The following is a 57,671-nucleotide window of genomic DNA, read 5'->3' as shown; positions in this document are numbered from 1 at the left end:
TGCTGCCCCTGGTCGCCCAGATCGCCATCTCCTTCGGCACCCTCGTCGGCGGAGCGATCTTCGTCGAACAGGTCCTGGTCTACAAGGGCGTCGGCGGGCTCCTCCTCGACGCGGTCAACTACCGCGACTACCCCCTGCTCCAGGGCCTGCTCATCATCATCACCTCGTGCGTGGTGGTCGCCAACCTCGTCGCGGACATGCTCTACAGCCGCCTCGATCCGCGCATCCGCAACTAGAACCAGGGGGACAGCACCATGGCAGTCACCACCGCCGCCCCCGGAGTCGGGGTCTGGGGCGCGATCTGGCAGGGCATCACCCGCAGCACCAGCGGGTTCGTCGGGCTCTGCCTCGTCCTGAGCGTCCTGCTCTTCTCCTTCGTCGGCCCGCTGCTCATCGAGACCGACAACCCCACGGACGTCACCAAGATCTGGGGCCCGATGACGTCCGAGCACTGGCTCGGCACCAACCACGAGGGCAAGGACACGTTCATCCAGCTCGTGCTGGGCGGACGCGAGCCCATCTGGGTCGGCGTCACCGCCGCGCTCATCACGGTCGCCATCGCCGTCGTCCTGGGCAGCCTCGCCGGCTACCTGCGCGGGCGCGTCGACCACTTCCTGCTCCAGCTCACCGACATCACGATGACCATCCCGTTCATCGTGCTCATGCTGGTCATCGCCTCGTTCTACCGCGCCGCGTCCCCGCTGATGGTCTCGCTCATCATCGGCCTCGTCACCTGGCCCTACCTCATGCGGTCCATCCGCGCCCAGGTGCTCACCCTCAAGGAACGCGAGTTCATCGAGGCCGCCCGCCTCCAGGACCTGGGCACCGCCCGCATCATCTTCGTCGAGGTGCTGCCCAACATGGCGGGCTACATCTTCATCAACTTCATCATCGCCATCACCAACGCCATCTACGCGGTCGTCGGCATGTACCTGCTCGGCCTCCTGCCGAGCACCGCCGCCAACTGGGGGCTGATGATCCAGCAGGCCTGGGACAACAACGCCTTCCTGCTGCCGCAGGCCGCCCCGTTCCTGGTCGCCCCGATGGTGATGATCATGCTCTTCCAGATCGGCCTGGTCACCATGACCCGGTCCCTGGAGCAGGCCCTCAACCCACGACTCCGGGACAGGTGAGCCCAGTGACCGACCACCCCGCCGCCCCGGCCGCCGGGAAGGCCCCGGACGGAGGCCCCGCCGAAGGGGCGCTGCTCTCCGTCCGCGGCGTCGACGTCGGCTACCGGACCGGGCGCCGAACCCGGGTCACCGCCGTCCGCGACGTCTCCTTCGACCTCTACCCCGGCCAGTCCATGGCGCTGGTCGGCGAGTCCGGCTGCGGCAAGACCACCCTCGGCCTCGGCCTGCTCCGCCTGCTCCCGCGCACGGGCGTCGTCTCCTCGGGGGAGATCCTGTTCCGCCGCAAGGACGGCCGGCTCGTCGACGTCCGCACCCTCGCCAGGGAGGACCTGCGCCGCTTCCGCTGGAACGAGGCCGCCATGGTCTTCCAGGGCGCCATGAACGCGTTCAACCCCGTGCTGCGCATCGAGGACCACTTCCTCGACACCTTCCGCGCCCACGAGGGCGGACGGCGCCGCCCCCGCAAGGAGATCCTGGAGCAGTCCGCCGACCTGCTCACGACGGTCCGGCTCGACCCCGCCCGCGTCCTGGGGAGCTTCCCCCACGAGCTGTCCGGCGGCATGCGCCAGCGCGCCCTCATCGCGCTCGCCCTCGCCCTGAAGCCGCAGCTCCTCATCCTCGACGAGCCCACGACCGCGCTGGACATCCTCACCCAGCGCTCCATCGTCGAGCGCCTCGCCGAACTCCGCGACGAACTGCGGTTCGCGATGGTCTTCATCACCCACGACCTGGGCCTGGCCGCCGAACTCGCCGACCGCGTCGGCACCATGTACGCGGGCCGCATGATCGAGACCGGCACCACCCGCGACATCTTCTACCGGGCCCGCCACCCCTACACGTCGGCGCTGATCAACTCCGTGCCGCCCGTCGCGGGCGACCTCACCGTCCCGCAGTCGCTGCCGGGCGGGCCTCCCAGCCTCACCGCGCTGCCGCCGGGCTGCTCCTTCGCCCCGCGCTGCGCGCACGCCGTCGACGCCTGCTCGCACACCCGCCCCGCCCTGGACGTGCTCCGGCCCCGCGCCGAGGGGCTGAGCCACGCCGCGGCCTGCCTGCGTACCCACGAAATCCTCGAGGGGGCCACCCGTGATTGACCGCACCGCACCCGCGCCCCGGCCGGACCGCGCGGACACCGCCGCAGGGGGTCCGGACGGAGGCGGCCCGTCCGCCGAGTCCGCCCCCGGGGCCGCCGCCCTGCGCGAGGCCGCCCCGCCCGTCCTCAGCCTCCAGGGGGTCCACCAGGTCTTCGGCACCCCGCGCGGCGACGTCCCCGCCGTCGCCGGGGTCGACCTGGAGGTCCGCGCCGGCCAGGTGCTGTGCCTGGTCGGCGAGTCCGGCTGCGGCAAGACCACCAGCGCCCGCATGGCCGCGGGACTCGCCGCCCCCACCGCGGGCTCCGTCCTCTTCCGGGGCAGGGACGTCGCCGCGATGGACAAGCACGAGCGCTCCGTGTTCCGCCGCGCCGTCCAGTACATCCACCAGGACCCCTACGCCTCCCTCAACCCGGTGCGCACCGTCTGCTCCACGGTCTCCGCCGGACTGCGCCGCCACAAGATGGTCAAGGACCGCCACGAGGCCCGCCGGGCCGTCACCGAGCTCCTGGAGCGGGTCGACCTCACCCCCGCCGAGGACTACCTCGACAAGTACCCGCACCAGATGTCCGGCGGCCAGCGCCAGCGCGTCGCCGTCGCCCGGGCGCTCGCGATGAACCCCGAGGTGATCATCGCCGACGAGTCCACCTCAATGCTGGACGTGTCGATCCGCGTCAGCCTGCTCAACACCCTGGGGAAGCTGCGGGACGAGCTGGGCGTCAGCTTCCTGTTCATCACCCACGACCTGGCCGTGGCCAAGTACTTCGCGTGGGACGGCGAGATCGCCGTCATGTACCTGGGCAAGGTCGTCGAGCACGGACCCACGCCGCAGGTGGTCAACGACCCCCGGCACCCCTACACCCGCGCCCTCGTCTCCGCCGTGTGCGAGCCGGACCCCGACCTGGCCCGGACCAAGGAGCGGGTCCGGCTGCGCAGCGCCGACATCCCCGACCTCACCGACCTGCCGCCCGGATGCGACTTCCACCCGCGCTGCCCCCTCTACGCGCAGGGCGCCTGCGACACCCTCCGACCGCCGCTGGTGCGCAGCCACGACCGGCTGCTCGCCTGCCACGTGGTCACCGGGGAGTGAGGACGTGCTCCTCCTCGTCGGCCGCTTCGCCCTCCTGGCCGGAGCGTTCCTCACCCTGGCCAGCGCCCTCCTCGCCGTACTGAACCCCCCCGGCTCAGCCGAGTTCGTCATCAGCGTCGTCACCGTCGTGATCGGCCTCGTCGTGCTCTCCCTCGGACTGATCGCCGTCCTACTGGAAAGGAAGAGTCAAGAATGACCTTCACCCCCTCGGACAACCCCCTCATGCGGGACCTGAGCCGGCGCCGCCTGCTCCGCGCGGTCGGGTTCGGCGCGGCCGGAGCGGCGGGCGCGGGCCTGCTCACCTCCTGCGCCGGCGGTGACCGGGCGTCGAGCGGCGCCACGCAGTTCACCGGCGTCTTCGACTACGACCTGGACTCCCAGACGCGCAACGTCCACGTCGAGGACGGGGCGCTGCTGCTCAACTCCGTGTACAAGGACCTGTTCCTGTGCACGGGCGGCATCTACAACTGGCGCACGCACGAGTGGGACTACCTGCTCCTGGAGGGCACGGAGTGGGACGGCGACAACCTGATCGTCACCCTGCGCTCCGGCCTGAGGTGGAGCGACGGCACCGACCTGACCTCCGACGACATGATCCAGAGCTACGCCATGCGCGTCCTGGAGGCCCCGGTGTGGGGCGTCGGCTTCCCGCAGGTCCAGGAGCTGGAGCAGCTGGACGCGGTGAGCGTGCGCCTGGGGTTCGAGGACCCCTTCCCCAACATCGAGCGCAGCATCATCAAGCACCGCATCGTCAGCAAGACCACCTACGCCGACTTCGGCGAGCGCGCCGTGCGGATGGTCGCCGACGGCGTCCGCCAGGGCGACGACGAGCACACGGAGTTCAACGCCGAGTTCATCGAGTTCAACCCCGACGAGATCATCTGCAGCGGCCCGTACCGCTTCGACCCGGAGCAGATGTCCGACGCGCGGATCACCCTGGTCCGCAACGAGGAGGGCTACCAGGGCACGGAGGTGCTGTTCGACGAGGTCGTCATCCACAAGGGGGACAACCGCCAGTCCGCCCTCCTGGTGCAGCAGGGCGAGGTGGACTACTCCACCCTCGCCCCCTCCGCCGCCGACCAGCAGGCGTTCCAGGGGGTGGAGGGCTTCACCTGGATCGAGCACGCGGGCTACGACGGCTGCGGCCTGATGTTCAACTACGCCGCCAAGCCCGAGCTCCAGGACGTGCGGGTGCGCAAGGCCCTCGCGCACATCCTCGACAGCGACACCGTCGGCCAGGTGGCCCGCGGCGAGGGGTACACCCGGGTCGAGCACTACGCGGGGCTGGTGGACCTCCAGGCGGAGGAGATCTTCACCGCCGACGAACTGGCCGGGTTCGAGCGCTACGACCAGGACCTGGACAGGGCCGCCGAACTCCTGGAGGAGGCGGGCTGGACCAGGCGGGACGGCGTCTGGCACACCTCCGAGGGCGAGCCGGCCAGCTACGAGATCATCGGCGTCGCCGGATGGGGCGACTTCGAGCTGACCGCCACGCAGGTGGAGGAGGCCTGGAACGACTTCGGCATCACCACGACCGCCCGAAACGTTCCGCAGGACAACCCCTGGGGCATCTGGGGCGCCGGTGACTTCGAGGTCGCGGTCCGCCACTGGGGCAACCCGGAGATCCCCGACTACTGGGGCGCCTTCCAGATGAACTTCCTGCTGGAGAACTCGGGCACCGAGGAGTCCCCGGGCCAGTCGTTCGACCTCAACGTGGAGAGCCCCTCCCAGGGCGAGGTCGACCTGGCCGAGCTGGTCGAGGTCGCCAAGCAGGCGGAGACCGAGGAGGAGCAGATGGAGGCCCTGAAGACGATGGCCATCGTCTTCAACGAACTCCTGCCGCGCATCCCCATCTGGACGTACAAGTACCTGGCCCCCGCGGTGGAGGGCGTGCGGGTGCAGTCCTTCGACAAGGAGCACCCGGCCGCCAACAACGAGCAGTACCAGGACAACCACGTCATCCTGTCGCTGATCCAGGGCGACCTGGCGCCGGTCGAGGAGTAGCCGGCGGGCCGGTGCGGCCCGCCCGCACCGGCCCGCCTCCGGCCGGTGCGCCGGAGGCGGGCGGGGACGGGTCCGGGCCCGTCCCCGCCCTTCGTGTGTCCGTCCCCCTTTTCCTTGGAATGCTGTCCGTTTATGCACATGTGCGCCTTGGGAAGGTAGTCTCCTGTGCGTCATGAGGACGGATGTGACAAACCGTCCTTTCATGGAGGAAATCGTCGCCGGGCCGGGTTTTCCCTTCCCCCTCCGGCGCGTGGAGACCATGCGGAACCCGCCGCCCCCACCGTTTCCGCACGGCTCCCGTGCGCGCCCCGCACGGGCCCGGGCGGTAGCGGATTCCCAGCTCAGCGTCGGCCCCGGTGGAGACCGGGCCGGTGTTCGGCGAGGAGACGACGAACTGACAGGAGAGCCATGACCCCCGCTCCTCCGCCCCGGGCCCCGGTGTCCGGAGTTCCGGTGGGCGCGTCGGCCGCACACCCCGCGAGACGCGTCCGCGCCGTTGTGGACCAGGATTCGGTCAGCCCTTGTGGCAATTTCCGGTCTTCCTGTTGTGAACGGGAAGGCGCGCGTGCACATGCCGGTGCCGATCCCCCCGCATTCGCGCGTGCGCGAGCGTGTTCCGGCGGCCCCCGCCGGGGCGCCGCCCTCCCCGGGCCGCCCCGGGTCCCGTCCGCCGGGAGGGCATCCCCGCCCCCGCGCGACCAGGGCCGCGCACAGAGCCCCCGCCCTCCCTCCACGCCCTGACTGTCGAAAGGAACCGTTCATGTACAAGGACCTGTACGACCTCGGTGAGCTCCCCCCCGAGGGCCACGTGCCCGCGCGCATGCACGCCTTCACCCTCCGCCGGGAGCGCTACGGCGACCCCTCCGACGCCTTCGCACGGGAGGTCGTCCCCGTGCCCGAGCTCCGGCCCGGGCACGTCCTCGTCTACACGATGGCCGCGGGCATCAACTACAACAACGTCTGGGCGGCCATGGGCCACCCCGTCGACGTCATCTCGATGCGGGAGAAGGCCGGGTCGACGGAGGACTACCACATCGGCGGCTCCGACGGCGCGGGCGTCGTCTGGGCAGTGGGGGAGGGCGTGCGCGGCGTCGAGGTCGGCGACCACGTCATCATCTCCCCCGGCCAGTGGGACGAGAGCTCCGAGGACATCCGGATGGGGCGGGACCCCGTCGCCTCGCAGAGCATGCGGGTGTGGGGCTACGAGAACAACTACGGATCCTTCGGCCAGTTCACGCTCGTGCGCGACATCCAGTGCCACCGCAAGCCCGACCACCTTCCCTGGGACGTCGCGGGCGGCTTCCTCGTGAGCGCGGCCACGGCCTACCGGCAGCTCTTCGGCTGGGAGCCCAACGTGGTCCGCCCCGGGGACCCGGTGCTGATCTGGGGCGGCGCCGGGGGCCTCGGGACCTCGGCCATCCAGCTGGCCCGGCAGGCGGGCGGAAAGCCGGTCGCGGTGGTCTCCACGGAGGCCAAGGCCGAGGTCTGCCGGGAGCTGGGGGCGGTCGGCACGATCCTGCGCACCGAGTTCGACCACTGGGGCAGGACGCCGGACGAGTCGGACACCCAGGCCTACTCCGCGTGGATGCGGGGGGTACGCTCGTTCGGCAAGAAGTTCTGGGAGGAGCTGGGGGAGCGGCGCGCACCCCGCATCGTCTTCGAGCACACCGGGGCCGACACCCTGCCGACGTCGCTCTACCTGTGCGACAGCGCGGGGATGGTGGTGCTCTGCGGCGCAACCTCGGGCTTCCAGGCCGACGTGGACCTCCGCTTCCTCTGGATGCGGCTCAAGCGGCTCCAGGGCTCGCACTTCGCCTCCCCGGCGCAGTGCCGGATGGTGATCGAACTGGTGGCCAACGGCCAGCTCGACCCGTGTGTGACCAAGATCGTGGAGTTCGACGAGATCGGTGAGGCCCATCAGCTCGTGAAGGACAACGCCCAGCCTCCGGGCAACATGTCGGCGCTGGTCAACGCTGTTCAGGGGCAGACCGGACTGGATTCCTAGGGACGGCCGGGCGGGCACTCGCACGAGTTTAAATCGGGCAAAACGCCCAAACTTCACAAAAGTGATCTGGCGTACGATGTGCGGCGTTCTCGCACGTCAGGAGCGTCCGTCCTGCCGCCTTTCCGATGCTTCCCCGATTCGTCTGCCAAGCCGCGAGACCTTTGTTAGTCTGACGAACCGAACGACGGTTCTCGGTGGAAGTACAGGAATTGTGCGGGGCATGCATACTTGTGGCCGGATTGGGCGTCAGCACCCGTCTGGTCCCCGCGCGCACGGGGGTGCTCCGCCCTCGTCCAGGCGTTCCTCCGGTGCAGGGGGCACCCGGCTGCCACGGGTGCGCCCTCTCGGCCTCCGACGCGGCCACCTCCCAGGTCAGGGGCGGTGGTGCGGGGCCGCCGCCGATCCGCCCACCTGATTCGAGGAGACGAGATTGTGGCAGAGGCGCCGTCACCGCGAGACAGCTCCGGCCCCCGCTCCGGCGGGGACGGACCGATGATGTCGACGGAGGACGGGCAAGGAGCCAAACGAGAAGGAAGGTTCCGCAGGGCCATCTCCCGGATGGTCAGGGTCCAGGAACCGCCGTCACCGGAGACCGAGCAAGGAAATCCCGTGCATCATCCCGTGCATCCGCACTCGCAGACCCCCGGCCGCACGTCGGACCGGGAAGGCGGCCAGCACACTGCCGGCGCCGCTCCCGCAGCCAAGGAGACGTCGGAGTCCGGCGGCGACACCCTCCCGCCCGTGACAGACACCGCCGCCACCGGGCCCTTCTCGGGATCGGCCGAGAACGGATACCGCCCCGCATCCAGGGCGAGCGCTCCCAACCCCTACACGAGCCGGCGGGTGAGCAACGTCGACGACGTCGACACCGGCGCCACCCCGATCACGCAGTGGCGCGGCGTCGGGCTCGACGAGCCCGAACCGCGCAGCCCGCACATCCCCGCCACGACGGACACCATGACCGACACCTCCTCCTCGCCAGAGCGCGCAGAGCGGCCCGAGGCCCCTGCGACGCACACACCGGCCCCCGAGCCCCAGCGCCAGGAGGTCCCCGCCTCCGAGACCAGGTGGCCCGAGCCCCGCACGGGAGCCCCCCAGGCGGCTCAGCAGGGCCAGGAGGCGTGGCAGCGGCCCGCCGACCGGCCCCAGCAGCCCTCCGCCGGTTCGGGCGAGCCCCGGGCGGAGCGGCCCCAGGCCCCGCAGCCGGAGCGCCCCGAGGCCCCTGCGCCGTCCCCCTACCAGCAGCCGAGCACCTCGCACGAGCCGCCTGCCCAGGAGCGCTACTCCGAGCAGCGGTACGGCGACGCGACGCGCGCGGGCCAGCAGTACCCGGGCGACCGGATCCAGGCCCCGCAGCACCCCGACGGCCGGTACGCGGCTCCCTACCAGGGCGACGGACGCCACCAGGGCCCGGCCCCGCAGGCCGGCCAGTACCAGGGCGAGGCCCCCCGGGGCGGCCAGTACGGCAACCCCTACGAGCCGCGCTACTCCGGGCACGAGCAGTACCAGCCCCACCCGCAGGCCCCCGCCGGCTACCCGGCGCACCGGCAGGACGCCTACGCGCCCCCGCCGCCCCCGCAGTACGGCGCCTACGCACCGCCGCAGGGCCAGCCCATGCCGCCGCAGCACGCGCCCTACCCGGCGCCGTACCCGCAGCAGCCCGTGGTCGCCTACCCGAGCCCCTACCCGGTGCCCTTCCAGCCGCCCGGCTACGTGCTCCACGGCCAGCCGGTCTTCTACCCGGGGCAGTACAACCCCTACGGCCAGCCCGTCCAGCACGTCATCGTGCTCGCCGCCGGGCAGCAGCCGCAGGTGATCACCACCGAGTCGGCCGGCGCGCTGCTGGCCGAGCACGCCGGGCGCACCACCGCCGAGGAGGTGCGGGAGGACAGGGCGGCCGAGCGGGCCAGGGCCGTGGAGGAGGCCGCGCCCGCCCCCGCGGTCGCCGCCGAGCCCGAGCCCAAGGCCGTCACCGGGGCCCCGGCCGCCCCGGTCGAGGCCCCCGAGCCCGGCACGGCCGCCGCCCCCGAGGAGGAGCGGGCCCCGGCGGAGCCGGAGGTCCCCAGCGACCTCCCCGAGCGGGCCGCGCTCGTCGAGGAGATCGCCGCACTGCGCGGCAAGCAGGGCACCCTCCTCAACGAGGCGCTCGCCGGCCTGGCGATGCGCGACCTCTCGCTCGTGGACGCGCTGCTGGAGATGGTCGAGGAACTGGAGACCGACGCCCAGGACCCCGACCTGCTCGACAAGCTCTTCCAGATCGACAACTTCGCGACCCGGATGCGGCGCAACGGGGAGAACCTCCTGGTGCTCACCGGACACGACGGCGGCGAGTCCGACGCCCACGACGAGATCGTCCCCCTGCTCGACGTCGCCCGCGCGGCCACGTCCGAGATCAAGGACTACCCCAGGGTCCGCCTGGGCAAGCTCCCGCAGACCTCCATCACCGGTATGGCGGCCGACGACATCAGCCACCTCCTCGCCGAGCTGCTGGACAACGCCACCGCCAACTCGCCCGAGCACTCCCAGGTCGTGATCAGCGGCCAGGAGATGGACGACGGCCGCCTCATGATCGTCGTCGAGGACGAGGGCGTGGGCATCCCCGAGAACCAGCTGGCCGAGCTCAACGCCCGCCTGGGCGGCCAGCCGGTCCTCGACGACGAGGTGCCCCGCCACATGGGCCTCTACGTCGCGAGCCGGATCGCGATCAAGCACGGACTGGAGACGAGACTCGAATCCCGGTCCTTCCGCGGGGTGAGCGCCTACGCGATCATCCCCAAGGAGCTGCTGCGCGTGGCCACCCCCCGCACGCCCGGACAGGGGCGCACGTCCACGATCCCGACGGTCAAGGCCCCCGCGGCCCCCGTCGCCCCGGCGGCACCCCGGCCCATCCCGGGCACCGGTGCGAACGGGACCCCCGCGCCCGCTCCCAAGGAGGGCGCGGCCTCCTCGGTCACCGCGGCCGGACTGCCCCGGCGCAGCGCCACCCCGCACGGCTCGCCCCTGCGGAGGATGCCGCGTCCCGGGACGGTCACGGAACCCCCCAAGGGGCGCGCCGACACCCCGCCCAAGCTGACGGGGGAGGCCAGGGCCGCGCAGATCCGCGACGAGCTCGGCGACTTCCTCGAAGGGGAGCGCGCCGCCCTGGAGGGCGAGGAGATCGAGGGCGACGACAAGTGACGCCACCGTTCCCCAGGGGCTCACAGGAGCACTCCCCGGTGTGCACGCACACCCTCCGTACACAGCGAACCCGATACTCGGCCGAGGCAGGTAGGACACAACGATGACTGAATCCGTGAACGACAGCGTGGAGAACTTCTCGTGGCTCATCGACCGGTTCGTCCGGGACGTGCGGGGCGTCGAGCACGCCGTGGTGGTCTCGTCCGACGGCCTGGTCCTGACCCACTCCAGTGACTTCCCCGAGGAGCACGCCGAGCAGCTCGCGGCCATCGCCAGCGGTCTGCACAGCCTCGCGGTCGGTGGAGCCCAACTGTTCCAGCGCGGTGAGTGCGAGCAGCTGCTCGTGCGCTTCAACCACGGCCACCTCTTCATCATGGCCATCAGCGACGGTTCCTGCATGGCGGTCCTCACCGCCCCCGGCACGGAACTCAAGCTCGTCGGCTTCCAGATGGCCAAGCTGGTCGAGAACGTGGCCCACGTTCTCACGCCGCAGCTGCGCTCGCAGCTGCGCGAAGTCATCCAGAACTGACGAGGGTGACCCGTGACGGTTCGGCAGGAATGAGGTTGCTGCGGCTATGAGCTTCCGCAGGCGAAGGAGTAACCGTGTCCGCCCGTTCACCTTCACCGGTGGGCGGACGCGGTCACGGCATCCGCTGATGGTGCAGACCCTGGTCTCGACGTCCGAGCCCGGGCAGGAACCTCCTGGCACCCTCATGCCGGAGTCGATCAACATCTACAAGCTGTGCCGGGAGACCCGGTCGCTCGCCGAGGTGTCGGCCGAGCTGAACATCCCCCTGGGCGTCACGCAGGTACTGGTCAGCGACCTGGCCGAGCAGGACCTCGTGTACATCCACCCGACCATCACCGGCAGCAGTCCATCGGAAAACCAGGTTCTGGAGAGGGCTCTTCGTGGTCTCGAACGACTTTTCCAGTGACAAGCGGTCGAATCGCAAGAAGATGTCGAGCAAGATCGTCATCGCCGGTGGCTTCGGCGCCGGCAAGACGACCTTGGTGCGCTCGGTGTCGGAGATTCCCCCGGTCACGACAGAGGCGATCATGACCGAGGCGAGCGTCGGACACGACGACACCTCGGTCACCCCCGACAAGACGACCACCACCGTCGCGATGGACTTCGGCCGCATCACCATCGACGACGAGCTGGTCATGTACATGTTCGGGACGCCGGGCCAGGCCCGGTTCTGGTTCATGTGGGACGACCTCGTCCGCGGCGCCGTGGGCGCCGTCGTCGTGGTCGACTGCCGAAGGCTCGCGGACTCCTTCGACGCCGTCGACTACTTCGAGACGAACAAGCGCATCCCCTACATCGTGGCGCTGAACAAGTTCGAGGGCCACCTCGACTACACCTCCGAGCAGGTCCGCGAGGCCCTGGAGGTCAGTCCCGAGGTGCCGATCATCGACTTCGACGCCCGCAACCGCCTCTCCGGGGGCGACGTGCTCAAGACACTGCTCCGGTACGCGTTGGAGCACAACCGCACCAGCGAGCCCGTCGCCTGACGGGTGGGGAGGCCACGGCCTCCCCACGGCCCCGTAGATTCCCCAGGAAAGTTAGCGAACATGCGCAAGATCCTTATCGTCGGCGCGGGTCACGCCGGCCTGCACCTGGCTCACGGTCTCCAGACCCATGGCTACGACGTCACGGTGATCACGGGGCAGTCCTCGCTGGAGATCAGGACCGGCAGCTGCTCGGTCGCCCAGTTCACCTATCCGACCGCCCTGGAGTACGAACGCAAGTTCGACCTCGACTTCTGGAGCGCTCTCGCCCCGCAGATCCGGCGGCAGAAGCTCTTCGTCTACGAGAAGGACAGCCCGGCCGCCGTCCTCCAGGGGTCCTCCCACCCCGGCAACGGGTACTCCGTCTCGATCGACCGTCGCATCAAGATGGCCGACTGGCTCGAGTTCTTCGAGGACCGGGGCGGCAAGGTCGTCATCCACGGCGTCACCGTCACGGACCTCGACTACTTCTCGAGGATGTTCGACCTGATCATCGTCGCGGTCGGCCACGGGGAGCTGGGCCAGCTCTTCGACTACGACGAGAGCCGCTTCAGCGGTGCCAGGCTGAGGTCCATCGCGCAGGCCCACATCTACGACGTGTGGCCCGACTCCGACGAGACCGACGAGAACATCGGCTGGGTCGTCACCGCGGAGGGCGCGGGCAACCTGATGCTCATCCCGATGCTGGCCCAGGAGGGACCCTGCCACAACCTGCTGCTCGTCGACCGCAAGGGCGGCCCGATGGACGCGTGGCCGGACCGGCCGGGGCAGGAGGAGCAGCTGCGCCGGATGAAGGACCTGATGCGCAAGTACGCTCCCCACACCTTCGAGCGGGTCAAGGACGCGAAGCTCGTCGACGGCAGGAGCACCCTCGTGGAGGAGCTGACGCCGCAGGTGCGCAACCCGGTGGGCAAGCTGCCCTCCGGCGGCAGTGTTCTGGGCATGGCCGACGTGGTCGTCACCATGGACCCGTACACGGGGCAGAGCTGGAACAACTCCACCAGATGTGCCCAGGCCTACCTGGAGGCCATCATCGAGCACGGTGACAAGCCATTCGATGATGATTTCCTGGTTTCGGCCTTTGACCGTTTCTGGGAATTCGGTCAGGACAACCAGGTTTGGGCGGAGTTCGCCTCCACTCTCTGGGAAAGGGAACTGCCGGAGCACCTGGGATTGGTCCTGGGGGCGGCCGCCCAGTACCCCGAGGTCGGCGACCGGTGGATCCAGGGGTGGGACAACCCGTCCGACTTCAAGAACTGGCTGTTCAACCCGGAGGCCGCGACCCAGTACGTCCGCGATGTCCAGGCCAAGCACGGCGGATGACGTCCCCAGGCTCGCGAGTCCGCGACCGCCCGGCGTCCTCTGGGGCGCCGGGCGGTTCGTCTTTCCCCGCTTCGTATCTGTCGGATAAGCCACAGAAATGCTTGTCCGAATCTCAAGACCGAAACGTTCTTAGTCGTTGTCAGGGGTTGTGAGTAAGCGTTACGCTCTTTCGGATTGGTGCCTGTTAATCCCAATTGACTGTCTGTGAGCGCGGTTCCTCAGGGCTTGCGCAGCAGTCTGGACTGCGGGAACATCCTGTCGCCGGAACGGTCCACGACCCTGCCCGGCATCACGGGCTCGTGCAGATGCACGGACGTGACGTGTCGATCGCAGCGCACGAGGACGAAGCCGGTACCTGGGCGGAAACCGTCACTTGTGAGAGCGAAAGGCAACGATCGTGAGCAGCAGGACAGGCGGAGACCGGAACTCGTGGGAACCCGTCGCGGTCGTGGGCCTCGCCTGCCGGCTGCCGGGCGCGAGCAGCGCCGATGCCTTCTGGCGCCTCCTGAGCGACGGCCGCGAAGCGATCTGCAGCCCCCCCGAACGCCTCGGCGAGGGCTCTCCGGCACGCGGTCCCGCCTGGGGGGGATACCTCCACGACGCGGAGTGGTTCGACGCCGCCTTCTTCGGGATCTCCCCCCGGGAAGCACTCGCGATGGACCCCCAGCAGCGCCTCGTCCTCGAACTGGGCTGGGAGGCGGTCGAGAGCGCCCAGAGGGCGCCGCGGACGCTGCGCGGCACCCGCGTCGGCGTCTTCGTCGGCGCGATCAACTCCGACTACGCGCTCCTCCAGGACCGCGGCGGACCCGACGCGATCACCCACCACACCCTCACCGGCACCCACCGCGGCATGATCGCCAACCGGCTCTCGCACGCCCTCGGCGTACGCGGACCCAGCCTGACCGTGGACTCGGCGCAGTCCTCCTCCCTGGTCGGAGTGCACCTCGCCGTGGAGAGCCTGCGCCGGGGCGAGTCGGACATGGCACTCGCCGGCGGGGTCAACCTCATCCTCGTCCCGGAGAGCACCCGGGGCGTCGCCCGCTTCGGAGGGCTCTCGCCGACAGCCCGCAGCCACACCTTCGACGCCGCGGCCGACGGCTACGTACGGGGCGAGGGCGGAGCCGTGGTCGTCCTCAAGCCCCTCGGCCGCGCCCTGGCCGACGGGGACCGGGTGCACGCCGTGATCCACGGGGGCGCCGTCAACCACTCCGGCGGCGACGAGTTCCTGACCAGGCCCACCGTCGAGGGGCAGGCAGCCGTCGTCCGTGCCGCCTACGAGGACGCGGGCAAGCGGCCGGACCAGGTCGCCTACGTGGAACTGCACGGGACGGGCACCCCCGTGGGAGACCCCGTCGAGGCCGCCGCGCTGGGAGAGGTCTTCTCGGCCGGCCGCGACGAACCGCTGCGGGTCGGGTCGGCCAAGACCAACGTCGGCCACCTGGAGGGCGCGGCCGGGATCGTCGGACTGGTCAAGGCGGTGCTGAGCCTGGACCACCAGCAGATCCCCCCCAGCCTGAACCACACCAGCCCCCACCCCGACATCGACCTGGAGGGGCTCGGGCTCGCCGTGCAGACCCGGCGCGAGCCCTGGCCCACCCACGCCCCCCTCGCGGGCGTCTCCTCCTTCGGCATGGGCGGGACCAACTGCCACCTGGTCCTGGGGCCCGCGCCCCTCAGCGACCGCACCGGCGCCGAACCCGTCACCGCCTCCGCGCCCAACCCCGTCCCGTGGGTGCTGTCCGCGCGCTCGGAGGAGGCGCTGCGGGCCCAGGCGTCGACCCTGCACTCGTACGTGTCCGCCAACCCCGGGTTCAGGCCCGTCGACGTCGGACTGTCGCTGGCCACGACCCGGGACGTGTTCGAGCACCGGGCCGTGGTGTTCGCCGCGGGCGACGACGGCACCCGCGAACTGGAGTCGATACGGCCCGAGGGCCCGCCCACCGCCGCGGGCCCCGGCCCCGTACTGGTCTTCCCCGGACAGGGCGGGCAGTGGCTGGGGATGGGCCGGGACCTGCTCGACGACGAGGGGGTCCTGGGCGCCGCGTTCGCCGAAGGGATCCGCGAGTGCGAACAGGCCCTCGACCCCTACGTGGAATGGTCGCTCACCGCCGTCCTGCGCGGTGAGCCCTCGGCCCCTCCGCTGACCGGCCCGCAGGCCGGCGCGGACACCGTCCAACCCGCCCTGTGGGCGGTCATGGTCTCCCTGGCCCGGGTCTGGGAGACGCTGGGCGTCCGCCCCTCCGCGGTGGTCGGGCACTCCCAGGGGGAGCTGGCCGCCGCGTACGTGGCCGGGGCGCTCACCCTGCAGGAGGCCGCCCGTGTCGTCGCCGTGCGCAGCCGCGCGCTGACCGCCCTCGCCGGAACCGGCGGCATGGCCTCCCTCGGCCTGACCCGCGAGGAGGCGGAGGAACTCGTCCGCGAGCTTCCCGACCTCCACCTGGCCGCGGTCAACGGCCCCCGGTCGGTGGTGGTCTCCGGCGCCCCGGCCTCGGTCAGGGAAGCGGTGGAGCGGTGCGTGGACCACGGACTCCACGGCGGGCTGGTGGACGTCGACTACGCTTCGCACTCGCCGCATGTGGACCGCATCCGCTCCGAGGTCGGCTCGTCGCTGGACAGGGTGCGCTGGAAGAAACCGCGCATCCCCCTCTACTCGACGCTCACCGGCGCCGAGCTCGGCAGGACACCCCTGAACGCCGGCTACTGGTACTCGGCCCTGCGCAACCCGGTCCTCTTCTCCGACGCGGTGGAGGCGCTGGTGGCGGACGGGCACCGCGTCTTCGTCGAGGTCGGTCCGCACCCTGTCCTGGCCCACGGGGTGCGGGGGGCGCTGGAGCGGGCCGGGGTGTCCGGGCGCGTGCTGGAGACCCTGCGCAAGGGCGCGGGGGACCAGGCCCAGCTGCTCACCGCCGCCGCCCAGGCGTTCACGGCGGGCGTGGACGTCGACTGGCCGGCGCTCTTCAAGGGCACCGGAGCGCGACGGATCGACCTGCCCACCTACCAGTTCCAGCGCGAGCGCTTCTGGCCCGGGGAGCTCGCCGCGCTCCGGCCCGCCCGGACCGGGCGGACCGGGGCCCCGGCGGACACCGGGGCGGGAGAGGAGGCCGCGGCCCGGGCGGCGTCCGTCCTGGACCTGGTGCTCGAACGCACGGCACGCGTCCTCGAACGGGACGGCCTCGACCCGGGCGACGAGGACCGGGCCTTCCGCGACCTCGGATTCGACTCCATCATGACGCTCGAACTGGGCGACGAACTGGAAGAGGCGACCGGGGTCCGCCTGGAGGACACCGTCCTGTTCGAGGTGCCCACGCCGACCGAACTGGCGGGGTTCCTCGCCGGCGAACTGGGCTCCGACGAGGTCGCCGTGCCGGGGGAGGCCCCCGCCGCTGCGCCCGCTCCGCCGCCCGCCGCGGCGCCCCCGGCCGCGGAGGTGGAGGACGACCCGATCGCCATCACCGCCATGGCCTGCCGCCTGCCCGGCGGCGCGTCCTCCCCGGAGGCGCTGTGGCGGCTGGTGCAGGAGGGCGTGGACGCGACGGGAGACTTCCCCGACAACCGCTTCTGGGACCTCGACGCCCTCTACGACCCCGAACCCGGGACCCCCGGCCGCACCTACACCCGCAGGGGCGGGTTCCTGTACGACGCCGACATGTTCGACGCGGACTTCTTCGGGATCTCCCCCCGCGAGGCCGACGCGATGGACCCCCAGCAGAGGCTCCTCCTGGAGACCTCCTGGGAGGCGATCCACCGCGCGGGGCTGTCCACCGACGACATGCGCGGGGAGCAGGTCGGCGTGTTCGTCGGCGCGATGCCCGGCGACTACGGCCCCCGGCTGGCCGACCCCGCCAGGGAGGGCGACGGCGGATACCGCCTCACCGGCTCCACCCTGAGCGTGGCCTCGGGCCGCGTGGCCTACGTCCTCGGGCTCGCCGGCCCGGCCCTGACCATCGACACCGCCTGCTCCTCCTCCCTGGTCGCCCTCCACCAGGCGGCGGAGGCGATCCGCCGCGGCGAGTGCGGGATGGCGCTCGCCGGGGGCGTCACCGTGATGTCCTCTCCCGGGATGTTCCTGGAGTTCTCCGCCCAGCGCGGGCTCTCCGCCGACGGGAGGTGCCGGGCCTTCGGAGCGGAGGCCGACGGGACCGCGTGGGCGGAGGGGGCCGGGATGATCCTCCTGGAGCGCGCCTCCCGGGCCAGGCGGGCCGGGCGGCCCGTCCTGGCCCTGCTCCGCGGCAGCGCGGTCAACTCCGACGGGGCCAGCAACGGCCTCACCGCGCCCAACCCCCGGGCCCAGGAGCGCGTGATCCGACAGGCCCTGTCGACCGCCGGCCTGGAGCCGCACGAGGTCGACGCCGTCGAGGCCCACGGGACCGGCACCCGCCTGGGGGACCCGATCGAGGCCCACGCGCTGATCTCCGTCTACGGCCGGGGGCGCGACGCCGGCGCGCAGCCGCTGCGCCTGGGCTCCCTCAAGTCGAACATCGGGCACGCACAGGCCGCCGCGGGCGTCGCCGGGGTCATCAAGGCCGTGCAGGCGCTGCGCCACGGACACCTGCCCCGCACCCTGCACGCCGACGACCCCACGCCGCGCGTGGACTGGGACGGCAGCGGGGTGCGCCTGCTCACCGAGAACGAGCCCTGGCCCGACACCGGCCGCCCCCGGCGCGCGGCGGTGTCCTCCTTCGGGATCAGCGGCACCAACGCCCACCTCGTCCTGGAGGGCGTCTCCGACGAGGGCGCCCCCGTCCGCCTCCCCGACCTCCCCTTCCGCAGGCGCAGGCACTGGGCGGAGCCCTCCGCCCCGGCCCCCGGGAAGAGGGCGCCGGCCGCCGGCCTGCTCGGCGACGAGGGCCTGGACCTGGTGGACGGCGGCACGGTCTTCTCCGGCCGTATCGGCGCCGACTCCCCGCCGTGGACGGACGACCACCGCCTGCTGGGCCGTGTGGTCCTGCCCGGGACGGCGATGGTCGAACTGGCCCTGCACGCGGGCGCGCGCACCGGGAGCCCGGCCGTCGCCGACCTGACCCTGGAAGCCCCCCTGGTCGTCACGCGTGACGCACCCCTCGAGGTGCAGGTGGCGGTGGGGCGGCGCGACAAGGCGGGGCGCCGCACGGTGGGCATCCACTCCAGGGCCGACGGCGGCGAATGGACCAGGCACGCCTCGGGCCTGCTGGAGCCCTCCGCGGACGTGCCGGTACCCGCCCCCTGGTCCACCGCGGGGGCCCACCCGCTCGACTTCGACCCGGCCGCCGACTACCCGCGCCTCGCGCGGCGCGGCTACTCCTACGGCCCGGTGTTCCGCGGGCTGCGCGGGGCACGGCGCCGCGGCGACGGCGCCCTGCTCGCGGAGGTCGCCCTGCCGGAGGGGGCGCGGGGCTCCTTCGAGGGCCCGCACCCGGCCCTCCTGGACTCGGCGCTGCACGCCGTGCTGCTGTTCGGCCCGGAGGAGGGGGGCGCCCCCCTGGTCCCCTTCGCCTGGAGCGGCGTCCGGCTCGCCCGGCGCGGGGCCGCCCCCTCCGAGCTGCGGGTGCGGCTGGAACCCCTCGGCTCCGACCGCCACCGCCTCCTCGCCTTCGACGCACGGGGCGACGCCGTGCTCACCGTGGAGGAACTCTCCCTGCGCCCCATCGAGGCCGCGTCCCTTCCGCCGGCCCCCGGGGAGGAGCCGGACCTGTACCGGCTCCACTGGCGGGCGGCCGAGGGAAACGCCCCGGCCCCCGAGGTCCCCACCGGGCTCACCGCGCTGAAGGACCTGCTCACCGACGCCCCCGTCCCCGACGTGGTCTACGCGGAGCTGCCGGCCCGGGCGGTCTACGCCGACCACGGCTCCCTCCCGGACGCCGTCCGGGCCGGGCTGCGCTCGGCTCTGGACTCCGTCCGCACCTGGCTCTCGGACGAGCGCACCGCCCGCTCCCGCCTGGTCCTGGTCACCTGGCGCGCGGTCGTGACGGGACCGGACGACCGCCTCAGCGGACTGGCGGCCTCCCCGGCCTGGGGCCTGCTGCGCTCCGTCCAGCGGGAGCACCCGGACCGGCTCGTGGTCGTGGACTCCGACGGCTCCGAAGCCTCCCACCGAGCCCTCACCGGCGTCGCCGGACTCGGCGAACCCCAGCTCGCGCTCCGGGCGGGCCGGGTCCTGGTCCCGCGCCTGGCGCCCGCCTCCGACGACGGGGTCCCCGTCCCGCCCGGTCCGCTCTGGCGGATGGGCGCGCCGGGGGGCGGCGCGGCGGACGACACCGCCCCCGTGCCCGCGCCCGAGGCGGCCGCGCCGCTCGACGAGCACGGGGTGAGGATCGCGGTCCGCGCCGCGGGCGCGGACGTACGGGACGCCGAGGCGGCCCTCGGCCGCGTGGACGACCCGCTCGGCCCGGGGGTCGAGGGCGCGGGCACGGTCATGGAGACCGGGACAGGGGTCACGGACCTGAAACCGGGCGACCGGGTGGCGGGGGTGTTCAGCGGGGCCTTCGGGCCGACCGCCGTCGCAGACCGGCGCAGGCTCGTCCGCGTCCCCGACGGCTGGACGCCGGAGGAGGCCGCGGCAGTGCCGGTCGCCCACCTGACCGCCTACCACGCCCTCGTCGACCTCGCCGCCGTCCGCCCCGGTGAGAGCGTCCTGGTCCACGAGGCCGCCCGGGGTACCGGCCTGGCCGCGGTCCAGCTCGCACGCCACATGGGCGCCCGCGTGTTCGCGACGGCCCACCCCCGTACCTGGCCCGTCCTGGAACGCCTCGGCGTCGAGAGGGAGCACCTGGCCCCCTCCCGGACGACCGAGTTCGAGACCTCCCTGCGGGCCGCCAACAAGGGCAGGGGCATGGACGTGGTCCTGGGCCCGGTCCACGGCGAGGCCGTCGACGCCTCGCTGCGCCTGCTGAACGGGCCGGGCGCCGGTTCGGGGGCGGGCGGCCGATTCGTGGACACGGGAGGGACCGACGTCCGGGACGTGGACGAGGTCGCGGCCGCCCACCCCGGGCGCGGCTACTCCGTGACGCGGCTGTCCGAGGTGGCGCCGGAACGGGTCGGGCAGATCCTGGGACGCGTCATGGAGCTCTTCGCCTCCGGGGTCCTCCGACCGCTCCCCGTCACCGCGCACGCGCTCCGCGACATCGGCGAGGCCTTCCGGGCCCTGCGGCTCGACGACGGCGTCGGCAAGGCCGTCCTCACGGTGGCCGCGCCGTTCCGCCCCGAGGGCACCGTCCTGGTCACCGGCGGCACCGGCACGCTCGGCCACCTCGTGGCCCGGCACCTGGTCTCCGGGTACGGGGTGCGCAACCTGGCACTCGTCAGCCGACGCGGCGCCGCCGCCGACGGGCAGGACGCCAGGACCGACGAGCTGCGCTCCCTGGGAGCGCACGTGGAGGTGCACGCCTGCGACACCGCCGACCGGGAGGCGCTGTCCCGCCTCCTCTCCCGCGTGACCGCCGACCGCCCGCTGAGCTCCGTCGTCCACACGGCCGGGGTGCTCGACGACGCGACCGTGCTCTCCCTGGACCACGAGCGCATGGAGGCGGTCCTGAGGCCGAAGGTCGACGCCGCGTGGAACCTGCACGAGCTCACCGCCGATCTGGACCTGGACTCGTTCGTCCTCTTCTCCTCGGTGACGGGCACCCTCGGCTCCCCCGGACAGGCCAACTACGCGGCGGCCAACGCGTTCTGCGACGCCCTCGCCCACCACAGGCACGAACACGGGCTTCCCGCGACCTCTCTGGCCTGGGGCCTGTGGGGCCCGGCCAGCGGGATGACCGGGCACCTGGACGACGGGGCCCTGGCGGCCCTGGGCCGCGGCGGCCTCCTGCCGATGCCCGCCGACCGCGCCCTGGCCAAGATGGACGCAGCCCTCTACCTGGGGCACGCGGTGGTCGCCCCCGCGCTGCTCGCCCCGGTTCCCGGCGACGCGCAGCCGGTCCTCCGGGAGCTCGCCGGCGCGACCGCGGGGCCGGACGGCGCTCCGGCGGTCGCCGAGGAGCGACAGCCGCCCCTGTCGGTGGAACGGCTCTCCGAGCTGTCCGCCTCCGAACGGGAGAGGCTCCTGCTGGGCGAGGTGCGCGAACACACGGCCGTCGTCCTCGGGCGCGCGGAGGACACCGCCGACGTGCCCGCCGACCAGCCCTTCAGCGAACTCGGACTGGACTCCCTGACCGGGGTCGAGCTCCGCAACCGCCTCCGGGCGGCCTCCGGCCTGCTGCTGCCCGCCACGGCCGTGTTCGACCACCCCACACCCCGGGCCCTGGCCCAGCTCATGAAGGGGCTGCTCTTTCCCGAGACCCCGGCCGACGACCCGGCCGCCGACACCGGCGGGCCGGCCCCCGGAAGCACACAGAAGAAGCGCATCGACGACATGGACGTCCAGGACCTGCTGCGCCTCGCGATGAGCGAGGGAGCCACGGGTCCCGACACCGGACAGGAGGCGGCTGATGACCACCGCTAACGACCAGGAAACCCAGCTCGTCGCCGCCCTGAGGTCCGCCCTCAAGGAGAACGAGCGGCTGCGGGGGCGGGTGCACGACCTGGACAGGCGCGCCGATCCCGTCGCCATCGTCGGCATGGGGTGCAGGCTTCCCGGAGGGGTCTCCTCGCCGGAGGACCTGTGGGACCTCGTGCTGCGCGGGGGGGACGCCGTGGGGCCCTTCCCCGACGACCGGGGGTGGGACCTGGACGCGGTCCTCGGCACCGACGGCGCCGCGCCGCTGTCCGCGATGACGGAGGGCGGGTTCCTCGAGGGCGCCGCAGACTTCGACGCGTCGTTCTTCGGGGTCTCCCCGAAGGAGGCCGCCGCGATGGACCCCCAGCAGCGCCTCCTCCTGGAGGTCTCCTGGGAGGCCCTGGAGCGCGCCGCGATCGACCCCTCCTCCCTGGCGGGGACCCCCACCGGGGTGTACGTGGGGATGATGCCCTCCGAGTACGGCCCCCCGCTGGCCCAGGCGCCGGAGGAGGGGCACCTGCTCACCGGGACCATGCCCAGCGTCGCCTCCGGGCGGATCGCCTACGCACTGGGCCTGGAGGGCCCGGCCATCACCGTGGACACCGCCTGCTCCTCCTCCCTGGTGTCGCTGCACCTGGCGGCGCGCGCGCTGCGCGAGGGGGACTGCACCCTCGCCCTGGTCGGTGGGGCCACGGTGATGGGCAGCCCCGGCGTTCTCGCCGAGTTCACCCGCAAGCAGGGCCTGTCCGGGGACGGCAGGTGCCGTGCCTTCGGCGCCGACGCCGACGGCACCGGCTTCGCCGAGGGCGTGGGGGTGCTGGTGCTGGAGCGTCTGTCGGACGCCCGGCGGCACGGGCACCCGGTCCTCGCCCTGGTCCGGGGGAGCGCCGTCAACCAGGACGGCGCCTCCAACGGCCTCACGGCCCCCAACGGCCCGTCCCAGGTCCGCGTGATCCGCGCCGCCCTCCACGACGCCGGGATCGCCCCCGGGGAGGTCGACGCCGTCGAGGCGCACGGCACCGGGACCGCCCTCGGCGACCCCATCGAGGCGCAGGCCCTCATCAGCGCCTACGGGAGCGGGCGGAGCACGCCCCTCCTGCTGGGCTCGCTCAAGTCCAACATCGGCCACACCCAGGCCGCCGCAGGGGTGAGCGGCGTGGTCAAGGCCGTCTGCTCCCTCCTGCACCGAGAGATCGCCCCGACCCTCCACGCGGAGACGCCCTCGCCGCACGTGGACTGGGACGACACGGCCGTGCGCCTCGCCACCCGGCGGACCCCCCTCCCCCCGTCGGACCGCCCGGCCCGCGTCGCGGTGTCCTCGTTCGGCATCAGCGGGACGAACGGGCACGTCATCCTGGAAGAGGCGCCCGCCGTGCCCGCCCCGGAGCCGGGAGGCGCCCCCGCGCCCGAGCACCGGGGGCCCCTGCCCTTCGTGCTGTCCGCGCACACGCAGGGGGCGCTCGCCGACGCGGCCGGACGCCTCGTGCCGGCACTGGACGCGTCCGGCGGCAGCGCATCCGGGCCGGGCGCCGTCGCCCGCTCCCTGGCGGTGACCCGCGCGCGCCTCGCCGAGCGGGCCGTCGTGCTGGCCTCCGACACGCAAGGGCTCTCCGAGGCCCTGACGGCCCTGGCCGAGGGCCGCCCGGACAGTCGCGTGGTCCGGGCGCGGGCGCTCGCGAGCGGATCCACCGCCTTCGTCTTCTCCGGGCAGGGATCACAGCGCACGGGCATGGGACGGGACCTGTACGACACCCACCCCGTCTTCGCCGGAGCCCTGGACGAGGCCGCCGCGGCGCTCGACCACTACCTGCCCAGGCCCCTGTACTCGGTCATGTGGGCCGAGGAGGGCAGCGCGGAAGCCGCGCTGCTCGACCAGACCCTCTACACCCAGGCCGGGGTCTTCGCCGTCGAGGTCGCCCTCTTCCGCCTGCTCTCCTCCCTCGGCCTGGACCCCGACCACGTCATCGGCCACTCCATCGGCGAGATCTCCGCCGCGCACGCGGCTGGGGTGTTCACGCTGGACGACGCGGCCCTCCTCGTGGCCGCGCGCGGCGGCCTCATGCAGGGGCTGCCCTCCGGCGGGGCCATGGCCGCGGTCCAGGCAGGGGAGGAGGAGGTGCGCGCCGCGCTCGCCGCCTCCGGGGAACCCCTCTCCGTCGCCGCCGTCAACTCGCCCGACGGCGTCGTCCTGTCGGGGGAGGAGGACGCCGTGGAGCGCTTCTGCCGCCGCTTCGCCGAGAGCGGGCGCGCGGTCAAGCGGCTGAAGGTCACGCGGGCCTTCCACTCGTCGCTGATGGACCCCGTGCTGGACGAGTTCGCCCGCGCGGCCGAGAAGGTGACCTACCACAGGCCTGTCCTGTCCCTGGTCTCCAACGTGACCGGGACCCACGCCGGCCCCGAGGTCCTCCACCCGGACTACTGGGTGCGGCATGTGCGCGACACGGTCCGCTTCGCCGACGGCGTGGCGTACCTGCGCGCGACCGGGGTGACGGAGTTCGTCGAGGTGGGACCGAGCGGGACGCTCACCTCCATGGTGGAGTCCTGCCTGGCGGGCGACCCGGGAGCGAGGGCGACCGCCCTGATCGGCGGGCCCAGGACCGAGTCGCACGAGCTGACCGAGGCGCTGGCGGCCCTGCACGTCCGGGGCGTCCACGTCGACTGGGACGGACTCCTGCCGCCCGGCACCGGTACGGCCGCGCTGCCCACCTACCCCTTCCAGCGCGAGCGCTACTGGATGAACCCGCCGCACGGGGGCCGCGTCCTGGTGGAGGTCGGCTCCGGCGGGGCCCCCGCCGCGGAGCGCGAGGGCGACCCCCTCCCGCGACTCCACCTCGCCGCACTCGGGGGCGAGGAGCGTGTCGAGGCGATCCTGGAGCTGGTGCGCGAGGAGGCCGCGGCCATCCTCGGCCACACGACCCCGCGCGACGTCTCCGCCGACGGCGGGTTCCTGGAGATCGGTCTGGACTCCCTCGGGGCCGTCCGCCTCGCCACGCGGCTCGGCGACCGGACGGGCCTGGAGGTCTCCTCCTCCGCCGTCTTCGACCACCCCAACCCCTCGGCGCTCGCCCGCCACCTCGGTGACGCCCTCGGGGCCGGTGGCGCGGCCCCCGGGTCCGACGCCGACGCCGAGCGGGTCCGAGCCGCCCTCGCCCGGGTACCGCTGGAACGGCTGCGCTCCGCCGGCCTGCTCGACGCCCTTCTCGCCCTCGGCGGGGACGGCACGCCCGACGGGGACGGCGACCCCGGCCGGGCCGGTCCCCCCGGAGAGGGGCAGACGCCCCCACCGGGGGCGAACGTGGACTCCATGGACGTCGACGACCTCGTCCGCATGGTGTACGACCAGGCCTGACAAGCGAGCAAGGGACATGATGAACAACCCAGCCGACGGACGACGGACCGACGCGAGGGTCGTCGAGGCGCTGCGAGCCTCCGTCAAGGACAACGAGCGCCTGCGGGAGCAGAACAGGGCCCTCTCCCTGGCCGCGTCCGAACCGATCGCCATCGTCTCGATGAGCTGCCGCTACCCGGGCGGGGTCACCACCCCGGAAGACCTGTGGGAACTGCTGGTGTCCGAGCGCGACACCGCCTCGGACTTCCCCGGCGACCGGGACTGGGACCTGCGCGACCTCTTCGACGACGACCCCGACCAGCCGGGCAGGAGCTACACGCGCAGGGCCTCGTTCCTGGACGACCCGGCGGGCTTCGACGCGGCGTTCTTCGGCATCTCGCCGAAGGAGGCGCTCGCCATGGACCCCCAGCAGCGACTCCTCCTGGAGTGCTCGTGGGAGGCGGTCGAGCGCGCCGGGATCGACCCCTCGACGCTGAGGGGCACCCGGACCGGCGTGTTCGCGGGGGTGGTCGCCGCCGCCTACGGGCCGCGCGCCGTGGACGCCGCCGACGGCAGCGAGGGGCACCTGATCACCGGGACCGCGGCCAGCGTCGCGTCCGGCCGGATCGCCTACGCCCTGGGGCTGGAAGGTCCCGCGGTGAGCGTGGACACAGCCTGCTCGTCCTCGCTGACCGCGCTCGACATCGCGGTCTCCGCCCTGCGCCGGGGCGAGTGCGACCGTGCCCTCGTCGGCGGCGTCAGCGTCGTCACCGACCCCTCCCTCTTCGCCGGTCTCAGCGGCCAGAGGGCGCTGTCGCCCGACGGCCGCAGCAAGGCCTTCGACGCCGCGGCCGACGGCACCGGGTGGAGCGAGGGCTGCGGCGTGCTGCTGGTGGAGCGCCTCTCGGAGGCGCGGCGCCGGAACCACCCCGTCCTCGCGCTCGTCCGCGGCCTGGCCGTCAACCAGGACGGCGCGAGCAGCGGACTCACCGCCCCCAACGGAAGCGCCCAGCGCAGGGTCATCCGGCGCGCGCTGGAGGTCTCCGGAATCACCCCCGACCAGGTGGACGCCGTCGAGGCGCACGGAACGGGGACGGCGCTGGGGGACCCCATCGAGGCCGAGGCCCTCATCAGCACCTACGGCAGTGCCCGTACCGCGCGCGACCCCCTCCTCCTGGGTTCCCTGAAGTCCAACATCGGCCACACGGTCGCCGCGGCGGGCATCTCCGGCGTGATCAAGATGGTGCTCGCCCTGGGCAACGAGACCCTGCCCCGGTCCCTGCACCTGGACGAGCCCACCCCGCGCGTCGACTGGTCGGCGGGGACGGTCGTCCCCCTGCGGAGCGCCGTGCGGTGGCCGCGCCGCGAGGACCGGCCCCGGCGGGCCGCCGTGTCCGCGTTCGGCATGAGCGGTACCAACGCCCACGTCATCCTGGAGGAGGCGCCGGCGCCGGAGCCGGAGGCCGTCCCCGGACGCCCCCGGGACGCCGCCCCGGCCGGCTCCGCCCTGCCCTGGCCGCTCTCCGCGCGCGGCGGCGCCGCCCTCGCCGCCCAGGCGGAGCGGCTGGGCGCCCACCTCGACGCCCACCCCGGGCTCCGCGCCGCGGACGTCGGCCACACCCTCGCCACGGCGCGGGCGGACCTGCCCGACCGGGCGGTGGTCGTCGCCCGGGACGGCAACGGCTTCCGCGAGGGGCTGCGGGCCCTCGCCGCGGGAGAGGACTCCGAGCACCTCGTGCGCGGCCGCGCAGGGGAGCGGGCCAGGACCGCCCTCGTCTTCCCCGGCCAGGGATCGCAGTGGATCGGCATGGCCGTACCGCTCATGGACACCGTCCCCGAGTTCGCCGAGAGCATCGAGGCGTGCGAGAAGGCGTTCGCCCCCCACCTGGACTGGTCGCTCACCTCCGTCCTGCGGGACGAGCCCGGGGCGCCGTCGCTGGAGCGCGTCGACGTCGTCCAGCCGGTGCTGTTCGCCGTCATGGTCGCGCTCGCCGGCCTGTGGCGCTCCCACGGCCTGCGCCCCTCCGCGGTGATCGGCCACTCGCAGGGCGAGATCGCCGCCGCGCACGTGGCCGGAGCCCTCACCCTGGAGGACGCCGCCCTCATCGTCGCCGTCCGGAGCCGGCTCCTCACGCGCCTGGTGGGCAGGGGCGCCATGGCCACGCTGGCACTGTCCGCGCAGGAGGCCGCCGAGCGCATCCGCCCGTGGGAGGGGCGCGTCTCCGTCGCCGTCGTCAACGGACCCGCGACCGTCGTCGTGGCCGGGGACAAGGGACCGGTCGCCGAACTCGTCGCGGCCTGCGAGGTCGAGGGCGTCAAGACCCGTCGCATCCACGAGGACGTCGCCGGGCACTCCCCCCACGTGGAGGCGCTGCGGGACGACCTGCTCGCCGCCCTCGCCGGGGTCAGGCCCCGCGCCGCCGCCGTGCCCCTGTACTCGACCGTCACCGGCGAGCGGATCGACGGGACCTCCCTCGACGCACGCCACTGGTTCGAGAACCTCCGCCGGACCGTGCTCTTCGAGCCCGGCGTCCGTGCCCTGCACCGGGCCGGTTTCACCGCGTTCGTCGAGGTCAGCAGCCACCCCGTCACCACCTACGGCATTCAGCAGACCGTGGAGGCCGCCGGGGACGACACCGCGGCCGTCCTCCACACCCTGCGTCGCGGGGAGGGCGGACACGACGACTTCCTCACCGCGCTCGCCCGCGCGTACGTCAGGGGCGTCCCCGTGGACTGGTCCCGCCCCTGCGCGCCGCACGCCCCCCGCACCGTGGACCTGCCCACCTACCCGTTCCAGCACGAGCGGTACTGGCTCGCGCCCGCCCGGGCGGCCGACGTGTCCGGCTCCGGGGCCGACCCCGCGACCCATCCGCTGCTGGGGGCCGCCCTCGACCTCCCGGGGACGGGGGGCACGCTGTTCACCGGCCAGCTGTCCCTGCGCGAACACCCCTGGCTCGCCGACCACGCCGTGGGCGACACCGTCGTCCTCCCCGGCGCGGCCCACCTCGACCTCGTCCTGCACGCCGCCGAGCACGTGGGGCACCCGGTCGTCTCCGAACTGACGCTGCGCGCGCCGCTGGCCCTGACACGGGACGCCGACGTCCGCGTCCAGATCGAGGTCGGGCCCGCCGACGCGGACGACCGCCGCTCCGTGCGCGTCCACGCCCGCCCCGCCGACGAGCCCGACGGCTGGGCGCTGTACGCGGAGGGAACCCTCGCCAGGACCGGTGGCGCGACCCCCGCCGCCGGGCCCTGGCCGCCGCCCGCGGAGCCGCTTCCCGTCTCCTCCCTCTACGACGACCTCGCCCGGGACGGGTACGGCTACGGGCCCGCCTTCCGGGGCCTGCGCTCGGCCTGGCGCGACGGCGACGACGTCTGGGCCGAGGTGGAGCTGCCCGGCGAGCACCGGGGGGAGGAGGCCGGCTATGGCCTCCACCCCGCCCTGCTCGACGCCGCGCTCCACACGGTCGCCCTGGCGGTGCGCGAGAGCGGCGGAGGCCCCGGACAGGTCTTCCTGCCGTTCGAGTGGACCGGGGTGAGGCTGTACGCCGCCGGGGCCCGCACCCTGCGGGTGCGCGCCGGCCGGATCGGCCCGAACGAGTACGACCTGGTCATGACCGACCCCGCCGGTGCCCCGGTGCTCACCGCGGAGGCCCTGGAGGTGCGCCCCGTCTCGGTCGGGCAGGTGGAGGAGGACGTGCGGCGCACCCGCCGCCGGGAGCTGTACACGCTGGAGTGGCCCGCCGCCGACCTCGCGGACGCGGCGATGGTCCCCGCCGTCGCCGTCCTGGGGGACGACCCCGTCGGGGTGGGCGGGGCCCTGGCCCGGGCGGGCGTCGCGGTCCACCCCGTCACCGGTATCGACCGGCTCCGCGACCTGCCCGCGCACATCCCGGTCCTGGCCGTGTTCTCCCCTCCGGGCCCCGGCGACGCGGACGGCGTGCCCGGGGAGCGCCGGGCCGCGACGCGGCCGGGGGAGGGGGCCCCGCCCCGTGAACGGCCCGCGGAGTCGCACACGGCCCTGGGGCGCGGCCTCGCGCGCCTCCAGGAATGGATCACTCCGGGGGAGGGGGGCGGCAGCCGCACCCCGGCGCCCGGGTACGAGCCCCCCGGGGACCGCGCGCCCGGGGAGGCCGCGGGACCCGCCGACGCGGCGCGCTCGGCCCTGGGCCGCGGACTGGCGCTCCTCCAGGAGTGGCTCGCCGCGGACCACACGGCCGACCGGCGCCTGGTGTTCGTCACCCGGGGCGCGGTCGCCGCGACCCCGGACGAGGACGTGACCGACGTCGTCCACGCCTCCCTGTGGGGGATGCTCCGCGCCGCGCAGGCGGAGCAGCCCGACCGCTTCACCGTCGTCGACGTGGACGGCTCCGACGCCGCCGCCGGGACCCTCGGCCGCGTCCTGGCCGGAGGGGAGCCCCAGGCCGCCCTGCGCGGGACGGTCGCGCGGGTGCCCCGGCTGGCGGAGGCCGGCCCGGACGGGCGGGTCCGCCGCATCGCCGCGGACGGCGGCACCGTACTGATCACGGGAGCCACCGGAGCGCTCGGCTCCGCCGTGGCCCGCCACCTCGCCGCGCACCACGGGGTCGGCAACCTCCTGCTGCTCAGCCGCCGGGGCGGCGAAGGGCCCGGGGCCACGACGCTCGCAGCCGACCTGGCGGCGCTGGGCGCGCGTGCCGAGTTCGTCGCCTGCGACGTCACGGACCCGGAAGCCCTGGCGGCCGTCATCGGCGCGGTGCCCGACGACCGGCCGCTGCGCGCGGTGGTGCACGCGGCGGGCGGCATCGACGACGGCGTCCTCACCACGCAGACCGCGGAGAGCATCGACCGGGTCCTGCGTCCCAAGGCCGACGCCGCCCTGCACCTGCACCGGCTCACCGCGCACCTGGACCTGGACGCCTTCGTGCTCTTCTCCTCCGCCGCCGGGGTGCTGGGCAGTCCCGGGCAGTCCAACTACGCGGCCGCCAACACCCTCCTGGACGGCCTGGCCCGGTACCGCAGGTCCCTGGGCCTGCCGGGGCAGTCGATCGCGTGGGGGCTGTGGGAGGAGCTGGGCGACGCCGGCAGGCACCTGGACGAGGGGGACGTGTCCCGTCTCCGGCGGCTCGGCATGGCCCGCGTCCTGACGCGGGAAGAGGCCCTGGACCTGTTCGACGCGGCGCTGGCCTCCGGGGAGCCGTACCTGGTGCCGCTGCCCGTGGACCTCGCCGGCCTGCGCTCCCGCGCCGCCCGCACCGGCCGGGTGCCGCACCTGTTCCGCGGCCTGGTCCGACAGCCCCGCAGGCGCGCGTCGGCCGGGCGTGCCGCCGCCACCGGGCTGCCCGCACTGCTCGCGGCCGGCGGCGAACAGGAGCGGGTCGGTCTCCTCACGGAACTGGTCTGCGCCCGCACCGCCGACGTGCTGGGCCGTCCCGAGGGCGACCGGATCGACCCGGAACAGGACTTCCTCGAACTGGGCATGGACTCCCTCACCGCTGTGGAACTGCGCAACGAGCTGCGTGAGGCCACGGGCCTGCGCCTGGCCGCGTCCGTCGTCCTGGCCCACTCCAGCCCCTCCAAGCTCGCGCGCCACCTGGCGGGGGCACTGCCGGAGCCCGGGGCCGCGGCGGGGCCGGACCCGGACCCCGTGGAGGAGGACCCCCTCAAGGGTGTCGTGCCCCTGTTCCGCCAGGCATGCCGCCAGGGCCGCGTCGCCGACGGCATCGCCCTGGTCCAGTCGGCCTCCCGCATGCGCCCGGTGTTCACCGGACCGGAGGACTTCGGACCCCTGCCCAAGCCGGTCACCATGGCCCGGGGCCCGGTGGGCCCCAGGCTGGTCTGCCTGCCGTCACTGGTCATGGTCTCGGGCGCCCAGGAGTACGCGCGCTTCGCCGGCGCGCTCCAGGGCAGGCGCGACGTCACGGTGCTGCCCCAGCCGGGGTTCACCCCCGGAGACCCCCTGCCGGAGACGCTGGGAGCGGCCGTGGAGCTCCAGGCGCTCGCCGTGCGCGCCGCCGTCGGGGAGGACGAGCCCTACGTCCTGGTCAGCCGCTCCTCCGGGGGGTGGATGACCCACGGTGTCGCGACGCGGCTGGAGGCCGAGGGCAGGGCGCCCGTCGGCCTGGTCCTGATGGACACCCCCATGCCCGACGAGCCCACGGCGCTCCCCATCATCCAGGCGGGCGTCCTGGAACGCGAGACCCGCTTCGGGCTGATGGACGACACCAGGGTCACCGCCATGGGGCGCTACATCGAGCTCTGCCGTGACTGGGCCCCGGTCCCCACCAAGGTGCCGACCCTGGCGGTGCGGCCGAGCGAGCAGATGCGGGACGGAGCGGGAACGCCCATCGGAGGCGGGGACTGGCGTTTCGAGTGGCCCCTGCCGCACGACTCCCTCGACGCGGGCGGCGACCACATCACGATGCTGGAGGATCACGGCGCCGACACGGCCCGGGCCGTGGACGCCTGGATCGCCGACCGGGGCCTGTAGCGGCCCGGAGGCTCCGGACGCCACGGTTCCCGGCCGGGGCCGCCACGGTCCGCCGTGACGGCCCCGGCTGACGCCGCCCCGCGTCCGGCGCGCGGGGACGTGCGCGAGGGGGCCGCCCGGGGATCCGGGCCACGGTCGCCCCGGCGGCGCGCGGGCGGGGGCCGGAGCCACGCGGAACAGAACCGGCCCCGCCGGCGTTGAGCACCACGTGCCCGGGAACCCTCTGCCGACCTCGCGGAGCGCCCCGGCCGCGACCGTCCTCCTCCGGTATCCGGCTGCGCGTCGAAAACCGGTTGCCGACCCTCCTACTCTTGACTACTGATGAGCACGACCACGCCCACACCCACCGCTGACGCACTCCGCTCCCGGCTCCGCGACCTCATGCCCGCGGACCGGCACCGGCTCCGTCGGCGTATCGACGGCCTCGCCAAGATCCGCGACGAGCGCCGCGGCGCCTCCGCCGCCGCCCAGATCGCCAAGGACATCGACGAGGCGGTCCTGCGCGTCGACCTGCGCCGCGAGGCCGTCCCCGAGCTCACCTACCCCGAGTCGCTCCCGGTCAGCGCCCGGCGCGACGACATCGCCGAGGCCATCCGGGACCACCAGGTCGTCATCGTCGCCGGTGAGACCGGCTCCGGCAAGACCACCCAGCTGCCCAAGATCTGCCTGGAGCTGGGCCGCGGCGTCATGGGCACCATCGGGCACACCCAGCCCCGGCGGCTGGCCGCGCGCACGGTCGCCGAGCGCATCGCCGAGGAGATCGGCACGCCGCTGGGCGAGACCGTCGGCTACAAGGTGCGCTTCACCGACTCCTCCAGCGGCAGCACCCTGGTCAAGCTGATGACCGACGGCATCCTGCTCGCCGAGATCCAGCACGACCGGATGCTGCGCCAGTACGACACCCTCATCATCGACGAGGCCCACGAGCGCAGCCTCAACGTCGACTTCCTGCTCGGCTACCTCAAGCAGCTCCTGCCCAAGCGCCCCGACCTCAAGGTCGTCATCACCTCGGCGACCATCGATCCCGAGCGCTTCTCCCGCCACTTCGACGACGCCCCCATCATCGAGGTGTCCGGGCGCACCTACCCCGTCGAGGTCCGCTACCGGCCCGTCTCGGAGGACATCCTCGACCCCGAGGAGAAGAACCCCGGGCCCGGCACGGACCGCGACCAGACCCAGGCCATCCTCGACGCCGTCGACGAGCTCTCCCACGAGCCGCCCGGCGACATCCTGGTCTTCCTCAGCGGCGAGCGCGAGATCCGCGACACCGCCGAGGCGCTGGAGAAGAAGAAGCTCCGGGGGACCGAGATCCTCCCGCTCTACGCGCGCCTGTCGGTCTCCGAGCAAAGACGCGTGTGGTCCTCCCACAGCGGGCGCCGCGTCGTCCTGGCCACCAACGTCGCCGAGACCTCCCTGACGGTCCCCGGCATCAAGTACGTCATCGACCCCGGCACCGCCCGCATCTCGCGGTACTCCCACCGCACCAAGGTGCAGAGGCTGCCCATCGAGGCGGTCTCCCAGGCCTCCGCCAACCAGCGCAAGGGCCGCTGCGGCCGCGTCTCCGAGGGCATCTGCATCCGGCTGTACTCCGAAGAGGACTTCCTGTCCCGCCCCGAGTACACCGACCCCGAGATCCTGCGCACCAACCTCGCCTCCGTCATCCTCCAGATGGCCTCCCTCGGCCTGGGCGACGTGGCGGCCTTCCCGTTCGTGGACGGCCCCGACCACCGCCAGATCAAGGACGGCGTCAACCTCCTCCTGGAACTCGGCGCCCTGCACCCCGAGGCCGAGGCAGCCTCCGGCAAGGGGGGCGGCAAGCGCCGCCTCACCCAGACCGGCCGGCGCCTCGCCCAGCTGCCCATCGACCCGCGCCTGGGCCGCATGGTGCTGGAGGCCCAGGAGCGCGACTGCCTGGCCGAGGTCATGGTCATCACCTCCGCCCTGTCCATCCAGGACCCGCGCGAGCGCCCCACCGACAAGCAGCAGCAGGCCCAGCAGTCCCACGCCCGGTTCACCGACAAGGAGTCGGACTTCCTGGCGTTCCTCAACCTCTGGAACCACCTGCGCGACCGCCAGCGGGAGCTGTCCGGCAACCAGTTCCGCAAGCTGTGCCGCGAGGAGTTCCTCAACTACCTGCGCGTCCGCGAGTGGCAGGACATCCACTCCCAGCTCAAACAGGTCCTGCGCACCATGGGCATCGAGGTGCCGCCGCTGCGCGAGGAGGCCGCCGACCCGCGCGGCGTCCACATGTCCCTGCTCGCCGGGCTGCTCTCCCACGTGGGCCTCAAGGACCCCGAGAAGCACGAGTACCTGGGCGGGCGCGGGGCGCGCTTCGCCGTCTTCCCCGGCTCGGCCCTGTTCAAGAAGCAGCCGCGCTTCGTCATGGTGGGCGAGCTGGTCGAGACGTCCAAGCTGTGGGGCCGCATGGTCGCGCGGATCGAACCGGAGTGGGCCGAGGAGCTCGCCGGCGACATCGTCAAGCGCAACTACAGCGAACCCCACTGGGAGCGCAAGCGCGGCGCCGTCATGGCGTTCGAGCGCGTCACCCTCTACGGCGTGCCCATCGTCGTGCAGCGCAAGGTGTCCTACGGGAAGATCGACCCGGAGCTGTCCCGGGAGCTGTTCATCCGCCGCGCCCTCGTCGAGGGCGACTGGGAGACCCGGCACCACTTCTTCCACGACAACCGCAAGCTCCTCGACGAGGTCGAGGACCTCGAACACCGCGCCCGCCGCCGCGACATCGTCGTCGACGACGAGACGCTGTTCCGGTTCTACGACCGGCGCGTACCCGACGACGTCGTGTCGGCCGCGCACTTCGACGCCTGGTGGAAGAAGGCCCGCCGGACCGAGCCGACGCTCCTCGACTTCACCCGCGAGGAGCTCATCAACGACGGCGTCGACGCGGTCAGCGAGGACGACTACCCCGACGTGTGGCGGCAGGGCGCGTTCACGTTCCCGCTGACCTACCAGTTCGAGCCGGGCAGCGCCGCCGACGGCGTCACGGCGCACATCCCGCTCAAGTTCCTCAACCAGGTGGAGAACACCGGCTTCGACTGGCAGATCCCGGGCCTGCGCGACGAACTCGTCACCGCGCTGATCCGCTCGCTGCCCAAGCCCCAGCGCCGCTTCTTCGTGCCGGTCCCCGACAACGCCGCCCAGGCGCGCGCCGGCCTCACCCCCTACGAGGGGACGCTGACCGGGGCGCTGGCCGCCGAGCTCACCCGCATGGCCCAGCCCAGGGGCGGTGACCGGATCCCGGAGAGCGCCTTCGAGCTCGACCGCGTGCCCGACCACCTGCGCATCACCTTCCGCGCGGTGGACGACCGCAACCGGACCCTGGCCGAGTCCAAGGACCTGGAGCAGCTCCGCGCCAAGCTCAAACCGCGCCTGCGCGAGGCCATCTCCGCGGAGGCCAAGGGCGTGGAGAAGAAGGGCATCACCTCCTGGGACTTCGGTCCGCTGGAGCAGACCCTGGAGCGCAAGGCGCTCGGTCCCAAGGTCAAGGGCTACCCGGCCCTGGTGGACGAGGGCGACAGCGTCGCGGTGCGCATCTTCGACACCCGGGCCGAGCAGCGCGCCGCCATGCGGGCCGGGACCCGGCGCCTGCTCATGCTGACGATCCCCTCGCCGGCGCTCGCCGTCAGCAAGGGGCTCAACAACCCGGACAAGCTCGCCCTGGCCGACAACCCGCACGGCTCGGTGAAGGCGATGCTCGCCGACGCCGAGTCCGCCGCCGTCGACCACCTGCTCGCCCGCGAGGGAGGGCCGGTCTGGAACGGCGACGACTTCGCCGCGCTCGCGGACCGGGTCCGCGCCGACCTCGGCGACACCCTCGCGGAGACCCTGGACAAGGTCGCGCGGGTCCTGGTGCTGTGGCGCAAGGTCTCCAAGAAGGTCAGGGGCACCACCTCCCTGGCCGTCCTGCCCTCGCTCAACGACGTGCAGGGCCAGCTCGGCTCCCTCGTGGGGGACGGGTTCGTCACCGCCGCGGGCGTGGCACGCCTGGACGACCTGCACCGCTACCTGAGGGGCATCGAGCACCGCCTGGACAAGCTGCCGGAGAACCCGCGCCGCGACCAGGTCAACATGTCCAAGACCGAGCAGATGCGCCAGGCCGTCGCGAAGGTCACCGGGACCCTGCCCCCGGGGCGGGCGGCCGACGCCGACGTGGCCGAGCTGCGCTGGATGCTGGAGGAGTACCGGGTCAGCCTCTTCGCGCAGGAGCTGCGCACCGCCTACCCGGTCTCCGACAAGCGCATCATGAAGGCCCTGGAAGCCGTCAAAGCCGCCGGCCGGTAACAGCCGCCGGGGCGGAGGGGCCCCGTCCGGTGGACCGGGCGGGGCCGGTCGCCCTCATCCGAGCGTCTTGGCGATGTCGCTCATCTTGCGGTACAGGCGCATGCTGTCGGGGATTCCCTGGAACCCGTGCTTGCCGTAGAAGGTGTGGGCCTCCTCGTCCATGGCGTCGACCACGAGGAACCGCACCGCGAAGATCTCGTTGCCCGCCAACGCCCGCTCGAAGGCATCCACCAGCAGTACGGGTCCGAGCCCCTGGCCCTGGTGCCGGGTGTGCAACGCCAGACGCGCCAGCAGCACTGCGGGGACCTTGTGCATACTCCCCCGCGCCAGGGCCTTGGGCAGAGCGTCCCTCTCCAAGGTCATGGAGGTGAAGGAGTAGTAGGCCGCCACTTCTGCGCTCCCCTCCTCGCACCACACGAAGGTGGCGGCGGTGTTGTTGGCGCGCGCGTGGAGCGCGCTTCCGCGGAGCCACGAGTCCAGTTCCTCCTTTCCACAGGTGAAGGAGTCGAGCCGGTGTTCCCGGCTGAGGGGCTGGCAGACGAACACGGTCGGTTTACCTCTTCACGATGGAGCGGTGCCTGCGCACCGCGGAGGACAGCTCCTCGATCGGCTTCGCCGGTTCCTCCAGGGACTCGATCATGGCGTCGAAGAACGCCGCGGGGACCGTGGTGGTCTGCTCGCGCTCGAGGACCTTCTCGGCGGCTTCACGGGCAGCCCGCGCGACGAACCTGGAAGCGGACTCGTGCCGGATCTGCGCGGCTTCGAGGAACAAGGCCTTGTCCTCGGGGGTGACTCTGATTTCCACGCGTTCGGTTGCGGTCCCCATCGGCGAACTCCTTAGTCGGGTGGTACCTCCCGGTCGGCCGTGTCGGATGGCACAGCCGGAAGCTGTCTGAGATTGTACGGAACTTGTACGGAAGGCGCGAGGATTTCCAGAGGGGTCTGCGTCATGTCTCGGAGCCGACGCGGAGGGCGCCGCCCCTCCGGTCACAGGGGAACCTGTAGCATGCGGCCGGTGGTGTAGACCACTGGATCGCGAACGCATGCTACGGAAACGAGGCTCCCCGGTGGGCGAATCGGTCGGTGGATCGGTGGACGGACGTCGGCTGCTGCTCGTGGGGACCTACACCCCCGACTCCGACCCGCCGGGAGAGGGCGGGGGCGTCCACCGGGTGTGGTTCGACCCGGAGACGGGCGAGATGACCGACGGCGGCGTCGCGGCCCGCACCCCGGGCCCCTCCTTCCTCGCCTTCCGGCCCGAGCCGCCCACGGTGTACGCCGTCAACGAGAGGGCCGAGGGCACCCTCACGGCCTTCCGGGTCGGCGGCGACGCCTCCCTCGCCGAACTCGGCGCCGTTCCCACCGGAGGCGGCTCCCCCTGCCACGTGCGGGACCTGGGTCCCGAGCAGGTCGCCGTCGCCAACTACGCCGACGGCGTGGTCTCCTTCGTCCCCACGGCGCAGGACGGAACCCCCGCCGGCCCGGTCGGCCGGTTCGCCCACCGGGGCGGCGGACCCGTCACCGACCGGCAGGAGGGCCCGCACGCGCACAGCACCGCGGTCGTCGAGGACTCCGACGATCCGCGCCTTCGCTACCTGCTCGCCGCGGACCTGGGCACCGACGAGCTGCGCGTCCACCACTACGCCGTGCCGGGGGGCGCGGCCGGGCCGGAGGGGGCCGCCGCGCCCCGACCGGAGGAGGGCCTGCTCCGCACCGTCCAGCTCCCCCCGGGCACCGGTCCGCGCCACATGGCGGTCAACGGGCGGTACGTCTACGTGGCCGGCGAGCTGGACTCGCGCGTGCACGTCGTGCTGTGGGACCCCCGGAAGGGCGCCGGGGAGCACCTCGGCTCGGTCCCCGCCACCGCCGACGAGGCCGCCGGGCGCAACTTCCCCGCGGAGATCGCCCTGCACCGGCTCAAGGCCGGGGGCCGCGACATCGCCGAGGGCGACGCGCTCCCCCTGACCAGCACCTACGAGGGCCGCGTCTACGTGTCCAACCGCGGGGCCGACGTCATCTCCACGTTCGCGGTCCGCGACGGCGGCGCCCGCCTGGAGCACCTGGCCGACACACCCGCCGGCGGCGACTGGCCCCGCCACTTCACCGTGGTGCGGGGCCACGGCGGCCAGCCCGACCACCTGGTGGCGGCGGCCCAGAACGGCGGCTCCCTGGCCTCCCTGCTCATCGACCCCGACACCGGGATCCCGGCCGACACCGGCCACCGCCTGGAGGTCCCGGACCCCGTCTGCGTGCTGCCCGTCCCCATCAACCGCATCCGCCGCGCCGCCACCTGACCCCGCGACGCCCGAGGGACCCGCGTGGCCGCCCGTGCCGGTGGGGCACGGGCGGACCATCGACCGCGCCCCCGCGCTCGCGGACGCCCCGACGGCCGGCGGCGGGCCCTCCCGGTACCGGACCCTCCGCGCCGTCGACAGGCCGCCGCGGGCCCGCCCCCGGAGCCGGGGTTCCGCCGAATCCCTGCCTTTTCGGGAAAACAATCACCCGCAACCGTCCCGGCCGACGGCAAAACGGAAAAGAACCAAACAAAAGCGAAGTATTCAACGGGAGAACACGGACTCTCTTTCGCGTGCGAAGCCGAGCCCTGCGTTAGCGTTACCCTGGGATTCTGTAAAGGGATTCCGCGGGGGCGCGGCGGTCGGGAAACGGCTGCGGGCAGCCCTCTTTTATCCGTTGTTTTGCGTATTCGGGGGTTTGAATCGTGGCAGAGGTATCGACGGCGCCCGACGTGTACGACGAGACCGGGGGCGGCGGGGAGACCCACCAGGGGAGGATCATCGCCAGCTGGCTGTCGTCGACCGACCACAAGGTCATCGGGTACATGTACCTCATCACCGCCTTCGCCTTCTTCCTCTTCGGCGGCGTCCTGGCGCTCCTCATGCGCGCCGAGCTGTTCCTCCCGGGCATGCAGGTCGTGTCCAACGAGCAGTTCAACCAGCTGTTCACCATGCACGGCACGATCATGCTGCTGCTGTTCGCGACCCCGCTCTTCATCGGGTTCGGGAACATCATCATGCCGCTGCAGATCGGCGCCCCGGACGTGGCCTTCCCCCGGATGAACCTGTTCAGCTACTACCTCTTCCTCTTCGGCGGGCTGGTCGCCGTGGGCGGGTTCCTCACCCCGGCCGGGGCGGCCGCCTTCGGCTGGTTCGCGTACACGCCGCTGTCCGACGCGGTCCGCTCGCCGGGCATGGGCGGCAACCTGTGGATCCTGGGCCTGCTCGTGTCGGGCCTCGGCACCATCCTGGGCGGGGTCAACTTCATCACCACCGCCCTGTGCATGCGCGCGCCCGGCATGACGATGTTCCGCATGCCGATCTTCACGTGGAACGTGGTCCTGACGAGCGTCCTGGTGCTCATCGCGTTCCCGGTCCTGACCGCCGCCCTGATCGCCCTCGGGGCGGACCGCATGGTGGGCGCCCAGGTCTTCAACGCCGAGCACGGCGGCGCCATCCTGTGGCAGCACCTGTTCTGGTTCTTCGGGCATCCCGAGGTGTACATCATCGCCCTGCCGTTCTTCGGCATCGCGACGGAGATCCTGCCGGTCTTCAGCCGCAAGCCGATCTTCGGCTACAAGAGCCTGGTGGCCGCCACCATCGCCATCACCGGCCTGTCCGTCACCGTGTGGGCGCACCACATGTTCCCCACGGGCGCGGTCCTGCTGCCGTTCTTCTCCTTCATGTCCTTCCTCATCGCGGTCCCGACCGGCGTGAAGTTCTTCAACTGGATCGGCACGATGTGGCGGGGGCAGATCACCTTCGAGACGCCGATGCTGTTCACCCTCGGCTTCCTGGCCACGTTCCTCTTCGGCGGCCTGACCGGCGTGCTCCTGGCCTCCCCGCCGATCGACTTCCACGTCACCGACACCTATTTCGTGGTGGCGCACTTCCACTACGTGGTCTTCGGCACCGTGGTGTTCGCGATGTTCGCGGGCTTCTACTTCTGGTGGCCCAAGTTCACCGGAAAAATGCTCAACGAACCCCTGGGCAAGTTCCACTTCTGGCTGCTGTTCTTCGGCTTCCACGGCACGTTCCTGGTCCAGCACTGGCTGGGCGCCTCCGGGTTCCCGCGCCGCTACGCCGACTACCTGCCCGGAGACGGCTTCACCGAGCTGAACCAGATCTCCTCGGTCTCCGCCTTCGTCCTCGGCGCCTCGACGCTCATCTTCTTCTGGAACATGTACATCACCGCCAGGAAGGCGCCCAAGGTCACCGTGGACGACCCGTGGGGCTACGGCTGCTCGCTGGAGTGGGCGACCACCTGCCCGCCGCCGCGGCACAACTTCACGTCGCTGCCGCGCATCCGTTCGGAGCGTCCCGCGTTCGACCTGAACCACCCGCACGCCGCGGTCCCGGCGGGCACGGACCCCGAGAGGAACTGACCGCCCGAGGAGTCGGACCTCCCCGCAGGAGACCCTCCCGGGGACCGTTCCGCCCGCACACGAGCTCAAGGCCCCAGGCGCCCGCACGGCGCCGAGGGCGACCGGTTCCGGATCGAAGGCGCATGGTCGTGAATCCATCCCCTGGTGACAACGCACGCTGGCCGCTCCTCGAGGGGCGCGCCGCCGCGGTGTTCGCCACCCTCCTGGCCGTCGCCACACTGATGATGCTGTGGACCTGGACGGGGCACACCGCCTTCGCGGCGGCCGGGTGCTGCACGGCGGCCGTCGTGTTCGCGGCGGGGTTCGTACGGGCCAGGGCCGGCTGGGCCGAGCTGGTCGGCGGCCCCCTGGACGGCGCACGCGTCCGCTCCACCAGGGCCGACCGCCTCCGGGGGACGGGCCTGGTCCTGGTCGTCCCCGGCGGAGGGCGTGCCCGCTACGGCCGGGACGAGGCCGGACGCCTGGTCTACCGGGGCCGCGACGACAGCGGGGAGGGCTGAGGGCGCGGCCCCGGGCAGCGCTCCCGACGCCGTGGCCGCTCCCGCCGCGAGCGGCCACGGGAGCCCCGGAGGGCGCCGCGAGGCCCCGCGGAGTGATCCCCGTCTCAGGACGACCTCCACAAGCCCGACGCCCCCGGAACTGTGCGCCCCGCCCTCCCCCCGCCACACGCGCATCACGGACAATGGGTGGTGATCCACTCCCACCGCCTCCCCGAGGGGAAACGCCCATGCCCGCCAACGGGACGAAGAAGCACGTCCGCCACAGGGGTCTGACCGCCCGCGACCTGGCGCTCATCGCCGTGTTCGCGGCCCTCATCGCCGCCCTCAGCGTCACCGTCGCGATCCCCTTCCCCGGCTCCCCGGTGCCGGTCACCCTCCAGACCCTGGGCATCATGCTCGCCCCCAGCCTCCTGGGCTGGAAGCGCGGCAGCCTCGCCGTGGCCACGTTCGTCGTGCTCGGCCTGGCGGGCCTGCCGCTCTTCGCGGGAGGCAGGGGAGGGCTGGCGGCCCTGGCGCTCCCCTCCTCCGGGTTCATCGTGAGCTGGATCCCCGCCGCCCTCGTCATCGGCCTGCTCACCGACCTGATGCTGCGCAACGGCCGCTACCGCCTCTGGCAGGGGATCCTGGTCAACGCCCTCGGCGGCATCGCCGTGGTCTACGCGATCGGACTGCCCTGGCTCGCCGTAGCCGTGCAGAGCTGGGAGATCGCGGCCGTCTCCGGGGCCACCTACCTGGTCGGCGACGCCGCCAAGGTCGTCCTCACCGCGCTCATCGCCTCCGCGGTCCTGCGCGCCTACCCGATCCCGCCCGCCGGACGCCCCGTCCGCGACGGGGCGGACCAGGAGCCCGGCAGCGGCGGCGGAGCCGCCTGATGCTCCGCCTCCAGGGGGTCTCCCACTCCTACGACGACCGCGCCGTCCTGCGCGACGTCACCCTCGACCTCGCCGAGCACCGCATCGGCGTGATCGGGGCGAACGGATCGGGCAAGTCCACGCTCGCCCGCACCCTCAACGGCCTCGTCGTCCCCGACGAGGGCCGGGTGACGCTGGGGGAGTGGGACACCCGGCGCCACGCCAAACACATCCGGCGCCGGGTCGGGTTCGTCTTCTCCGACGCCGCCAACCAGATCATCATGCCCACGGTCGCCGAGGACGTGGAGATCGGCCTGCGCTCCCTCCGGCTGGGGAGGGAGGAGACCGCCCGCCGCGTCGACGCCGCCCTGGTCCGCTACGGCCTCGACGGCCACCGCGACCACCCCGGGCACCTGCTCTCCGGAGGCCAGAAGCAACTCCTCGCCCTGGCGTCGGTCCTGGCCACCGAACCCGAGGTGCTGGTGTGCGACGAGCCCACCACCCTGCTCGACCTGCGCAACACCCGCATGGTGCACCGCACCCTCGACGGCCTCGACCAGCAGGTCGTCCTGTTCACGCACGACCTCGGCCTGCTCGACGGGTTCGACCGGGTCCTGGTGATGGACGAGGGGCGGGTGGCCTTCGACGGGGCCCCCGGCGAAGCGGTGGCCCACTACCTCCGGCTCATGGACGGGGCCGACCGGGAGGCCGGCGCGTGAGCGCGATCGGCCTGTACGTCCCCGGCACCGGCCCCCTCTACCGGACCCCGGCCTGGGCCAAGCTCCTCGGACTGCTCGCCGCCGGAGTGGCCCTCCTCGCCGCCGCGGACCACCGGATCGCGCTCGGCGCGCTGGCCGCGTCCCTCCTGGCCTACCCCGTGGTCGGGCTGGCCCCCGCCCGCGCCTGGGGGGTCCTGCGCGTCCTGTGGCCGTTCCTGCTGGCCATCGCCCTGTTCCAGGTCCTGTTCGGCGCGTGGGAGACGGCCGTGCGCCTGTGCGCGCAGCTCGCCGCGCTCGTGCTGCTCGCCAACGTCGTCACGCTCACCACGCGCGTGCGCGAGATGCTCGACCTCTTCGAGCGCGTGGCCCGCCCGCTCCGGCACGTGGGGGTCGCCCCCGACCGGGTGGCGCTCGTGCTCGCCCTGACGATCCGGTCCATCCCGATGGTCGCCGACGCCTGGCGGACGTCCCAGGAGGCCTACCGGGCGCGGGGGCTGTCCGGGCGCCCCCACCTGCTCGTGGTCCCGGTGATCGTCCAGCTGCTGCGGATGGCCGACGCGACGGGCGAGGCGCTGGTGGCCCGGGGGATCGACGACGACACGCGCGCCTGACGAGACGCGGCCGCACTGCGCCGGGCGGACACCGGATCGCCGCCCACGGAGCGCCGGGTGGATAATGTCCGGACAGCCCCCTGCCGCGCCTACGAACCGGTGATAGCGTGCCCCGGCGTCCCCCCGCCGACATCATCCGAACCTGGTCCGCCGCCACGGCGGCGATCTGCCTCGTCGTGCTCACGGCCCTCGCGGTCCCCGGCGCCACCTCGGCCGCCGGAGGACTCTCCGCGCCGGACCCGGCCCTCGTCCGCACCCTGCTCTCGGAGAGCGCCCTGCCCCTCGTGCCCTTCGCGCCCCTGACCGGCCCGGCCACCGGCGGGCGCACACTCGGTCCGGCGCAGCGGGACGAGCTCACCGGGCGGATGGAGGAGCTGGCCGGCGAACACTCCGCGGACTTCGCGGTCGCCGTCCAGGACCTGCGCACCGGCGCCACCTTCAGCCACGGCGCCCACGAGCGGTTCCCGACCGCGAGCGTGTCCAAGCTGACGATCCTCGCCCTGCTGCTCCTGCGCGCGGAGGAGGAGGGGCGCGGGCTCTCCGCGTCCGAACGGGACCGGGCGGAGGAGATGATCCGCTACAGCGACAACGAGGTCACCGACGGCCTGTACGCACGCATCGGCTTCACCGACGGGTTCACGAGCGGCGTCCGCGCCCTCGGGTTCACCGGCACCGAACCCGACCCGCGCGGCGTGTGGGGCTCCACGGCGACCACCGCGGCCGACCAGGTGCGGCTGCTGCGGATCCTGTACGTCGGCGAGGGGCCGCTGTCGCCGGAGAGCCGCGCGTACGCCCGCGGGCTGATGGAGTCCGTCGCCCCGGAACAGGCCTGGGGGGTGTCGGCCTCGGCCGTCCCGGGGGACACGGTCGGCCTCAAGAACGGCTGGACGCCCCGCGAGGGCAACCGCGGGCTGTGGACCGTCAACACGGTCGGCTACGTGAGCGGCCCCGACCACGAGTACCTCATCGCGGTCCTGTCCGACGGGAGCCGCGACTACGCCACCGGCGTGGCGCTCGTGGAGGAGGTCTGCGGGACGGTCACGCAGGCCATGGAGGAGGCGCGCGGCGACGGAGGACCGGCGCCCTCCCCCCGGGGCCCCGCGCGCTGACCTTCCCGGTGCGCCGGGCCGGCCCCCGCGCGGGACGCGCGGACGCCCCGGCCGGAGGCGTGCCCGGCCGGGGCGCCCGGTCCCGGAGGCGGACCGTGGACGGCGCGCCGCTAGTCCAGCGGGCCGCCGGCCACGTAGACGACCTGGCCCGACACGAACCCGGCCTCCTCGCCGGTGAGGAACGCGACCGTGTTGGCGATGTCCTCGGGGACGCCCACCCGCCGCACCGGGATCTCCGCCTCCTTGAACGCCTTCATGTCCTCGTACTTGACGCCGATCCGCTCGGCGGTGGCCCTGGTCATCGCGGTCTCGATGAACCCGGGGGCGACGGCGTTGCAGGTCACGCCGAACTTGCCCAGCTCGATCGCCAGGGTCTTGGTGAACCCCTGGAGCCCGGCCTTGGCGGCGGAGTAGTTGGCCTGGCCCCGGTTGCCCAGCGCGGAGGAGCTGGACAGGTTGACGATGCGGCCCCAGCCGTTCGCGGTCATGTGCGCCTGGGCGGCCCTGCTCATCAGGAACGAGCCCCGCAGGTGCACGTTCATCACGGTGTCCCAGTCGTCCGCCGACATCTTGAACAGGAGGTTGTCGCGGAGGACGCCCGCGTTGTTCACGAGGATGGCGGGCGGGCCGAGGCGTTCGGCGACGGTCGCGACCGCGGCGTCCACCTGGTCGGCGTCGGAGACGTCGCATCCGACGGCGAGCGCCGTGCCGCCCCCGGCGGTGATGCGGTCCACGACCTCCTGGGCGTCGGACTCCTTCAGGTCCAGGACGGCGACGGCCCGGCCTTCGCGCGCCAGGCGCTCAGCCGTGGCGGCGCCGATCCCGCGGGCGGCTCCGGTCACGATGGCCACACGAGGCGTTGGGGACATGGGGTTACCTCCAGAATTCACGTGGTGGGCGCGACAGAATCCTATCCACATCCCTACCGGTCGGTAAGCGGGTGGGGGGCGGGAGTGCGGCCTTTCGGGGAGCGCCGGGGAGAGGTCCGGGGAGGAATGGGGATCCGGTGAAGTTGGTCCCCCTGTTTCCCTGCACTTTGTCGAAGCTTGGCCTACGATTGCCACCAAGACCGAGATGCACGTGCATACGAGACGTGCAGCGGCACGGGCCCGAAGGTGTCTTCGCGGGATCGCGGAGGTTTCCGGGACGTGTCGTCGCTGCTCGCCACGGTGCGTCAGGGAGGAAGTGGAAGGCATGGAGTGTGCGGAGGCGGTGGCGGAGCCTGCCGGCGGATGGTGGCTCAAGGTCCTGACGCACGGTTCCCGGCGCTGGAACACCCCGGTCTGCGGCGACCGGCACGACGCGGTCACGTGGAGCTTCGAGCCGAGGCCCCACGCGGTGGGGGCCGCGCGGGAGATTTCCGAGGCGCTTCTCCGCGAATGGGAGATGCAGCACTTGTCCGGCGATGTCGCGGTGGTCGTTTCCGAATTGGTCACCAATGCGGTCCGGCACGGCGGCCCCCTGCCCTTGACCAGGCAGAGCGAGGGGGGTATTCAGCTCTCACTGATGCGCAGCGGGAGCGAATTCATCTGCGCGGTCCGGGACGGCGGCGATCGGCTGCCCCGGAGAAGGGAAGCAGATCTGACCATGGAGGGCGGGCGCGGACTTGCCCTGGTGAGTGCTTTCGCGCGAGAGTGGGGTGTGATTCCCACGTCTCCCGGCGGAAAGTTCGTTTGGGCGCAATTCGCCTGATCCCGGTCAGGCGATCCGCGACCGGACGCCCCGCGGCCACCCGAGGACCGCGGGGGCGCCGGCCCGGTGACCCGCCGTCCGCGACGGGGGCCGACGGCGGCCCCTCCCGGAGGGGCCGCCGCCGTCACCGACGGAGTACCCGGGTGCGGGGGCGCTCCGGTTATATCGTGTACATGTAGTGTCTTGACCTCAAGGCAAAGGTGTCCCGCCACCCCGGATACCCTTGTGCCGGGAATGACAGAGAGGCGACGAACGTGGATATCGCTCGATTGCGCAAGGGGAGCGGCCCCACCGTGCGTCGCATGCTACTCGGGCACGAGCTTCGTAAGCGTCGCGAACAGCGGGGTATCACCCGTGAGGACGCGGGGAACCGGATTCGGGCATCCGCGTCGAAGATCAGCCGGATGGAACTCGGCCGGGTCGGTTTCAAGCTGCGCGATATCGAGGACCTCCTCAAGATGTACGGGGTCTCCGACCGCAAGACGATCAAGGAATTACTCGAAGTCGCCCGCGAATCCAACAAGCCCGGGTGGTGGAAGGAGTACGGCGACTCGCTCCACAAGTGGTTCATCCGCTATGTGGGCTTCGAGGAGGCCGCCGACCACATACGCATCTACGAGTCCCAGTTCGTGCCGGGCCTGCTCCAGACGGAGGAGTACGCACGGGAGATCATCTCGGGCGGCGTCGAGACCGACATGGTCACCGAGCAGCGCATCGAGGCGAGACTGCGCAGACAGAAACGCATCGAGAACGACACGAGCATGCGCATGTGGGTGATCCTCGACGAGGCCGCGGTGCGCCGCCCCATCGGCGTGATCAGCCGCGGCCCGGAGATCATGCGCCGCCAGATCGAGCACCTGATCCACCTCAGCAGCGAGCACGACAACATCACGCTCCAGATCATCCCCTTCTCCGTGGGCGCGCACGCGGCCGAGGCCGGGTCCTTCACCCTGCTGAGGTACTCCGAGTTCGAGCTCGCGGACATGGTGTACCTGGAGCAGCTCCACGACGGCGAGCTCATCGACCGCCGCAATGTGGTGGAGGCGTACACCAAGGCGATGACCCGGCTGAGTGTGGCCGCGGCCACCCCGGACGAGACGCTCGACATCCTCAAGGAGATCCGGGAAGACCTCAAATAGCCGTTCACCGTCGCCCGCGGAGGGGCGGAGCGGTGGTGAGGGGAGAAGAACGCGGGCCCGCTGAGGCGGGCCTTTCCGGATGTTGAAGGGCCCTGTCCACTGGACAGGGCCCTTCTGTCCGTATCCTCGGTCGACCCGGATGAGGGCGTGGCAACCGGGTCGGTGAGTGCGGAGGGTCCGCGGGCGGAACTCCCCCGGGGCGCTCCGAAGCCCCCGACGGCATCGCCGGTGGGACTCGTCCTAGCTGAGCAGGTTGTCGAAGTCACCGTCCTTGGCGCCCAGGATCATGCAGTCGATCTCCTCCTGGGTGTAGACCAGCGCCGGCCCGGACGGGAACCGGGAGTTGCGCACGGCGATCGAGCCGTCGCTCAGGCGGGCCATCTCGACGCAGGCGCCCTGGGAGTTGCTGCGCTTGGCCTTCTGCCAGGCGACGTCGGTCAGCTCGGTCGCGGTGATGCCGTTGTGTGCGGTCATGCTGTGCTGCTCCTTCGGATCTGCGAGGGGAACGTCCGTGCTGATGCACCGCCAGATGCACGTGCACAAGCACCGACACTTCATAAGCATAGCGTGACCCTCACCACTTGTCCGGGGGTTTGGTTCTATGTAAGCGCGGTGTAATCCAACCGTTCGGGACAGGTGTCCGGACCCCGACGAACGGGACGACACGGGTGCGATTCCGGCGCCCGGCACGGTGCCGGACACGCGTGAGCCCCACCCGTCCGGCACGTACCGGACAGGTGGGGCTCACGGGGGCCGGCCGGGGCCCGGCCGCGGCGGGGCGGCGTCCCGCCGCGCGGCGGGACGCCGTCAGGCGTTCGGGGTCAGGAGCAGCCCAGCGCGGTGGTCAGCGCGGCCAGGTTGCCCCGCATGATCGACGGGTAGTCGTCGCCGGGGGAGTCCTCGGTGACGCCCTCCAGCGGGTCGAGCACCCGCACCTCGGCACCGGTCTCGGAGGCGATGGTCTCGGCCGTCTCCGGAGGCATCAGCGGTTCGGTGAAGACCGTGGTGATGTCGCGCTCCCGCACGATGTCGGTGATCGCGGCGATCTGCGACGGGGAGGGCTCGGTGTCGGGGTCCACCCCGCTGACGCCGACCTGTTCGAGGCCGTAGGCCTCGGTCAGGTAGGTGAACGCGGTGTGGCCGACGACGACGTCGTGGTGCTCGCAGGAGGCCAGGCCCTCCTCGTACTCCCGGCCGATCGCCTCCAGCTCCGCCGTCACGGTCCCGACGTTCTGCTCGTAGGCGTCGGCGCCCTCCGGGTGGACCTCGCCCATCCGCTCGCCCAGGGCCCGGGCGGTCTCCGCCATCAGCTCCACGTCCAGCCAGAAGTGGGGGTCGTGCTCACCGTGGTTGTGCTCCTCCTCCCCCTCCTCCTCATGGGCGTGCTCGTCCTCGTGGCCGTGCTCGTCCTCGTGGGCGTGCTCCTCGTCCCCGTGCCCCTCGTCCTCGCCGCCGGCCGGACGCAGGTGCACGACGTCGCCCACGTCGAGCGCGCTGTCCGAGGCCTCCTGGGAGACCGCGTCGTCCACCGCGGGCTGGAGGCCCCCGACGAAGAACGCGATGTCGGCCTCGCTGACCTCGCCCACCTGGCGGCCGGTGAGCTCCAGGTCGTGGGGTTCGGTGCCGGGCTCGGTCAGCTGGGTGACGGCCACGCGGTCCCCGCCGATCTCGCGGGCGAGCCACTCCAGGGGGTAGACGCCGGTGACCACGGTCAGGTCGGCGTCGGCGGGGGAGACACCCGTGTCCTCGGCCCCGCCTCCTCCGCTTCCGCAGGCGGTGATCATCATGAGTGTCGCGGTGCCGAGGACGGCGGCCCGCACGGTTGTCCCTGTTCGCATGGGTCAATCATCGGGATAATGAAAACGGTTGTCAATTTGTCTGTTTGTGGAGGATGTCTCCCGGGTGTCTGATCCGCCCGGGTGCTACACGATCTCCGAGAACCGCTCGACGTCGTCGGTCCGTCCCGCGACCACGATCACATCGCCCTTGTTGAGCACCGTCTCCTGGGTCGCGTACGTGAACTCCGCGCCCATGCGCTTGACCGAGACCACGGTGATCCCGTACTCCTGGCGCACGCCCGTCTCGCGCAGGGATTTGCCGAGCAGCTCCTTGGGGGCCTTGGTCTTCCCGAGGGAGAACCCCTCCTCCAGCTCCACGTAGTCGAGCATCTGCCCCGACAGCAGGTGCGCCACCCGCTCGCCCATGTCGTGCTCGGGCAGCACCACGTGGTGGGCGCCCACCTGCTCCAGGATGCGGCCGTGCCGACGGCTCGTCGCCTTCGCCCAGATGGTCGACACCCCCAGGTCCACCAGCTGGGACGTGGCCAGGATGCTCTCCTCCAGGTGGGTGCCGATGGCCACCACCGCCCGGTTGAAGTTGGAGGCGCCGATCTGGCGCAGCGCCTCCTCGTCCGTGGCGTCCGCGATCACCGTGTGGGTGAGGGCGTCGGCGTAGGTCTGCACCAGGCGCGGACTGGTGTCCACGCCGAGGACGTCCCAGCCGCGGTTGACCAGTTCGAGGGCGAGGGAACTGCCGAACCGGCCGAGGCCGATGACCAGGACGCTCTTGTCGTCGTTCCTGTTGCGGTGTGGCACGGGTGACTCCTGTCTGTGCGGCTCAGCCGATGATCGGCCTGGCCTCGGCGAGATCGTAGCGCCGGCGGCGGTCGCGGAAGGCCAGGGCGGTGGCGACGGTGATGGGGCCGATGCGCCCCGCGACCATGAGCGCGACGAGCAGGCACTGGGCCCACGGGGGCAGGTCGGGGGTGATGCCGGTGGAGAGCCCCACCACGCCGAAGGCGGAGACGACCTCGAACACCACCGGGAGGAAGTGGAACGGGGTCGTGTGCATGAGCAGCAGCGAGCTGAACGCGACGACCGTCGCGGACAGGAACACCAGGCTGAGGGACTGGCGGATCACCCCGGGCGGGAGCTTGCGGTCGAACACGTGCACCTCGTTGTGCGCCCGGATCTCCGCCAGCACCACGAGGAAGATCACGGCCAGGGTCGCGACCTTGATTCCGCCGGCCGTTCCGGCGCTGCCGTTGCCGACGAACATGAGCATGATCGTCAGCAGCAGCGTGGAGTCCTGCATCTCCCCGACCGGGACGGAGTTCAGCCCACCGCTGCGGGGCATCACGCTGTGGAAGAAGCCGTCCGTGAGCTTGTCCGTCCAGTGCATCGCCCCGAGCGTCGCGGGGTTGCCCCACTCCATCGCGGTGATGAGCGGGAAGCTCCCGAGGAAGAGGATGGCCGTGGTCGTGATGGTGATCTTGGCGTGCAGGCTCCACGTGCGGGGCTCGCCGAGGTTGCGGCGCAGTTCGAGCAGGATCGGGAAGCCGAGGCCGCCGAGGATCACCGCGAAGGCCACCGGCAGGAGGATGAGCGGATCCCCCGAGAAGCGCATCATGCTGTCGTCGTAGAGGGAGATGCCGGCGTTGTTGAACGCCGAGATCGAGTGGAACAGGCCGGAGTAGGCGGCCTCCCCCGGGGACATGTCGTAGCCCAGCCACATCCGGGGCGCGATGAGCAGGAACGTCAGGCCCTGGAGCACCAGGAAGACCAGGGCGACGCGGCGGACCACGCCGGAGACGTCCCCGATCCACAGGCTCCGCGTCTCGGCCTGCACGTTGAGCTGGGAACGCAGTCGGAAGCGGTGGATCATGGCCGTTCCGAGCACGGACGCCAGGGTCATGATCCCGATGCCCCCGACCTGCATCAGGGCGAGCATGACGATCTGGCCGAAGAGGTTGAGGTCGTGGCCGACCGAGATCACGCCGAGCCCGCACACGGCCAGGGCGGACGTGGCCGTGAAGAGCGCGGGGACGAAGTCCAGCCCCTCGCTGCCGGGGGTGGACAGCGGGCTCATCAGCAGGGCGGTGCCGACCAGGTCCACGGCGAGGAAGACGAGGAGGAAGACGCGGGCCGGTTTGCGCCATGCGAGGAGTTCCCTGGCCGGCCGCCAGGCCAGGCGCGGGCGGAGGAGGGTCTTCGGCGACCGGAGGCGGGGGGCCGTCCTGCGGACCAGCGCACCGAGGCTGCCTCCGCGCGGGCGGGGGCGTCGGCTCACCGGGTGCGCAGCCCGTGGCCGTGTGTGGTTTCCACCGGATTCTCCTCCTTCGACGAAGCGCGAACGATTCTGTCAAAGGTTGCGGGTCTGGTCACGTCGACGGCCCGGTCCGGAGGGAGCGGAGGGGCCGCGCCCAGGGCTGGGAGGACGCCCGCTCAGTCGTGTCTGGCGCCCTCGTGGTCGGCGTGGCCCGGCGGCTCCAGCTGCAGGGTGGAGTGCTCGACGTCGAAGTGGCCGGTCAGGCAGGCGTGGAGTTCGTCGAGCATTCTCCCGGTGTCCCGGAGGTGTTCCTCGGCGACCACCACGTGCGCCGACATCACGGGCACCCCGGAGGTGATGGTCCAGGCGTGCAGATCGTGGACGTCCAGGACCGCGGGGTGCCCGAGGAGGTGGTCGCGCACCTCGCTGAGGTCCATGCCCTCGGGGGTGGCCTCCAGCAGGATGTGCACGGCCTCGCGCAGCAGGGACCAGGCCCGGGGCACGATGACGGCGGCGATGCCCAGGGAGACGAGGGTGTCGATCCGGCCCCACCCGGTCAGCCACACGGCGATCCCGCCGACGATGACGCCGACGGAGGCGAGGGCGTCGCTCATGACCTCCAGGTAGGCGCCCTTGACGTTGAGGCTGTCCTTGGCGCCCGAGCGGAGGACGAACAGCGCGGCGATGTTGGCGACCAGGCCGAACGCGGCGACGGCGACCATGCCCGCGCCGGACACCTCGGCGGGCGACCGGAGCCGGTCGACCGCCTCGACCACGATGAACCCGCACAGCAGGAACAGCACGAGCGCGTTGACCGCGGCGGCGAGGATCTCGGCGCGCTGGTAGCCGAAGGTCCGTCGGCTGGTGGCGGGGCGGGAGGCGATCCAGACGGCGGCCAGGGCCAGGGCCACGCCGAAGGAGTCGGTGACCGTGTGGCCGGCGTCGGCGAGCAGCGCCAGGCTGCCGCTGTACGCGGCGCCCACGACCTGGACGGCGGCGACGGCGACCATCATCGTCAGGACCAGCGCGAGCCTCCTGCTGTTGGCCGCGCCGGCGGTGATCGCGTGTCCGTGCCCGTGCCCGTGTCCCGCTCCCACGGCGCCTCCCTCTTGTCCGCGTCGTCCCGTGACCTCGGGCGCCGTGTGCGACGGCGCCCCATAGTTCAGCCTTCACTGTTTATACAGCCAAGGCTGTCTATACAGCAAACTATGTACAATGGTTTTCATGTTGACCTCCGAGCAGCGCCTGTCCGCCATCCACCGGCTCGGGCGCGCGCTGTCCGATCCGACCCGGTCCCGCCTCCTCCTGGCCCTCCTCGAGGGGCCGAACTATCCGGCCGGACTGGCCGACCAGCTCGGACTCACCCGGCAGAACGTCTCCAACCACCTCGCCTGCCTGCGCGACTGCGGGCTGGTGCACACCCACGCCCGCGGCCGCCAGGTCAGCTACGAGCTGGTGGACGCGTCCCTGGCGCACGCGCTGGAGGACCTCCTGCGCGTGGTGTGGGGGACCTCCCAGCCGCACGAGCCCCTGGAGGAGCACCGGGCGGGCTGAGTCCCACCCCTTCAGGATGCCCCGGCGGGCCCCGCTCTCCCGGTTGTCCACAGGCCGTTTTCGCGAAGGCGTCGCGTCCCCGGTCGCGGCGTCTTTTTTGGTGGACCGGAAATCGTGGCTGTGATGTCCCTTACAAGAAACCGGGACCTGCGACCGCGGGAAGGCCCACCTCACCCCCGGGGGACTCCGACTTACGGCGGACGTCCCTAACTTTGGTCAGGGATCGACCCTGACAGAAGACTGACGCGCCCCTGAGAGTCCCCTGAACCGGGCGGGGTTGGCGGATCTTCCGATATAACGCGACGTATTCTGAATCGTGCGCCAGGCGGATGCTCCCCCTGTGCCGCACGTCGCGAACGCACAACCTGCGTCCCCACCAGCACCACACGTTCGAGGACCGGTCACCAGACCGCAGTGACGGCGTGCCCGCCCGACGGTCGTCGGAAAGCGCTCGACCACCACACCACGGTCTGCTCCCGTGGTCAGCAGCGAACTAGGAGCGAAAACCTCTCATGTCCAGATCGGCCACAAGGGCCCGTGGTACGGGCCGTCCCCCGGCAGGGACCGCCGCCCGCCGCTCGGAAGGGGCCACGGTATGAACCGCCTCGCGGTCATGTCGCTCAAGAACCGGGCGCTGGTCCTGCTCGTCACCCTGGCCGTCCTCTTCTTCGGAGTCCTCGCGGCCGCTTCTGCCAAGCGGGAGCTCTTCCCGGAGATGTCCCTCCCGATGGTGATGGTCTCCGGCACCTACCAGGGCGCCTCGCCCCAGGTCGTGGAGAACCAGGTCACCGAGCCCCTGGAGCAGGCCGTCCAGGGCGTGGCGGGCGCCACCACGGTGACCTCCACCTCCAGCACCGGCTCATCCCAGGTCACCGTCGAGTTCGACTACGGCTCCGACCAGGACGACCTGGTGCGCCAGACGCAGATCGCGGTCGACCAGATCTCCGGCATGCTCCCCGAGGACGTCAGCACCAGCGTCATGTCCTTCAGCACGGACATGATGCCGGTCGTGATGCTCGCCGCGGGCGCCGAGGACGGCGACGACCAGTCCATGGTCGAACCGCTGGAGACGCACCTCGTCCCCGAGATCGAGTCCCTTCCCGGCGTGCGCTCGGCGATGGTCACCGGGGCCATGGGCTCCGACGTCGTCGTCAGCCCGGACGCGGACGAGCTCGCCTCCGCGGGACTGTCCCCCCAGGACCTCACCCAGGCCCTCCAGTCGAGCGGCCTGCTCCAGCCCGGCGGTGACATCGACTCCGACGGCCGCACCCTGAGCGTGACCACCGGCGAGCAGTTCTCCTCCGTCGAGCAGATCGAGGACGTCTGGGTCCAGCCCTCGGCCGCCGCCGGCGACATGTCCGCCGCGGCGCCCGGAGCGCCCCCGGCGGCCCCGCCCGCCCCGGTCCAGATCTCCGAGGTCGCCGACGTCGAACTCGTCCAGGACGAGGCCACCACGCTGGCCCGCGTCAACGGCGACCCGAGCATCGGCGTCATGGTCATGGCGACGCCCGACGGCAACACCGTCGAGGTGTCCGAGGGGGTCCAGCGGATCCTCGACGAGCAGGCCGACGTCCTCGGCTCGAACATCGACATCAGCGTGGTCTTCGACCAGGCCCCCTACATCAACGAGTCGATCCTCGCGATGGTCGAGGAGGGCGGCATGGGCCTCGTCGCCGCCGTCGTCATCATCCTCGTCTTCCTCCTGTCGATCCGCTCCACCCTGGTCACCGCGGTGTCCATCCCGGTGTCGGTCCTGATCGGCTTCCTCGGGATGCAGGCGTTCGGGTTCAGCCTCAACATGCTGACCCTCGCCGCCATCACGATCTCCATCGGGCGCGTGGTCGACGACTCCATCGTGGTGCTGGAGAACATCCGCAGGCACCTCGACTACGGCAAGGAGCGGATGGAGGCCGTCCGGACCGGTGTGCGCGAGGTCGCCGCCGCCGTGGTCTCCTCCACCCTCGCCACGATCGCCGTGTTCCTCCCGCTGGCGTTCGTCGGCGGCATGGTCGGCGAGCTGTTCATGCCGTTCGCGGTCACCGCCAGCCTCGCCCTGGCCGCCTCGCTGATCGTCTCCATCACCCTCATCCCGGTGCTCTGCTACTGGTTCATGCGCCCCAAGGACATCGGGGACGCCACCCAGGAGGAGATCGAGCAGGAGGAGAACGAGCGCGAGCGCAAGGGTGTCCTCCAGCGCGCCTACCTGCCCGTCATCCGGTGGATCACCACCAAGCGCAAGGTCGCCACGATCACGACCCTGCTCGCCTCGGCCGTCATCTTCGCCGGCACCGTTTTCATGGCCACCAACCTCGAGACCGACTGGATGGGGCAGTCCGAGGAGAACTCCTACGCGATCGTCCAGGAGCTGCCCCCGGGCACGTCCCTGGAGGAGGCCGACGCCGAGGCCGTCAAGGTCGAGGAGGCCCTGGCCGGGTTCGCCTGGGTGGAGTCCTACCAGACCAACGTCGGCGGCGGGGGCATGGCCGGCATGATGGGCGGCGGAGGCAGCAGCCAGGTCGACTACACGGTCACCGCCGACCCCGACACCGACCAGGCCCGCAACCGCGACGTGCTCCGCGACACCCTCGCGGACCTGGACACCGAGTACGAGCCCATCCTGAGCAGCATGGGCGCCATGGGCGGCTCCGGCATCGAGGTGCAGGTCAGCGCGGACGACCAGGAGGTCCTCACCGAGGCCACCGGCATGGTCGAGGACGAGCTGAGCGCCATCGACGGCACCGCCGACATCACCAACAGCGTCGCCGAGGAGCAGTCCTCGCTGGAGGTCAGCGTCGACGGCGAGGAGGCCGCGGCCGTCGGCCTCACCGAGGCGGCGGTCGGCCAGCAGGTCTCCGCGGCCTTCAACGGCCAGAACGTCGGCACCGTCACCCTCGACGACACCCGCCGTGACCTGGTGGTCCGCTTCGACGAGGCCCCGCAGACGGTGGCCGACCTGGAGGACCTGCCCGTCATGGGCGCGACCGGGGCCGTCCCGCTGTCCGACGTGGCCACGGTCGAGGAGGTGCTCCAGCAGCCGGAGCTCACCCGGATCGACGGCATCACCAGTGCCACCGTGTCGGCGAGCGTCACCGCCTCCGACCTGGGCGCGGTGAGCGCCTCCATCACCGAGGCCCTCGACGGGCTGGACCTGCCGGAGGGCGCCTCGGCGACCCTGGGCGGCGTCAGCCAGGACCAGTCCGAGGGCTTCGCCTCGATGATGCTGGCGATGCTCGCCGCGGTCGTGATCTGCTACCTGATCATGGTCGCGACCTTCAAGAGCCTGCTCCAGCCGCTCATGCTGCTGATCTCGATCCCGTTCGCGATCACCGGCTCGCTGGGCCTGCTCCTGATCACCGGGAACCCGCTGGGCATCGCCGGCATGGTCGGCATGCTGATGCTCATCGGCGTGGTCATCACCAACGCCATCGTCCTGATGGACCTGATCAACCAGAACCAGAACAACGGGATGCCGCTCAGCGAGGCGATCGTGGAGGGTGCCCGCCACCGTCTGCGGCCCATCCTCATGACGGCGCTCGCCACCATCGCGGCACTGACCCCGATGGCCCTGGGGATCACCGGCGGCGGGGCGTTCATCTCCGCGCCGCTGGCGATCGTGGTGATCGGCGGCCTGCTGACCTCGACCGTGCTGACACTGGTCCTGGTCCCGGTCCTCTACCAGCTGGTGGAGTGGTCCAAGCAGCGCCGTGCCGCGCGGAGCGCGGAGCGCGCCGAACGGCGCCGCGCCCGCAAGCGCAAGGCCGCGGGGGGTGCGCCCGAGGGGGGCACGTCCGGGTCCGAGCGGACCGAGGAGCGGGTCGGCTCGTAGCCGCAGGCTCCACAGGGGCGCCCCGCGCGACGCGCGGGGCGCCCCTCGCCGTTCGCGGTACCGCCTCGCGGGGGGCGACCGGCGCCCGGGGCCCGTGGATCCCGGTACCACGGGGACCGGGGAGGACCGGTGCCGACGGGGCCCGCCGGAACGCCGGCGGGTCCGTCGTGCAACGTCTGCCCAGGGGAAACCGGGTGATGTCACCGAAATGCCTACTATGTAGGACTTATCGGTCGTCCCTCTCCGTCACCGGAGCGGCGATTTGTGCAATCCGCGCACTACAGGCAGGCTGCGACACATGGCAGAAACGAACAAGAGCCTCGACGACCTGGTCCGCGACGAATTGGGCGAGGAGCCGTCGCAGGAGGCGAAGGACTACGCGCGCGAACTCTACGAGCGGTACCGGCTCCCCGCGCCCACCGAGGGCGGTGGTGCGCAGGAGCAGCAGGGGGCCGGCACCGAGGGGTGACGGCGGGCCCGCGCCCGCGGGCGGCCGGGGCGGCGTGACGGAGCGGCCGCCCGCCCGAACCCCTACTCCGCCGCCGCGTCCACGGGGTCGGCGTCGCAGTCCCACACCAGCTCGAACCAGACCCTGCGCCCCATCCCGTCGGCGCGGGGCTCGGTTCCCCACTTGCTGGACAGCGCCTCGACCAGGTCCAGGCCGCGGCCGTGCTCGGCCGTGTCGTAGGGGTCCCGGTGCTGGGGTTGCGGCGCCTCCACCCTGTTCCCCAGGTCCCGCACCTCCACGCGCGCCCACCCGGGGGCGAGGTGGACGCTGACCTCGAACTTGCCGGTCGCCCGGCCCGAGGCGCTGTGCGTGATGGCGTTCGTGGCGAGCTCGCTGGTCAACAGCGTCGCCGTGGTGAGCTCCGGTGAGGCGGCCAGCTGCCGGGCGACGAACCGCCTCGCGTAGGCGATCTGGCTCGGCAGCCCCGGGAACCGTCGCCGCGCGGGTCTGCGGGCGGTGCCGGTGCTGTGGGGTATCTCGTCTTCCATGTGATTCGCCGGACTGTGTAAGGGACTGGGCGGAGGGACCGGGGCCGGGAGTGCGTCCGGCGACGGGGGACGGGTCCTGTGGGCGGGGCCGTGCGCGTGGCGCGCGACGAGGGGTCCGAGAGAGCTCTGGGATGCTGCGGTCTCACACATTGGGTTCGCTCCCCGATGACGTGTGTTCGCGGCGGGCAGGGCAACGCAGCGCCGGGTCCTCGAGGCGTCCGTGCCCGTGGGGACGGGTCACGGCGCGGAGCGGACGCACAGGGCGGAGCCCCCTGGAGCAGGGAGGGAAGCGGGACTGTGCCACGACTGCGCAAGGGCGGCGACAGGCGTTGGGTGAGAAGCCGCTTGGCTTCCCTGGGGACGGTGGTGGGGCCTGGGGCGGGC

37 protein-coding genes (1 of these 37 cut by a window edge) are annotated in these 57,671 nt (G+C 72.4%); 28 read left to right on the top strand and 9 right to left on the bottom strand.

Annotated elements, in window-relative coordinates:
• The 16 genes from ACQPYD_RS26235 to hrpA all read left to right on the top strand — a co-directional run.
• Positions 1-236, top strand: the 3' end of a protein-coding gene (locus ACQPYD_RS26235) for an ABC transporter permease (RefSeq protein WP_433698147.1). Its footprint begins 853 nt before the window's first position; the window shows 236 of its 1,089 coding nt (coding positions 854-1,089); its start codon lies beyond the left edge, outside the window; the stop codon is at positions 234-236.
• 18 nt (positions 237-254) lie between these two features.
• Positions 255-1,133, top strand: coding sequence for an ABC transporter permease (locus tag ACQPYD_RS26230; protein ID WP_433698146.1), 879 nt, complete (start codon positions 255-257; stop codon positions 1,131-1,133).
• Between the two features lie 5 nt (positions 1,134-1,138).
• Positions 1,139-2,224, top strand: a complete 1,086-nt coding sequence (locus ACQPYD_RS26225) for an ABC transporter ATP-binding protein (RefSeq protein ID WP_433698145.1) — start codon at positions 1,139-1,141, stop codon at positions 2,222-2,224.
• Positions 2,217-3,311, top strand: a complete 1,095-nt coding sequence (locus ACQPYD_RS26220) for an ABC transporter ATP-binding protein (RefSeq protein WP_433698144.1) — start codon at positions 2,217-2,219, stop codon at positions 3,309-3,311. The genes ACQPYD_RS26225 and ACQPYD_RS26220 overlap by 8 nt, the downstream gene beginning before the upstream one ends.
• A 4-nt stretch (positions 3,312-3,315) precedes the next feature.
• Entirely contained in the window at positions 3,316-3,507 is a 192-nt protein-coding gene (locus ACQPYD_RS26215; RefSeq protein WP_344183895.1) for a hypothetical protein, read from the top strand.
• Positions 3,504-5,315 (top strand): ABC transporter substrate-binding protein, encoded by a 1,812-nt coding sequence (locus tag ACQPYD_RS26210; protein ID WP_433698143.1) that lies wholly within the window; start codon positions 3,504-3,506, stop codon positions 5,313-5,315. Before ACQPYD_RS26215 ends, ACQPYD_RS26210 begins: the two co-directional genes overlap by 4 nt.
• A 760-nt stretch (positions 5,316-6,075) precedes the next feature.
• On the top strand, positions 6,076-7,320 hold the full coding sequence (gene ccrA / locus ACQPYD_RS26205; RefSeq protein ID WP_433698142.1) for a crotonyl-CoA carboxylase/reductase: 1,245 nt from the start codon (positions 6,076-6,078) through the stop codon (positions 7,318-7,320).
• A gap of 741 nt (positions 7,321-8,061) precedes the next feature.
• The gene (locus tag ACQPYD_RS26200; RefSeq protein ID WP_433698141.1) at positions 8,062-10,497 is read left to right on the top strand and encodes an ATP-binding protein; all 2,436 of its coding nucleotides are present in this window, start codon (positions 8,062-8,064) and stop codon (positions 10,495-10,497) included.
• Between the two features lie 103 nt (positions 10,498-10,600).
• Positions 10,601-11,026 carry a roadblock/LC7 domain-containing protein gene (locus ACQPYD_RS26195; RefSeq protein ID WP_267946182.1) on the top strand — a complete coding sequence of 142 codons (426 nt, stop codon included), beginning with the start codon at positions 10,601-10,603 and terminating at the stop codon, positions 11,024-11,026.
• A gap of 46 nt (positions 11,027-11,072) precedes the next feature.
• On the top strand, positions 11,073-11,432 hold the full coding sequence (locus ACQPYD_RS26190) for a DUF742 domain-containing protein (protein WP_082768466.1): 360 nt from the start codon (positions 11,073-11,075) through the stop codon (positions 11,430-11,432).
• 22 nt (positions 11,433-11,454) lie between these two features.
• Positions 11,455-12,012 (top strand): GTP-binding protein, encoded by a 558-nt coding sequence (locus ACQPYD_RS26185; RefSeq protein ID WP_330160917.1) that lies wholly within the window; start codon positions 11,455-11,457, stop codon positions 12,010-12,012.
• Between the two features lie 60 nt (positions 12,013-12,072).
• Entirely contained in the window at positions 12,073-13,332 is a 1,260-nt protein-coding gene (locus tag ACQPYD_RS26180; RefSeq protein ID WP_433698140.1) for a styrene monooxygenase/indole monooxygenase family protein, read from the top strand.
• 397 nt (positions 13,333-13,729) lie between these two features.
• On the top strand, positions 13,730-21,754 hold the full coding sequence (locus ACQPYD_RS26175) for an SDR family NAD(P)-dependent oxidoreductase (protein ID WP_433698139.1): 8,025 nt from the start codon (positions 13,730-13,732) through the stop codon (positions 21,752-21,754).
• Complete coding sequence (locus tag ACQPYD_RS26170; RefSeq protein WP_433698137.1) at positions 21,741-25,097, top strand: type I polyketide synthase; 3,357 nt, start codon at positions 21,741-21,743, stop codon at positions 25,095-25,097. Before ACQPYD_RS26175 ends, ACQPYD_RS26170 begins: the two co-directional genes overlap by 14 nt.
• A gap of 19 nt (positions 25,098-25,116) precedes the next feature.
• Positions 25,117-31,545, top strand: coding sequence for a type I polyketide synthase (locus tag ACQPYD_RS26165; RefSeq protein ID WP_433698136.1), 6,429 nt, complete (start codon positions 25,117-25,119; stop codon positions 31,543-31,545).
• Positions 31,546-31,866: 321 nt separating this feature from the next.
• Complete coding sequence (hrpA, locus tag ACQPYD_RS26160; protein WP_433698135.1) at positions 31,867-35,844, top strand: ATP-dependent RNA helicase HrpA; 3,978 nt, start codon at positions 31,867-31,869, stop codon at positions 35,842-35,844.
• 54 nt (positions 35,845-35,898) lie between these two features.
• On the opposite strand, the gene ACQPYD_RS26155 is transcribed toward hrpA, so the two are convergent.
• Positions 35,899-36,390, bottom strand: a complete 492-nt coding sequence (locus ACQPYD_RS26155) for a GNAT family N-acetyltransferase (protein WP_433698134.1) — start codon at positions 36,388-36,390, stop codon at positions 35,899-35,901.
• 7 nt (positions 36,391-36,397) lie between these two features.
• Positions 36,398-36,670, bottom strand: a complete 273-nt coding sequence (locus ACQPYD_RS26150; RefSeq protein WP_433698133.1) for a DUF1778 domain-containing protein — start codon at positions 36,668-36,670, stop codon at positions 36,398-36,400.
• Between the two features lie 217 nt (positions 36,671-36,887).
• On the opposite strand from ACQPYD_RS26150, the gene ACQPYD_RS26145 reads away from it, so the two are divergent.
• The 7 genes from ACQPYD_RS26145 to ACQPYD_RS26115 all read left to right on the top strand — a co-directional run bounded on the left by ACQPYD_RS26145 (position 36,888) and on the right by ACQPYD_RS26115 (position 44,033).
• Positions 36,888-38,138: a lactonase family protein gene (locus tag ACQPYD_RS26145; protein WP_433698132.1), complete on the top strand. Its 1,251-nt coding sequence runs from the start codon at positions 36,888-36,890 to the stop codon at positions 38,136-38,138.
• Positions 38,139-38,590: 452 nt separating this feature from the next.
• Entirely contained in the window at positions 38,591-40,243 is a 1,653-nt protein-coding gene (gene ctaD, locus ACQPYD_RS26140) for an aa3-type cytochrome oxidase subunit I (RefSeq protein WP_433702137.1), read from the top strand.
• 128 nt (positions 40,244-40,371) lie between these two features.
• Positions 40,372-40,743: a hypothetical protein gene (locus ACQPYD_RS26135; protein WP_433698131.1), complete on the top strand. Its 372-nt coding sequence runs from the start codon at positions 40,372-40,374 to the stop codon at positions 40,741-40,743.
• 227 nt (positions 40,744-40,970) lie between these two features.
• Positions 40,971-41,615 carry a biotin transporter BioY gene (locus ACQPYD_RS26130; RefSeq protein WP_433698130.1) on the top strand — a complete coding sequence of 215 codons (645 nt, stop codon included), beginning with the start codon at positions 40,971-40,973 and terminating at the stop codon, positions 41,613-41,615.
• Positions 41,615-42,313 carry an energy-coupling factor ABC transporter ATP-binding protein gene (locus ACQPYD_RS26125; protein WP_433698129.1) on the top strand — a complete coding sequence of 233 codons (699 nt, stop codon included), beginning with the start codon at positions 41,615-41,617 and terminating at the stop codon, positions 42,311-42,313. The genes ACQPYD_RS26130 and ACQPYD_RS26125 overlap by 1 nt, the downstream gene beginning before the upstream one ends.
• Entirely contained in the window at positions 42,310-42,924 is a 615-nt protein-coding gene (locus tag ACQPYD_RS26120) for an energy-coupling factor transporter transmembrane component T family protein (protein WP_433698128.1), read from the top strand. Before ACQPYD_RS26125 ends, ACQPYD_RS26120 begins: the two co-directional genes overlap by 4 nt.
• Before the next feature lie 107 nt (positions 42,925-43,031).
• Positions 43,032-44,033, top strand: a complete 1,002-nt coding sequence (locus ACQPYD_RS26115) for a serine hydrolase (protein WP_433698127.1) — start codon at positions 43,032-43,034, stop codon at positions 44,031-44,033.
• 110 nt (positions 44,034-44,143) lie between these two features.
• Here ACQPYD_RS26115 and fabG read toward each other — a convergent pair whose 3' ends face one another.
• Positions 44,144-44,902 (bottom strand): 3-oxoacyl-ACP reductase FabG, encoded by a 759-nt coding sequence (gene fabG / locus ACQPYD_RS26110; RefSeq protein ID WP_433698126.1) that lies wholly within the window; start codon positions 44,900-44,902, stop codon positions 44,144-44,146.
• Positions 44,903-45,227: 325 nt separating this feature from the next.
• On the opposite strand from fabG, the gene ACQPYD_RS26105 reads away from it, so the two are divergent.
• The gene (locus tag ACQPYD_RS26105) at positions 45,228-45,725 is read left to right on the top strand and encodes an ATP-binding protein (protein ID WP_433702136.1); all 498 of its coding nucleotides are present in this window, start codon (positions 45,228-45,230) and stop codon (positions 45,723-45,725) included.
• Between the two features lie 302 nt (positions 45,726-46,027).
• Positions 46,028-46,864: a helix-turn-helix domain-containing protein gene (locus ACQPYD_RS26100; RefSeq protein WP_267946166.1), complete on the top strand. Its 837-nt coding sequence runs from the start codon at positions 46,028-46,030 to the stop codon at positions 46,862-46,864.
• Positions 46,865-47,104: 240 nt separating this feature from the next.
• Here the strand turns inward: ACQPYD_RS26100 and ACQPYD_RS26095 are convergent, their stop codons facing one another.
• The 5 genes from ACQPYD_RS26095 to ACQPYD_RS26075 all read right to left on the bottom strand — a co-directional run bounded on the left by ACQPYD_RS26095 (position 47,105) and on the right by ACQPYD_RS26075 (position 52,008).
• Complete coding sequence (locus ACQPYD_RS26095; RefSeq protein WP_267946165.1) at positions 47,105-47,338, bottom strand: DUF397 domain-containing protein; 234 nt, start codon at positions 47,336-47,338, stop codon at positions 47,105-47,107.
• 347 nt (positions 47,339-47,685) lie between these two features.
• Positions 47,686-48,702 (bottom strand): metal ABC transporter substrate-binding protein, encoded by a 1,017-nt coding sequence (locus ACQPYD_RS26090; protein ID WP_433698125.1) that lies wholly within the window; start codon positions 48,700-48,702, stop codon positions 47,686-47,688.
• Between the two features lie 84 nt (positions 48,703-48,786).
• The gene (locus ACQPYD_RS26085; RefSeq protein WP_267946163.1) at positions 48,787-49,458 is read right to left on the bottom strand and encodes a potassium channel family protein; all 672 of its coding nucleotides are present in this window, start codon (positions 49,456-49,458) and stop codon (positions 48,787-48,789) included.
• A 22-nt stretch (positions 49,459-49,480) separates the two neighbouring features.
• Positions 49,481-50,833: a TrkH family potassium uptake protein gene (locus ACQPYD_RS26080; protein WP_433702135.1), complete on the bottom strand. Its 1,353-nt coding sequence runs from the start codon at positions 50,831-50,833 to the stop codon at positions 49,481-49,483.
• A gap of 254 nt (positions 50,834-51,087) precedes the next feature.
• Positions 51,088-52,008 carry a cation diffusion facilitator family transporter gene (locus ACQPYD_RS26075; protein ID WP_433698124.1) on the bottom strand — a complete coding sequence of 307 codons (921 nt, stop codon included), beginning with the start codon at positions 52,006-52,008 and terminating at the stop codon, positions 51,088-51,090.
• 127 nt (positions 52,009-52,135) lie between these two features.
• On the opposite strand from ACQPYD_RS26075, the gene cmtR reads away from it, so the two are divergent.
• The 3 genes from cmtR (at position 52,136) to ACQPYD_RS26060 (ending at position 56,760) form a co-directional block, all read left to right on the top strand.
• Positions 52,136-52,465, top strand: coding sequence for a Cd(II)/Pb(II)-sensing metalloregulatory transcriptional regulator CmtR (cmtR, locus tag ACQPYD_RS26070; protein ID WP_344184550.1), 330 nt, complete (start codon positions 52,136-52,138; stop codon positions 52,463-52,465).
• A gap of 595 nt (positions 52,466-53,060) precedes the next feature.
• The gene (locus ACQPYD_RS26065; RefSeq protein WP_433698123.1) at positions 53,061-56,291 is read left to right on the top strand and encodes an efflux RND transporter permease subunit; all 3,231 of its coding nucleotides are present in this window, start codon (positions 53,061-53,063) and stop codon (positions 56,289-56,291) included.
• 298 nt (positions 56,292-56,589) lie between these two features.
• The gene (locus tag ACQPYD_RS26060; RefSeq protein WP_267946159.1) at positions 56,590-56,760 is read left to right on the top strand and encodes a hypothetical protein; all 171 of its coding nucleotides are present in this window, start codon (positions 56,590-56,592) and stop codon (positions 56,758-56,760) included.
• A 62-nt stretch (positions 56,761-56,822) separates the two neighbouring features.
• Here ACQPYD_RS26060 and ACQPYD_RS26055 read toward each other — a convergent pair whose 3' ends face one another.
• Positions 56,823-57,287, bottom strand: a complete 465-nt coding sequence (locus ACQPYD_RS26055; protein WP_330160506.1) for an ATP-binding protein — start codon at positions 57,285-57,287, stop codon at positions 56,823-56,825.
• Positions 57,288-57,671 lie beyond the last annotated feature (384 nt).

Source organism: Nocardiopsis sp. CA-288880, assembly GCF_050955985.1.
GTDB lineage: Bacteria > Actinomycetota > Actinomycetes > Streptosporangiales > Streptosporangiaceae > Nocardiopsis > Nocardiopsis tropica.
The sequence above is the reverse complement of the archived record's forward strand: the minus strand, read 5'-3'. Positions and strand labels throughout refer to the sequence as shown.

What these genes read in the sequence shown, in the direction of transcription:
- fabG (WP_433698126.1), bottom strand. Translation starts at nt 44,902, where the DNA reads ATGTCCCCAACGCCTCGTGTGGCCATCGTGACCGGAGCCGCCCGCGGG.
- ACQPYD_RS26195 (WP_267946182.1), top strand. Translation starts at nt 10,601, where the DNA reads ATGACTGAATCCGTGAACGACAGCGTGGAGAACTTCTCGTGGCTCATC.
- ACQPYD_RS26230 (WP_433698146.1), top strand. Translation starts at nt 255, where the DNA reads ATGGCAGTCACCACCGCCGCCCCCGGAGTCGGGGTCTGGGGCGCGATC.
- ACQPYD_RS26190 (WP_082768466.1), top strand. Translation starts at nt 11,073, where the DNA reads ATGAGCTTCCGCAGGCGAAGGAGTAACCGTGTCCGCCCGTTCACCTTC.
- ACQPYD_RS26065 (WP_433698123.1), top strand. Translation starts at nt 53,061, where the DNA reads ATGAACCGCCTCGCGGTCATGTCGCTCAAGAACCGGGCGCTGGTCCTG.
- ACQPYD_RS26130 (WP_433698130.1), top strand. Translation starts at nt 40,971, where the DNA reads ATGCCCGCCAACGGGACGAAGAAGCACGTCCGCCACAGGGGTCTGACC.
- ACQPYD_RS26105 (WP_433702136.1), top strand. Translation starts at nt 45,228, where the DNA reads ATGGAGTGTGCGGAGGCGGTGGCGGAGCCTGCCGGCGGATGGTGGCTC.
- ACQPYD_RS26090 (WP_433698125.1), bottom strand. Translation starts at nt 48,702, where the DNA reads ATGCGAACAGGGACAACCGTGCGGGCCGCCGTCCTCGGCACCGCGACA.
- ACQPYD_RS26100 (WP_267946166.1), top strand. Translation starts at nt 46,028, where the DNA reads ATGCTACTCGGGCACGAGCTTCGTAAGCGTCGCGAACAGCGGGGTATC.
- ACQPYD_RS26210 (WP_433698143.1), top strand. Translation starts at nt 3,504, where the DNA reads ATGACCTTCACCCCCTCGGACAACCCCCTCATGCGGGACCTGAGCCGG.
- ACQPYD_RS26170 (WP_433698137.1), top strand. Translation starts at nt 21,741, where the DNA reads ATGACCACCGCTAACGACCAGGAAACCCAGCTCGTCGCCGCCCTGAGG.
- hrpA (WP_433698135.1), top strand. Translation starts at nt 31,867, where the DNA reads ATGAGCACGACCACGCCCACACCCACCGCTGACGCACTCCGCTCCCGG.
- ACQPYD_RS26125 (WP_433698129.1), top strand. Translation starts at nt 41,615, where the DNA reads ATGCTCCGCCTCCAGGGGGTCTCCCACTCCTACGACGACCGCGCCGTC.
- ACQPYD_RS26055 (WP_330160506.1), bottom strand. Translation starts at nt 57,287, where the DNA reads ATGGAAGACGAGATACCCCACAGCACCGGCACCGCCCGCAGACCCGCG.
- ACQPYD_RS26165 (WP_433698136.1), top strand. Translation starts at nt 25,117, where the DNA reads ATGAACAACCCAGCCGACGGACGACGGACCGACGCGAGGGTCGTCGAG.
- ACQPYD_RS26185 (WP_330160917.1), top strand. Translation starts at nt 11,455, where the DNA reads ATGTCGAGCAAGATCGTCATCGCCGGTGGCTTCGGCGCCGGCAAGACG.
- cmtR (WP_344184550.1), top strand. Translation starts at nt 52,136, where the DNA reads ATGTTGACCTCCGAGCAGCGCCTGTCCGCCATCCACCGGCTCGGGCGC.
- ACQPYD_RS26145 (WP_433698132.1), top strand. Translation starts at nt 36,888, where the DNA reads ATGCTACGGAAACGAGGCTCCCCGGTGGGCGAATCGGTCGGTGGATCG.
- ccrA (WP_433698142.1), top strand. Translation starts at nt 6,076, where the DNA reads ATGTACAAGGACCTGTACGACCTCGGTGAGCTCCCCCCCGAGGGCCAC.
- ACQPYD_RS26150 (WP_433698133.1), bottom strand. Translation starts at nt 36,670, where the DNA reads ATGGGGACCGCAACCGAACGCGTGGAAATCAGAGTCACCCCCGAGGAC.
- ACQPYD_RS26095 (WP_267946165.1), bottom strand. Translation starts at nt 47,338, where the DNA reads ATGACCGCACACAACGGCATCACCGCGACCGAGCTGACCGACGTCGCC.
- ACQPYD_RS26060 (WP_267946159.1), top strand. Translation starts at nt 56,590, where the DNA reads ATGGCAGAAACGAACAAGAGCCTCGACGACCTGGTCCGCGACGAATTG.
- ACQPYD_RS26180 (WP_433698140.1), top strand. Translation starts at nt 12,073, where the DNA reads ATGCGCAAGATCCTTATCGTCGGCGCGGGTCACGCCGGCCTGCACCTG.